This window comes from uncultured Zhongshania sp. (genome assembly GCF_963975605.1).
In the GTDB taxonomy this organism is placed as follows: Bacteria; Pseudomonadota; Gammaproteobacteria; order Pseudomonadales; family Spongiibacteraceae; genus Spongiibacter; species Spongiibacter aquimaris.
In genome coordinates this window covers 1-56,795 of sequence record NZ_CAXBHN010000019.1, presented here as the reverse complement: position 1 = coordinate 56,795, position 56,795 = coordinate 1, and the positions used below count along the sequence as shown (strand labels likewise).

At 49.0% G+C, this 56,795-nt stretch carries 44 protein-coding genes; 25 read left to right on the top strand and 19 right to left on the bottom strand.

Annotation, left to right across the window (positions count from 1 at the left end; all coding sequences use genetic code 11):
• The first annotated feature begins 180 nt into the window (after positions 1-180).
• The 3 genes from AAC007_RS14085 to AAC007_RS14075 all read left to right on the top strand — a co-directional run bounded on the left by AAC007_RS14085 (position 181) and on the right by AAC007_RS14075 (position 4,216).
• On the top strand, positions 181-1,812 hold the full coding sequence (locus tag AAC007_RS14085) for a long-chain-fatty-acid--CoA ligase (RefSeq protein ID WP_295873084.1): 1,632 nt from the start codon (positions 181-183) through the stop codon (positions 1,810-1,812).
• A 69-nt stretch (positions 1,813-1,881) separates the two neighbouring features.
• Positions 1,882-2,685 (top strand): thioesterase family protein, encoded by an 804-nt coding sequence (locus AAC007_RS14080; protein ID WP_295872050.1) that lies wholly within the window; start codon positions 1,882-1,884, stop codon positions 2,683-2,685.
• Between the two features lie 100 nt (positions 2,686-2,785).
• The gene (locus AAC007_RS14075; protein ID WP_339677625.1) at positions 2,786-4,216 is read left to right on the top strand and encodes an HDOD domain-containing protein; all 1,431 of its coding nucleotides are present in this window, start codon (positions 2,786-2,788) and stop codon (positions 4,214-4,216) included.
• A 189-nt stretch (positions 4,217-4,405) separates the two neighbouring features.
• Here AAC007_RS14075 and AAC007_RS14070 read toward each other — a convergent pair whose 3' ends face one another.
• On the bottom strand, positions 4,406-4,882 hold the full coding sequence (locus AAC007_RS14070) for a hypothetical protein (protein WP_296435579.1): 477 nt from the start codon (positions 4,880-4,882) through the stop codon (positions 4,406-4,408).
• Between the two features lie 588 nt (positions 4,883-5,470).
• Between AAC007_RS14070 and AAC007_RS14065 the strand changes: the two genes are divergently transcribed.
• The 3 genes from AAC007_RS14065 to AAC007_RS14055 are packed head-to-tail and all read left to right on the top strand — an operon-like array spanning position 5,471 to position 9,697.
• Positions 5,471-6,256 (top strand): iron-containing redox enzyme family protein, encoded by a 786-nt coding sequence (locus AAC007_RS14065; protein WP_339677623.1) that lies wholly within the window; start codon positions 5,471-5,473, stop codon positions 6,254-6,256.
• On the top strand, positions 6,246-6,992 hold the full coding sequence (locus AAC007_RS14060; RefSeq protein ID WP_339677621.1) for a class I SAM-dependent methyltransferase: 747 nt from the start codon (positions 6,246-6,248) through the stop codon (positions 6,990-6,992). Before AAC007_RS14065 ends, AAC007_RS14060 begins: the two co-directional genes overlap by 11 nt.
• A complete protein-coding gene (locus AAC007_RS14055; protein WP_339677619.1) occupies positions 6,989-9,697 on the top strand; it encodes an AMP-binding protein in 2,709 nt (902 codons plus the stop codon). The genes AAC007_RS14060 and AAC007_RS14055 overlap by 4 nt, the downstream gene beginning before the upstream one ends.
• A 41-nt stretch (positions 9,698-9,738) precedes the next feature.
• Here the strand turns inward: AAC007_RS14055 and AAC007_RS14050 are convergent, their stop codons facing one another.
• From AAC007_RS14050 to AAC007_RS14025, 6 genes are all read right to left on the bottom strand, one after another.
• Entirely contained in the window at positions 9,739-10,449 is a 711-nt protein-coding gene (locus AAC007_RS14050; protein ID WP_339677617.1) for a copper resistance protein B, read from the bottom strand.
• The gene (locus AAC007_RS14045; protein ID WP_339677616.1) at positions 10,446-12,278 is read right to left on the bottom strand and encodes a copper resistance system multicopper oxidase; all 1,833 of its coding nucleotides are present in this window, start codon (positions 12,276-12,278) and stop codon (positions 10,446-10,448) included. The genes AAC007_RS14050 and AAC007_RS14045 overlap by 4 nt, the downstream gene beginning before the upstream one ends.
• Before the next feature lie 514 nt (positions 12,279-12,792).
• Complete coding sequence (cueR, locus tag AAC007_RS14040) at positions 12,793-13,215, bottom strand: Cu(I)-responsive transcriptional regulator (protein ID WP_295872032.1); 423 nt, start codon at positions 13,213-13,215, stop codon at positions 12,793-12,795.
• Between the two features lie 57 nt (positions 13,216-13,272).
• Positions 13,273-15,711 carry a heavy metal translocating P-type ATPase gene (locus tag AAC007_RS14035; RefSeq protein ID WP_339677615.1) on the bottom strand — a complete coding sequence of 813 codons (2,439 nt, stop codon included), beginning with the start codon at positions 15,709-15,711 and terminating at the stop codon, positions 13,273-13,275.
• A 367-nt stretch (positions 15,712-16,078) separates the two neighbouring features.
• Entirely contained in the window at positions 16,079-16,447 is a 369-nt protein-coding gene (locus tag AAC007_RS14030) for a DUF3703 domain-containing protein (protein WP_339677613.1), read from the bottom strand.
• Between the two features lie 81 nt (positions 16,448-16,528).
• The gene (locus AAC007_RS14025) at positions 16,529-17,524 is read right to left on the bottom strand and encodes a DNA-binding protein (protein ID WP_339677611.1); all 996 of its coding nucleotides are present in this window, start codon (positions 17,522-17,524) and stop codon (positions 16,529-16,531) included.
• A 307-nt stretch (positions 17,525-17,831) separates the two neighbouring features.
• Here AAC007_RS14025 and AAC007_RS14020 point away from each other — a divergent pair, with 307 nt between their 5' ends.
• The 12 genes from AAC007_RS14020 to AAC007_RS13965 all read left to right on the top strand — a co-directional run bounded on the left by AAC007_RS14020 (position 17,832) and on the right by AAC007_RS13965 (position 31,801).
• Positions 17,832-18,224, top strand: coding sequence for a hypothetical protein (locus tag AAC007_RS14020; RefSeq protein WP_339677610.1), 393 nt, complete (start codon positions 17,832-17,834; stop codon positions 18,222-18,224).
• Positions 18,225-18,339: 115 nt separating this feature from the next.
• A complete protein-coding gene (locus AAC007_RS14015) occupies positions 18,340-18,852 on the top strand; it encodes a DUF411 domain-containing protein (RefSeq protein ID WP_339677609.1) in 513 nt (170 codons plus the stop codon).
• Between the two features lie 71 nt (positions 18,853-18,923).
• Positions 18,924-20,837 (top strand): copper resistance system multicopper oxidase, encoded by a 1,914-nt coding sequence (locus AAC007_RS14010; RefSeq protein ID WP_050977129.1) that lies wholly within the window; start codon positions 18,924-18,926, stop codon positions 20,835-20,837.
• Positions 20,838-20,848: 11 nt separating this feature from the next.
• Positions 20,849-21,562 carry a copper resistance protein B gene (locus tag AAC007_RS14005; RefSeq protein ID WP_007645375.1) on the top strand — a complete coding sequence of 238 codons (714 nt, stop codon included), beginning with the start codon at positions 20,849-20,851 and terminating at the stop codon, positions 21,560-21,562.
• Between the two features lie 39 nt (positions 21,563-21,601).
• On the top strand, positions 21,602-21,916 hold the full coding sequence (locus AAC007_RS14000; protein WP_040393421.1) for a hypothetical protein: 315 nt from the start codon (positions 21,602-21,604) through the stop codon (positions 21,914-21,916).
• 58 nt (positions 21,917-21,974) lie between these two features.
• Positions 21,975-22,538, top strand: coding sequence for a cytochrome c (locus AAC007_RS13995; RefSeq protein WP_007645378.1), 564 nt, complete (start codon positions 21,975-21,977; stop codon positions 22,536-22,538).
• Between the two features lie 165 nt (positions 22,539-22,703).
• Entirely contained in the window at positions 22,704-24,983 is a 2,280-nt protein-coding gene (locus AAC007_RS13990; RefSeq protein WP_232283117.1) for a heavy metal translocating P-type ATPase, read from the top strand.
• A 132-nt stretch (positions 24,984-25,115) separates the two neighbouring features.
• Positions 25,116-25,427, top strand: coding sequence for a hypothetical protein (locus AAC007_RS13985; RefSeq protein WP_339677603.1), 312 nt, complete (start codon positions 25,116-25,118; stop codon positions 25,425-25,427).
• Between the two features lie 87 nt (positions 25,428-25,514).
• The gene (locus AAC007_RS13980) at positions 25,515-26,765 is read left to right on the top strand and encodes an efflux RND transporter periplasmic adaptor subunit (protein ID WP_339677602.1); all 1,251 of its coding nucleotides are present in this window, start codon (positions 25,515-25,517) and stop codon (positions 26,763-26,765) included.
• Complete coding sequence (locus AAC007_RS13975) at positions 26,758-29,913, top strand: efflux RND transporter permease subunit (protein ID WP_339677600.1); 3,156 nt, start codon at positions 26,758-26,760, stop codon at positions 29,911-29,913. The genes AAC007_RS13980 and AAC007_RS13975 overlap by 8 nt, the downstream gene beginning before the upstream one ends.
• A complete protein-coding gene (locus tag AAC007_RS13970; RefSeq protein ID WP_339677598.1) occupies positions 29,906-30,511 on the top strand; it encodes a cation diffusion facilitator family transporter in 606 nt (201 codons plus the stop codon). The genes AAC007_RS13975 and AAC007_RS13970 overlap by 8 nt, the downstream gene beginning before the upstream one ends.
• Before the next feature lie 192 nt (positions 30,512-30,703).
• Positions 30,704-31,801, top strand: coding sequence for a cytochrome P450 (locus AAC007_RS13965; RefSeq protein WP_339677596.1), 1,098 nt, complete (start codon positions 30,704-30,706; stop codon positions 31,799-31,801).
• A gap of 460 nt (positions 31,802-32,261) precedes the next feature.
• Here the strand turns inward: AAC007_RS13965 and AAC007_RS13960 are convergent, their stop codons facing one another.
• The 3 genes from AAC007_RS13960 to AAC007_RS13950 all read right to left on the bottom strand — a co-directional run bounded on the left by AAC007_RS13960 (position 32,262) and on the right by AAC007_RS13950 (position 37,781).
• Entirely contained in the window at positions 32,262-35,378 is a 3,117-nt protein-coding gene (locus AAC007_RS13960; protein WP_339677595.1) for a CusA/CzcA family heavy metal efflux RND transporter, read from the bottom strand.
• Positions 35,379-35,387: 9 nt separating this feature from the next.
• Positions 35,388-36,287, bottom strand: coding sequence for an efflux RND transporter periplasmic adaptor subunit (locus tag AAC007_RS13955; RefSeq protein WP_339677594.1), 900 nt, complete (start codon positions 36,285-36,287; stop codon positions 35,388-35,390).
• 222 nt (positions 36,288-36,509) lie between these two features.
• Positions 36,510-37,781, bottom strand: a complete 1,272-nt coding sequence (locus AAC007_RS13950; protein ID WP_339677593.1) for a TolC family protein — start codon at positions 37,779-37,781, stop codon at positions 36,510-36,512.
• A 195-nt stretch (positions 37,782-37,976) separates the two neighbouring features.
• Here AAC007_RS13950 and AAC007_RS13945 point away from each other — a divergent pair, with 195 nt between their 5' ends.
• Positions 37,977-38,105: a hypothetical protein gene (locus AAC007_RS13945; protein ID WP_339677591.1), complete on the top strand. Its 129-nt coding sequence runs from the start codon at positions 37,977-37,979 to the stop codon at positions 38,103-38,105.
• A gap of 124 nt (positions 38,106-38,229) precedes the next feature.
• On the opposite strand, the gene AAC007_RS13940 is transcribed toward AAC007_RS13945, so the two are convergent.
• Complete coding sequence (locus tag AAC007_RS13940) at positions 38,230-39,135, bottom strand: cation transporter (RefSeq protein ID WP_339677589.1); 906 nt, start codon at positions 39,133-39,135, stop codon at positions 38,230-38,232.
• A 70-nt stretch (positions 39,136-39,205) separates the two neighbouring features.
• Between AAC007_RS13940 and cadR the strand changes: the two genes are divergently transcribed.
• From cadR to modA, 4 genes are all read left to right on the top strand, one after another.
• Entirely contained in the window at positions 39,206-39,637 is a 432-nt protein-coding gene (gene cadR / locus AAC007_RS13935) for a Cd(II)/Pb(II)-responsive transcriptional regulator (RefSeq protein WP_339677587.1), read from the top strand.
• Complete coding sequence (locus AAC007_RS13930; RefSeq protein ID WP_339677586.1) at positions 39,634-40,602, top strand: site-specific integrase; 969 nt, start codon at positions 39,634-39,636, stop codon at positions 40,600-40,602. The genes cadR and AAC007_RS13930 overlap by 4 nt, the downstream gene beginning before the upstream one ends.
• A gap of 6 nt (positions 40,603-40,608) precedes the next feature.
• A complete protein-coding gene (locus AAC007_RS13925) occupies positions 40,609-43,593 on the top strand; it encodes a Tn3 family transposase (RefSeq protein ID WP_339677584.1) in 2,985 nt (994 codons plus the stop codon).
• 217 nt (positions 43,594-43,810) lie between these two features.
• Complete coding sequence (gene modA, locus AAC007_RS13920) at positions 43,811-44,569, top strand: molybdate ABC transporter substrate-binding protein (protein ID WP_339677582.1); 759 nt, start codon at positions 43,811-43,813, stop codon at positions 44,567-44,569.
• A 56-nt stretch (positions 44,570-44,625) separates the two neighbouring features.
• On the opposite strand, the gene AAC007_RS13915 is transcribed toward modA, so the two are convergent.
• The 5 genes from AAC007_RS13915 to AAC007_RS13895 all read right to left on the bottom strand — a co-directional run bounded on the left by AAC007_RS13915 (position 44,626) and on the right by AAC007_RS13895 (position 53,550).
• Entirely contained in the window at positions 44,626-45,531 is a 906-nt protein-coding gene (locus AAC007_RS13915) for a cation diffusion facilitator family transporter (protein WP_295872025.1), read from the bottom strand.
• A 95-nt stretch (positions 45,532-45,626) separates the two neighbouring features.
• A complete protein-coding gene (locus tag AAC007_RS13910) occupies positions 45,627-46,298 on the bottom strand; it encodes a 4'-phosphopantetheinyl transferase superfamily protein (protein WP_339677580.1) in 672 nt (223 codons plus the stop codon).
• Between the two features lie 56 nt (positions 46,299-46,354).
• Entirely contained in the window at positions 46,355-47,755 is a 1,401-nt protein-coding gene (locus tag AAC007_RS13905) for a glycosyltransferase (protein WP_339677579.1), read from the bottom strand.
• Between the two features lie 93 nt (positions 47,756-47,848).
• On the bottom strand, positions 47,849-51,943 hold the full coding sequence (locus AAC007_RS13900) for an amino acid adenylation domain-containing protein (protein ID WP_339677577.1): 4,095 nt from the start codon (positions 51,941-51,943) through the stop codon (positions 47,849-47,851).
• Between the two features lie 620 nt (positions 51,944-52,563).
• On the bottom strand, positions 52,564-53,550 hold the full coding sequence (locus AAC007_RS13895) for a sulfotransferase (protein ID WP_295872014.1): 987 nt from the start codon (positions 53,548-53,550) through the stop codon (positions 52,564-52,566).
• Positions 53,551-53,802: 252 nt separating this feature from the next.
• On the opposite strand from AAC007_RS13895, the gene AAC007_RS13890 reads away from it, so the two are divergent.
• A complete protein-coding gene (locus AAC007_RS13890; RefSeq protein ID WP_339677572.1) occupies positions 53,803-54,000 on the top strand; it encodes a hypothetical protein in 198 nt (65 codons plus the stop codon).
• Between the two features lie 298 nt (positions 54,001-54,298).
• Here AAC007_RS13890 and AAC007_RS13885 read toward each other — a convergent pair whose 3' ends face one another.
• Both AAC007_RS13885 and AAC007_RS13880 read right to left on the bottom strand, forming a co-directional pair.
• Complete coding sequence (locus tag AAC007_RS13885) at positions 54,299-55,723, bottom strand: DEAD/DEAH box helicase family protein (protein WP_339677570.1); 1,425 nt, start codon at positions 55,721-55,723, stop codon at positions 54,299-54,301.
• A gap of 4 nt (positions 55,724-55,727) precedes the next feature.
• A complete protein-coding gene (locus AAC007_RS13880) occupies positions 55,728-56,267 on the bottom strand; it encodes a hypothetical protein (protein WP_339677568.1) in 540 nt (179 codons plus the stop codon).
• Here AAC007_RS13880 and AAC007_RS13875 point away from each other — a divergent pair.
• Positions 56,266-56,592 carry a helix-turn-helix transcriptional regulator gene (locus AAC007_RS13875; RefSeq protein WP_159238041.1) on the top strand — a complete coding sequence of 109 codons (327 nt, stop codon included), beginning with the start codon at positions 56,266-56,268 and terminating at the stop codon, positions 56,590-56,592. The genes AAC007_RS13880 and AAC007_RS13875 overlap by 2 nt on opposite strands.
• 20 nt (positions 56,593-56,612) lie before the next feature.
• On the opposite strand, the gene AAC007_RS13870 is transcribed toward AAC007_RS13875, so the two are convergent.
• Positions 56,613-56,795 (bottom strand): hypothetical protein (locus tag AAC007_RS13870; RefSeq protein WP_339677563.1); only part of this gene is annotated, 183 nt, incomplete at its 5' end.

Sequence of the window (56,795 nt, the reverse complement as noted above, 5' to 3'; positions counted from 1 at the left end):
AGGGAATAAATTAAACAACCTGAAAGTCGTCATTTCCTAAATGCACCACGGGTTTTATATGTCTTTTGTTGCTAATATTAGCTGCATTCACATAAGATTGAGGTCATATGTATTCTCTGCTTACATGCCTTGCTTCGCAAGACTTGCACGGCAATTCTACTTTATAAAAAAGGACACATAATAATGACACCGATGATGAACACCCAGTTGACTATTACCTCATTAATGAAGCACGCGGAGCAAATCAACGGTGCTGTGGAGGTGGTATCGGTCACTGCCGACAACCCTTGCCATCGATACACCTACCGTGAGGCCTTTGGCAGAGTTAGGCAGCTTGCTAATGTCCTCGCTGAGCTCGGCTTAGAGCCTGGTGATACGATCGCGACCTTCGCCTGGAATGATTATCGTCACTTAGAGATTTACTACGCGGTTTCATGTAGCGGCATGATTTGTCACACCATAAACCCTCGTTTATTCCCCGAGCAAATTGAATATATTGTTAATCACGGCAGAGATAAGTGGGTATTTCTCGATCTGACGATGGTGCCATTGCTCGAATCACTGCAGCATCTGCTGCCTGAAGTTAAGGGCTTTGTGGTGATGACAGATGAAGCTCATATGCCTGACTCTAAACTCAATAATGCCCATTGTTACGAAACCTTAGTTGCCGCTCAGCCTGCCGAATTTGATTGGCCGGAGTTAGACGAGAATACCCCTTCAGCGCTTTGCTATACCTCGGGCACAACCGGCAATCCTAAAGGGGTTTTGTATACTCATCGATCTACCTTGCTGCATTGCTACGCAAGTATCGCCCCAGATGTGTTTGGCTTGTCCATCAAAGATGTGGCACTGCCCATCGTACCAATGTTCCATGTGAACGGCTGGGGCTTAGTGTATTCAGCGCCCATGGTAGGTGCGAAATTAGTGATGCCCGGGCCGAAAATGGGCTGTGGTGAAACCCTCTGTAAATTAATAAACGAAGAAAAAGTCACGGTCTCAGCGGGTGTGCCAACTGTGTGGCTCGCACTATTAAACTACCTTAAAAAATCGGGCAATTCGGTTGAAAGTCTCAACCGCTTTACCGTTGGCGGCGCTGCATGTCCCTTTATGATTTTTGACGAATTCCGTCAAAAATACGGCGTTGACGTCCAGCAGGGCTGGGGAATGACCGAAATGAATCCGCTGGGAACCTTCAATGGTAATGCGAGTTCAACAGTTAATGCTTTGCCTGCAGATCAATACGACAAAATGCGCTTAAAACAGGGTCGACCCGTTTTTGGGGTTGAAATGAAAATTGTCGATGCCGATGGCAAATCATTACCCTGGGACGGCAAAAGTGCCGGTGCGGTTAAGGTTCGCGGGCCGTGGATAATAAACGAATATTATCGCTATGACGGTCAAACACTAGATAACGATGGCTGGTTTGAAACGGGAGATGTCGCCAGTATTGACGAATACGGCTATATGCAAATTACCGATCGCGTGAAAGATGTCATTAAATCTGGTGGCGAATGGATCAGCTCAATTGAACTGGAGAATTGCGCCGTAAATCACCCGAAAGTGGCCGAAGCTGCCGTTGTTGGTATGCCGCACCCAACCTGGAGCGAGCGCCCGCTGTTATTGGTTATCTTGCACGAGGGTGAAAGCCTCAGCCGAGAAGAAATGCTGTCGTGGTTTGACGGCAAGGTCGCGAAATGGTGGATTCCTGAAGAGTGCCTATTTGTCACTTCGCTTCCCCATACCGCCACAGGGAAACTCAGTAAAAAAGATATTAGAGCGGAATATGCAGATTTCCGCTGGCCTGAGCAATAAATCCAGGTCCGCGATTTCTGATTTTTAGGAAATGCGCGAGTCACTGACTCGCGCTGCAGAGGATAAAGAATGAAGGATTTTAAGACGCTGCTGAGCGGCGTCCGCGCCACAGAAAACAACAATGAATACACTGTGGATATAGAAGAAACATGGTTACAGGGCAGAACGGCGTTTGGTGGTTTGAGTGCTGCGTTGATCGTAAAAGCGATGCTAAATCAGCTCCCTTCCGATAGACGCTTGCGCTCTTTAGCGGTTATGTTTGTGGGTCCCGTGTCAGCGGGAGAGCACCGTATAGTCCTGCGTGAATTGCGCGCTGGCGGCTCCGTCACCCATATTCAGGGTGAAATCATTTGCAACGGTGAGGTAGGTGCCACAGTGAGCGCTGCATTTGGAAAGGACCGTGCATCATCGGCAAGCTTAGCCAGCCCCATTATGCCGCAGGTCGCCCAGCCAGAGACCTTTGACGCATTTCCCTTTATCGAAGGAATAACACCCACCTTCACACAGCATTTTGATATGCACTTATGCTCCGGTAGTCTGCCATTCAGTCAAGCTGACTCTGCGGATTTTACGATGTGGCTGCGTTTCAAAGAGAAGGGGGATTTAGACTTACCCGCTCTGATCGCCATCGCTGATGTACCGCCTATGCCAGGTTTAAACATGATTAAACTCCCTGGTGCCGGCAGCTCGCTGAGTTGGTATTTGGAGTTTCCGAACCAATCGGTAAATAACCAAATGTCAGACTGGTGGTTTTATGATTACCGTAGTCAAGCAGCTGGAAATGGCTATTTCAATAACTACGCAACAATCTGGGACTCAAATGGTCAGGCGGTAATGTTTAGTCGACAAGTTGCCACCGTGTTTGAAAAATAGCGATTCATCCGCATATGTCGAAGTTCGACCGCGGCTAATCCGTATTGCTAGAAAGGGGGCGGCGGGTTTAGATAGTTTTAAATTAAACTAAGGAAACTCAATGGCTATCGACCTCAGCCCCTTTGCCGACAATACTGCTCGCTTGCCATCGATTCCCCGCGTTATGACGAAAATTGTCGAATTAGCGCGGTCCGGTGATGTCGACATTCAAAGCTTGTCCGTACTGATTGCCAGCGACCCAGCCTTGGCGGCAAAAACACTGCAGTTCGCTAATTCCCCCATGTACGCCAATGAGCAAAAAATAGAGACGCTGCGCCGTGCGATTGTTCTGCTGGGTTTGGATACAACCGTCAATTTAGCCCTAAGCTTCTCTTTGACCTCTTCGTTAAAAGAACAATCTCACTCCGGCTTGCACTATCCGTTGTTGTGGCGTCGCTCATTATTAGCGGCGGCGGCAGCGCGAGAATTGGGGAGATCGCTGAAAGAGCGCGCCCTGGAGGAGCTATTCCTGGCAGGGCTCCTCCAAGACATTGGCATGATCGCAATAGATCGCTTATACCCAGACTTTTATACCGATTTGCGCAGTGATCAGGTCTTTCATCAGCGCGTCCGAGAATACGAGATTGAGCGTATCGGAGGTGACCATGCCGAGGCGGGCGCATGGCTGTGTAAGCACTGGGGTTTAGCTGCCAGAACAACTCTCGCGGTGGCAACCAGTCACAGGCCGGCCACCTTTGCTCAAAGCGACGTCGACGGTCAATTTGTACGTTGCGTTTGTTTATCGGGTATTGCCGCCGACTATATTATTCTTGGCGAACCGGTGGACGCTCGTAAACAGCTTTATTTACAGGCACAGCGCGTACTCAGTATGGCGCCAACACAAGTGGATGACCTAATCGCGTTTCTGCATGAACAAATCCCCGAAATGGAATCCTTATTCGATATCAAACTCACGGAGAGCGCCAGTCAATCGGAATTACTAGAGCAGGCGAATGAAACTCTAGCAGAATTAAATTTGCAAAATCTTAAGAAATCGCGAGCGCAAAACCGAAACGCAGTTTCATTAGATAATGAGAACCGCTTGGACTCAGTAAGCGGGGCGTTTTCTCGGAAATTTATGAATGGCTATCTACCGGACGACTTCAATTTAGCTTGCCGAGCAGGAAGGGTGCTAAGCATTCTATTGCTCGAAATTAAAAATATAAAAAACCTGCGAAAAATTTTAGGTGACGAAATAGATGCCTTTCTAAGTGCTCAATTTAAAGTGTTGAAAAGCAAACTGCGCGCTGGTGACATGGTTTTTCGCTACAACGACAATAGCTTTCTATTTCTACTTCATGACACCCTAGAAGATGAAGCCGCGCAAATCGCTTTGCGACTTGCAGATGCGAGCAGGACACTAGCGGTACAAAGTCGCAAAGGGCCATTATTTGCAGAGCCGGCAACGGGGATCGCTACACATGGCAATAAAAGCGAATTTAAAAATGTCGATGAATGGATAGATGAGGCCAATGCGGCATTGCATGGTTAGCGCGTTATCACCAGAGTTTGGCTTGTGCAAAAGTGCGAAAACCCTAGAAGCTATTGCGCGCAGAATTGTCTTTAAGGCTGTAGTAGATATTAGTTTTTGTTTTGGGATAATGTTCATGCCTGTATTTTTTAAAAATGGAACAGACTTATTTTAAATAGTGTAAAAATAGATCCATCCCATTTTTCAATGCTACATCGGCGATGCCACACCCATTCCCTGATACGCCTGCCGGGTAACCGGTGTCATTGAGTCAATGAACTTCTGTATGCCCGAGACCAGTGGTTTGTTCATTTCGCCATCAACCTGCGCACCGTAGAAGGTGTAGTCGTAGACGGGCACCCAGTAAACCTCTGAAAACGGTTTAGTCACTCGCGCCAAGGCTTCAAATGCTACTACACCTGAGTACAGCATCATCGTGCCGGCGTTACTGTGGTGAGAACAGGCCAGCGTAATCAGTAGCCTGATGCCTGGCTGATTCGGTGGAATAATAGCGTAGGGTAAATTTCCGAGTTGGTCTGACAGAGTTTGCAGCAAGGCATGGTCCGGTACCTCGGCGCAGTTTGATTTCGCCGCAATGACCATCCCCCTAGTTTCTCCAACACGTGTATCGGCCATGATTGAATGGGCAGACAGTAAAAATGCGAGTCCAAGTAGTATTTTCTTCATCTTTTAGCTTCCGTATTCCGCTGTAGTGAGATGTGCTGATGTTACTCTAGTGCCTTGGATAGTGGTATGGGGAAGGGAATCAATTCGGGTCAGAATCATTGATTCCCAACAGGCAGCCTAAACATGCTTAACTTAGCGCCATTCAACTCTGACTCCATTGATTCTTAAAACCAAACCCGCAATCCAATAAGCCACTCACGGGTTTCTGGTTTCGAACCTAAGCTACGGCTATATTCCGCGGTATTACCAAACTCATTGCGGTGCCTTCCGGCTGGACGTCCGTCAGTGCGCCCCGAAGGGGTTTATCAAACTCAACTTTTGTGTAACGCCTGAACATGGTTTATTGGGTATGACTCGGCGCATCCGCGCCTCGGCCTAACGGTCAGCATAGCTGCCCAAATTTGTTCCACACAAATTTGTCGCAACCGCTCAACCCAACCTACAGAGTCACACCTCTTTTTCAAGTTGAAGAAGTACTAGGTTGAGCAATTTTTGATCAGTAGATACAAAGAGCTTTATCCATTTGCATTTTGTTAGGTTTTTGTCACACAATTGGGGGAACTTGTCATAAAACTCGAAACAGCCACCATGAATAAAAACTACAAAGCGGCAGCTTTCGTCAGACGATTAGGTGATCAAGCATTAGAGTCCACGGCTGTGTCACACCCGTATTTACAGGCACTAGAGACGGGCGATTTCCCGAATGTTGATATTGCGCTAAAGGATTTCGCATTCCAGTACGGTCTATATAGCTCGCAATTTACTCTCTATTTAAAAGCCTTGATCTCATGCTTATCGGATACATCGCACAGGCAAATACTGCTTTCTAATTTAGCGGAAGAGAAGGGGCATATTGCTGAGGACGAGCTGCCACCCGAGATTATAGCTAGTGCAGAAGGGCAATCCCATGCGCAGTTATTTACACGTTTTCAATGCGCTTTAGGGGTGAATTCCGAATATCGTGACAGGCAAACCGACGAGCACGCCGGTAATTTGTGGAGCCAGCAGTTTTTAAGGCTTTGCAGTTCTAATGAGCATGTGGGCGTTGGCGCGATCGGCATTGGCACTGAGTTGATAGTATCTAAAATTTATCAAAAAATACTTTCAGGCCTTATAAATTGCAGCACGCTAACCATGCAAGAAAGGGTCTTTTTTGATTTGCATAGCACCTGCGATGACGATCACGCGGCACAGATGTTGTTAATAGCCACCGATCTTGCAACAGATGAAGAAGCCTGCGCGAAAATAGAGTTCGGGGTGAAATCCGCGCTATCATTGCGAACCGTATTCTGGGACGCCCTATTACAGCGTGCGCAGTATGTTGGCGCAACAAATCAATCGGCTATTCAAGAGGCGTCCGACCTTGGATACTAAACAAGTTTATAACGACAATGCACAAAAATGGCTGCGTTTAGAACCCAGCTCCCTCTCTGACTTTACTGCTCGGCCCTTTGTATTCGATGCATGTGGAGAGCTTAATAATCGCTCGATTCTGGATATTGGTTGTGGAGAGGGTTACTGCGCAAGGGAGTTGAAACGGCGAGGAGCGGGTGATTATCTAGGCGTGGATTTATCGACGCAGATGATTGAGGCCGCGCAGATTCAAGAAGCGAAAGATCAACTGGGTATAGAGTACAGAGCGCTTAATGTGCTGGAGTTCGTCCCTGAACGAAAGTTCGATCTATGTGTAGCGGTATTTCTGTTTAACTACCTTCGGGTAGATGAAATGCAGCGCGTATTTTCAATGGTGTACCAGTCCTTGGAAGAGCAGGGGCAATTTATTTTTAGCGTACCCCATCCGTTCTTTCCCTTTGTGCGCAACAAGCAATCATCGCCGTTTTACTTTAATTCCACCGACAAAAATTATTTTGCTGACGTGGATCAAAAGTTTGAAGGGGAAATTTGGAAACGAAGCGGGGAGCCCTTGCACGTACAATGTGTGCACAAAACCTTAAGTGATTATTTCGACTGTTTGCGGGAGGCGGGCTTTACCACCATGCCTGAAATAAAAGAATTAACCGTGACACCAGAACTTATCGCCGTGGACGAAGCATTTTTTTCGCCACTTATAAATGAACCCTTACACGTGTTGTTTAAGGTCACAAAGTGACCTTAGCCGCTCAATCTAATGAACACCACTCATTAATTGGCCGTCTCTTCTACCACGCAATAATGCATCCCGACCACGACGCCATTGTTAGTCCGGACGTTACGCTGTCATACGCCAGACTCGCTTCACTTGTGCAGCTTCAGGCCCAAAAATTCAATGAGGCAGGAATATCATCTAATTCGCTGCTCGGAATTAAATGCGCCGACGACACACAGCATCTCACTTTCTGCCTTGCCGCTGCCTATATAGGTGCAACGTCTTGCACTATACCCTCATACGAATCTGAAGAGACTCAGCAGGCAATCAATAAGAGCTGCAGTGTTAGTCATGTTATTGATGAAAGCTACACTGTCGATAAGAAAAGCGCTGTCATTTCGCAAGCAAATATCGATGGGTTAAACAACGCCGCGACAGCCAAGCTTTTGTTTTCAACGTCGGGGACTACTGGTACACCAAAACTGGTCGTTCATCATGACAGCGATATTGTTGCGCAGGCTCATCGTCACATTGATTCCGGCGACGCGCGATTCGTCTGTTTGGCCTCAATGGAACACAATTTTGCCAAGCGCCATCGCCTCTACTGCCTGGCGATGGGTGCGACCAACGTTTTTATCGATGTTTTGGATAACTCGCTGCTCAGTCAGTGCCAATCTCTTAAGATTAACGTTATGCACGTGTCGGCGTTTCAAGCCCAAGAGCTACTGGCAATACCCGGCATTCAGGCCTTGTCTAATATTCAATTAAAACTCGGTGGTTCACACGTCTCAACAGCACTTCGAACAGCGCTGCGAAATAATATTACTCGAAATTTACGGGCGGGCTACGGAACAACTGAAACCGGTGCGATCGCCTTTACTGAGCCAGATGATACAGGCTCGGATAATAGTGTTGGGCGAGCGTTACCCGGAATAGAAACACAAGTGCGCAGCGCAAGCGGAAAGCTACTTGCTAGCGGCGAGGCGGGGGAGTTGCTTATACGTTGTGACGGCATGTTCCGAGGCTATTCTGGCAAGCCTGAATTGACCGCAAGCCGGTTAATTGATGGCTGGTTTCACACGGGTGATATCGCCTATCTTGATAAAGAGGCACGCATTCATTTATGCGGCCGCGCCGACGATATGTTCGTCTTCAATAGCATAAATATTTACCCGCAAGATATTGAGTCTGAAATTAGCCAATTTCCACATATCGTAGACACAGCTGTTTTCTCAAAGCCTTCCGCTGTGCACGGTAATATTCCCGTTGCCCTTGTGGTATTTTCAAAAGAAGTGAGACCAAGACTTAAAGACTTAGAGAAATTTTTAAAGCAACGACTTGGTTTAAGGGCGCCGCGACAACTCATTATTGTCGACGAGATTCCCAGAAATGCGGCGGGAAAAATCGCTCGCCAAGACGCTGCGACGCTTTCCGCAAAAGCTGGTTCAATACGTAAAACTATTATTCAAGCCTTAAGCGCCAAAGCAAAAAAACCGCTAAGAGCTTCTCAAATAGCCGAGTTTGAGCTTGGGAACACGGATATTCAGCTGCGAAAAATCGACTTAGATTCAATCGGGCGCATGGAATTATTAGTGGCCTTGGAGCTGGCTTATGATGTTGTTATTCATCCCAACGAGTATGCTAAATTTCGCTACCTTGGCAATCTTGTCGCGCGGGTATTAACACTTCAATCACAACGGCCACATATCGCTAAGGTAGTCCATTCTTCTGACAACGATGTCATCACCGAAGAATTACCCTATTTTGTAAGATTTTTTCGCCGCATCGTTAGTGTCTGTCTGACAGTCACCCATTTAAATCGAGCGCTAACGACGCTTGAAAACCGCCTGACGCCGCTTGATATTGACCTTTTAAATAGCCGAAATCGTCAAGGTCAACTTGTCCCGGTAACCCAGAATCAGAGGTATCAGGTAGCGATCGACAGCTGGCTAGACACGCTGCAGAAGCAATTGTCTAAGTCCGGCGGACTAAAGCCGGAGGCCTTCGGATTACAGCGACTCGCGCCCACCGCCGTGTTATTTATTGGCACCGGATTGCCAAGTGAAAAAGGCCTTTTGATATGTTTTCCAGGGAGGGGGGATCGCAGCATGATGATACTAAACCCTGTATTGTTGCAGCATACCGATTCCGCAAGCTACGATGTATTGATTCTCTCGGAGCCAAGAAACCAAGGTTACCATCAAGGTATTCCGTTTCTCGGCGACAAAGTCACTGATGTCATTAGCTGGCTCGATAATCATAAGCAGTTAAGCCAGTACGGCACATACCGAACAATGGGCTGCAGCGCGGGAAGTTATCCCGCCTTATTGGCGGCTTATCAATTAGACGCAGAGCTGTCCTTATGTATCGGTGGTCGTTTCCATAAAAATAAACGTTTTATCAAAATCTTGGAGCGAATTTATACCATCTGGCGCGCGCAATTAAATGGCCATCGTCCGCAAGTGCTACTAAGTTATTCTAAACATGTCGACAAAGATCGACAGTATGCTGGAGTGATTTCTCGATTATTTGGCGGCAATCGCGTCGCAATCGAATTGAGCAACGGGAAGGTCGGACACCGTATTCTCCCAGAATTACTAAATACCGGTGGGCTAAACGTGTTTTTGGCACGCAGTATATTTGCGAACACAGATAATGAACTTTACGCGAACAATCGCGCGAATATCATTTTGAGCATTCCTGAAAACACCGTTCGCAAACATGAATAACAACGTCGTTCCTAAGACAATACCTAGGGACGAGGTTAATATTAAAACCAGAAACGTAGACCGATAAGCCAGCTCAGCGTCTCGGTATCTCTCCCAGCATCACGACTGAATTCTGCTGTTTGACCGTATTCATTGTGGTAGTTGACGCCGATATACGGTGCAAATTTCCTCGTGAATTCATAACGTAATCTTAGGCCAGTTTCAATATCAGACAAACCTCCACCGGTGCCAGTCTGGCGGTCGTTACGACCATGGATGCTCACTTCAATCTCTGGAGACAGAATGAGTTTTTGGGTAAATAAAAGTTCGTACTCGGTGTCGATTTTTAATGCGGTTTGGCCGTGTTCACCCACGTAAAATGTCAGTTCGGTTTCAAAGAAGTAGGGCGTTAACCCTTGTAGTCCTACCACAAACCAATGACGATTTTCTGTGCCGTTAAAATCACCGCGCCAACCTGTTTGAATATCCCAGTATGTCGCAACGGCTCGGCTATACAAGACTTCAATGCTGCTGTCCTGTCGCTGTCCGTGTGCGTATTCGCCATTAGTTTTAAGCCAAAGCTTGTCATAATCCTTGCCGATCCAGGCGTCAGCATTCCAAACCGCAGCTGATTCATCGCCGGTCTTACTTTGTTCTAATTGTGTGAACGACACCATGCTAACAATAGGATCGGCGTCTGAATGGCTCCATGTCTTGGATGCCATACTCGAAAGTACACAAGCAAATCCGAATGTTAAGAAACCGTGTTTCATGACTGGCCCCCTTGTTCACTAATATGTACTTCTCGCATCATTCCGGGCATGTGGTAGAGCAGGTGGCAATGGTAGGCCCAACGGCCGACTGCATCAGCGCTAACTAAATAACTTATTTTCGAACCGGGCTGAACCAGAATCGTGTGTTTTTTGGGAATGTGCATCGGGTCACCGGTTTCTAACTCGCTCCATACGCCGTGCATATGTATGGGATGCGTCATCATTGAATCGTTCACCAATACGATTCGCAGCCTTTCTCCGTATTTAAATTGCAGGGGCTCCGCGTCGGCAAAGGGTATGCCGTCCATCGACCACATATAGCGTTCCATATTGCCGGTGAGATGAAGTTGAATTTCTCGCTCTGGGTCTCGCCGGTCTTCCGTTTTGTATAAATTGCGTAAATCTGAATACCGCAATACTCGGCGTCCGTAACGCTCTTGATGATCTCGCAAGCCGATACCGGGGTCGTTTAAGCCATTCATTGGTGACGCTGAGCGCATATCTACTTGCGGGCCAAATTCGGTCTTAACGTGTGCGATATCGCGCTGGCTTCCCATACCCGCAGGGGCGGGTTTTTCGGTAGGCATTTTATGCAGAGCATGTTGCATGTTGCTACGTTGCCCCATATTCATAGCGGACATATCGTGACCGCTATGATCCATACCCTTCATCGCGCCCATGTCGTGCCCAGCCATAGACATTCCCATATCTCGATGAGCGAGCAGCGGAGAATAGTCCATGGCTGGTACTTCGGCTTGCCACTCTGGATTCGGAGTTAAGGTGCCACGACAGTAACCGCTGCGATCAATGCTTTGTGCAAATACGCAATAGGCACTGTCATCACTCGGCTCAACGACAACGTCATAGGTTTCGGCAACGCCAATACGAAAGTCATCGACACTAATTGGGTCAACATACTGACCATCTGCGGCGACAACGGTCATTTTTAGCCCAGGAATACGCACATCAAAAATGGTCATCGCGGCGCTATTTATAAATCGCAGCCTGACTTTTTCGCCCCGTTTAAATAGCCCCTGCCAGCCTTGCTCAGGCGTATTCCCGTTCATAAGATAGGTATAGGTATACCCGGTGACATCTGCGATGTCGGAGCGACTCATGCGCATCTCATTCCACATGCGGCGGTCCGCCCAGCTTTGTGCCAAGCCTTTATTTTTTATGTCTTGCCACAGGTCACTGACGGTAGCCTGTTTAAAGTTGTAATAATCGCCGCGCTGTTTAAGGGTAGAGTAGATGTCTTCAGGTCGCTGGTCAGACCAGTCCGAAAGTTGTACAACATAATCTCGGTCATAGCTTACCGGATCTGGGTTTGCTGGTTCGATAACAATAGCGCCGTAGACGCCCGTTTGCTCCTGAAATCCGGAGTGACTGTGATACCAATATGTCCCGTTCTGCTGGACTTGAAAGGCATAGTCGAAATAACTTCCGGGCTTTATTCCGGCAAAGCTCATTCCCGGCACGCCATCCATACCCGAGGGCAGTATCATCCCGTGCCAGTGGAGGGAGCTATCGTGATGAAGGTGATTATGTACTCTAAGGGTAATATGTTCGCCCTCTGTCCAGCGCAATATTGGACCGGGCACACTGCCGTTTATCGCGGTGGCAATGCGGTTGACGCCAGTGAAGTTAACCGGCTGATAGCCAATATTAAGTTCGAAGTGACGTCCTCGTATCACCTCAGGTGATTTCATTTTCGGCGCATTCTCTGCGCCAATCGTAAATGGCGCAGCACCAATTCCAATTAAGGCACTTGCGCCAGCGGCACCCTTAACAAAGCGGCGGCGAGAAAGGCCGTAGTGTGTCGTTTTCATACTAATTCCTAGCAAGGCTGTTGACGAAAGCAGCTGATGACGAGCCTCTGATGTGCTCGCTAAACGCTCCAAAGCGAATGCAGTTTTTGCAATACCCAAATTACGGGCGCAATAATGCTGTGTTAGCCTAGAATTGGCGGTCTGAACAAGTAGGAGGAGGGTGATATTGTTTGTGAGGTGGGCAGCTGATCGCCGGCGTGTTGGAGAAACTTTTCGGAATAAGTTAATGGGCTGATAAAAAGTGCAGGGGCGGTGCAGTGCCCGATACAGCAATCGCATTTCACATCGCAATGTGAATTGTGATTCCGCTCATGTAAGGACATGTCACTGTCTTGATTATGTTTGCAATGACTGTTCATCGACAACCTTGGGTTGTGCTCTTGTTGGCCAATATGTTGGTGTGCAAAAGGTGTCTCTGACGATATTGCTGACAAAGGCTGAACGATAGCAAATGCCACTTTGCTGAAAAATATCAGCAAAATCCAAAACGCGACTTTTTTACTACTGTATCTGCTCATGGCAATTTTTCTTTATGCCCAGTACATTGGCCATCGCGTTCTAGTCCAGAAAGAATAGGGCAATCGGCGCGTTTGTCGCCGTGGCAAGTGGAGGCTAATTCAGCCAGTAAATCTCGCATTGCAGTCAATTCCCGTATTTTAACATCTAATTCTTCAATATGTTCTGTTGCCAGCGCTTTAACATCGGCGCTGGCTCGATCACGATCGGCCCAAAGAGATAGCAACTGTTCTATTTGCGCAAGAGAGAAACCCAAAGATCGAGCGCTTTTTATAAAACTCAGGCTATGTATGTCGCTCTGTGAATAAACCCGATACCCAGACGCTGTGCGCTCGGCCTCTTTAATTAGGCCAAGCGATTCATAATGACGAATCATTTTTACAGATATGCCGCTGGCCCTCGCTGCGTCGCCAATATTCATAGTAAATTTACCTCTGTGTACCTTATTCCATCACAACCGTACAGTATTTGACCTACCTCAAGCCTTCGGTTTCCAACGTTTTAACAATAGTGCATTGCTAATGACACTTACGCTACTAAACGCCATGGCTGCGCCTGCAATGACTGGGCTGAGTAATCCACTTGCCGCTAAGGGAATTCCTAACAAATTATAGATAAATGCCCAGAATAAATTTTGGCGAATTTTTTGATAACTTCGTTTTGAAATATCTATCGCGTCTGCAATGAGAGCTGGGTCGCCGCGCATTAGCGTTATCCCTGCCGTGTGCATGGCAACATCAGTTCCCGTCGCCATGGCGATGCCAACATCGGCGGCGGCTAAAGCAGGGGCGTCATTGATACCGTCGCCCACCATGGCAACAATATTGTTTGCGTTACGCAATTCCCGAATGGCATCGGCTTTGCCCTCTGGCAGAACGTTGGCAATATAGTCTTGCAAACCTAGTTTTGCGGCAACCGCGCGGGCGCTACCTTCATTATCACCAGTGATCATCACCGTTTTTATACCCTTATTGTTAAGGCGTTCAATCGCTAACTTCGCAGAGGGCTTTATTTCATCACCGAACGCAAGCAAACCGATCAAGCTAGGTGTGTCGCCACCTTCTGCAAGCCACGATATGGTACTGCCTTCATTCTCCAATTCCTTGGCTTTCGCCTCTAAGTCAGTCAAAGACACTTTGGATTCTTGCATTAGGCGAGTATTGCCGAGTAAAAATAACTTACCGTTCACAGTGGCCGATACTCCACGTCCGGCAAGGGCTTTCGATTCCTTTGCGGCTGCAATAGAAAGCGTTTTGTCGTCAGCCTCGTTAAGAATCGCCTGGGCCAATGGGTGATCACTGCCTTTTTGGATTGAGGCAGCGATGCTTAGCAGTTTGTCAGTATCGCCGTCGCAGGCAATGTACTCTCGTAAGCTGGGCTTGCCGACAGTCAGCGTGCCAGTTTTATCGAACACCACTGTGTTGACGTTATGGGCATACTCCAAGGCTTGTGCGTCTTTAATGAGAATGCCATGTTTGGCGGCAACCCCAGTACCGGTCATAATCGCTGCCGGTGTCGCGAGACCTAGTGCGCAGGGGCAGGCGATAACCAACACCGCCACTGAATTGATGATGGCACTTTGAATATCACCGTTATACAAAAACCAGCCCACTAAGGTGGCAATGGCGATGGCTATTACTACCGGCACAAAGACCATACTCACTTTATCTACGAGGCTTTGAATGGGTGCTTTCGCAGCTTGCGCGCTCTCTACTAAGCGAATAATGCGTGAAAGCGTTGTTTCTGCGCCTATCGACGTCGTTTCAATGAGGAGTAATGCATCGGTATTGATGACGCCACCAGCCACGGAATCACCTTGGGATTTATGCACTGGCATACTCTCGCCGGTAATCATCGACTCGTCTAGATAGCCACTGCCTTCCACTATCGAGCCATCGACGGGAACACTTTCACCAGGTTTTACAACGACAATATCACCGACACGTATTTGCTCTATCGGCGTGTCGGTATCAACCTCATTTTGACGAAGTCGCGCGGTGTTGGGGCGCAGGGACTGCAATGCTTTTATCGCTTCGGTGGTTTGTTGTTTAGCGCGCCGTTCCAGCCATTTACCAAGAAGTATTAAGGTGATGACTACAGCTGAGGCTTCAAAATAATAGTGCCCCATCGTGTGACTCGGTTGAATCACATACTGTTTGAACAATTCGAATACACTCAGGCCGTAGCTTGCACTCGTACCGATGGCAACTAGCAAATCCATATTCCCAGTGCGTGCCTTTAGTGCAAACCATGCCGCGCGATAGAAGCGGGCACCAAGCCAAAACTGGATTGGTGTGGCAATCAAAAATTGCAACCAAGGCGGAGGCATAAAATCGAAGCCCACGCTGCTTGCCAGCATTCCTAAAACCAGGGGCGCAGATAAGCAGGCTGCAATCAATAAATGGCGGGGTTCTTTGTTCTGCCCGGTTTCTGAGTTTTGACTCCGATTATTAATCCCGTTATTGCTTTCGTTACCTGGTATTTCAGTGGCTGTCGCCGTATAGCCGGATTCGGCGACGGCTGAAACAAGGTCTGACATCGTAACGCGGCCTTGTAGGACCTGCACATAAGCGGATTCTGTCGCTAAGTTAACACTCGCATTCACGACACCAGTCATTTTATATATTGATTTTTCCACTCGCCCGACGCAAGACGCGCAGCTCATACCACTTATACGAATTTGAAATTCCTCGGTAGCTACCGAGTAACCTGCATTTTTTACCGTCGTGCATAAAGTCTGCAGCGAAACATCTTTATTCGCTGAGACATACGCAGATTCCGTTGCAAGATTCACCTGCACTGAAACAACACCATCCGTCGCCTTAAGCGACTTTTCAACCCGTCCCACGCATGAAGCGCAGCTCATACCCAATATGGGGAGCTCTATTTCCGTCAATTCCGTATCTTGTACTGACATTTTGTACTCCATAAGCCAAGTTTGACCCAATGATATGGAGGGTAATGCCTCCCATCATGGGAGGGTCAAGCGTCATAAAACGTGTCATTATTGTTTTTGACACTTGCTCTAGATGAGGTCCGGCCGGTAAAGCGGACAAATTTAGCCACTTTAGCCGTAATCCACTGAATTTCTTAAAGTTATAGAAAATTACGGCCTGTTATCCGTGGTCATTAAATATGGGTTAGCTTTGGGTAAAACCGCTAATTTTCCGATACCAATTCATTCCCATCGCTACCGCCAATGAGCATGAGTTTTTGCCTGAGCGAAGCCTTCACATGTTTCGTAAGGTGTTAGGTTTTTTCAAACGGACCGCCGTATTTAGGCTTTAGGAGGCGGATTTAGCTTTCTCGATCAAAACTGCTAAGTCAGCAGGAATTGGCATTTCTTTAAAGGGGCTAACATTGGCCCCACCGGTGTTTCCCCGTGGAACTAATCCAAAGACTGTCTTCGTAGCGGCCCCTATCAGCCTAAAAATCTGCCCAAGAACTTCCCGTGACTTTTGATTTCTCAGGGCGTATAGCAACATCAGGAAGTGGACTCTGGTATGCCAATACGTAGACTCCTGTCCGAGAATATGCGCTCGCTCCAGATGTTTAAACTCGTTCTGGGAATCCCGATGGAACCTTGCTTCCCGAGCTTTTACAATCTCAGCGGTTTCGTATAGGGCAATTTTCCTAGTGAAACTTGATGTCATGTTTAGCCCTCGATGAAGTGTTATTGCCGGTACTTACTCCGCCGGTGGAAGTACCGTCCCACTGGATTGTCGATCATTCAGTTACAACCTCGATATCGCTTTCTCCTCCAACAAACGATCCATCATGTCCGTCTTGATTGAAATTTCTGCTTCCAGCTTGCCAATCGATACCGACGCTTCCGCCTTCCAAGCTTGCAGCTCTTCATTCAGTTTCTTAAGTTTATTGAACTGCTCCACTTGAGCCGTGAGCCCGGAGAGTTGAGTTTTAAGTGAGTCAGCTTCTCCCGTTTTGGAATCCAAGTGCATTGTCAGTTTGTGCTGCTCGGCTTCCAGTTTTGCAGCTGTTTTCTGCACGGCACCAAGCTCGGCCGACAGTCGCCCATTGTCTTTGTTTAACTGCGTAATCTCGGACTGCTTAACCGAAAGAGTTTGATTCAGAACGCGCATTTCGGCCTGAAATTGCTGTACTTGTTGCTCATGCTTTCGTTGATCCTGGTCTCGCTGCTCTTTTACCGACTGCCGATAGTGCTCCATTGCATCTCGGCTATGGCGATGTTTCTCTTCCAGCGATTCGACTTGGGTTTGTTTTTCAGCTAAAAGCTCCCGAAGTTTTTCTTCGGTTTGGATGGCTTTGGCGTCTTTTACCTTCAGCGCGCCTTCTGAAGCCTTGCTTTTCTCAAGATCCGCTAGTGCGTTCTGTAACTCATGTGCATTTTCTGCGAGCGCTTTATTGACATTGGTGAGAGAAGCTTCGAGTGCTTGAATTCGGTGTGTAAGTGACTGCACGTGATCCTGATGCTTGGTATGACTTTCATCAATTTTGGATTGTGCTTCCTGCTTCAGTACTGACGCCAGGCGCCCGACGAGCTCCTTTATCGGCTGACTAATCAAAGTCTCGTCATCCAGGCGAGCCGAAGCCTCCTCTTCAATTTCGCGTAGATATCGATGGATAGTCGACCTGGAGCCGGTATTGCCAAGCTCTACACGGATCGCATCGATGGAAGGGTTTTCGCCCCGGCTGATGAGGGTTTTGTGCGCTGTGGATACCAACGCCTTGTTGATGCCGCCTCTTGCCATAATTCGCCTCTCGATGTATTTCGTACTGTATTACATACCATGTATATACATACTATTACGAATTGCATCAACGTACAAACATTTCAATTGCTAGCATTCAATAATGGTAGGTTATCTAATGTTAAGCCGTATTTTCATCAAAATTGGGCAAAAACTGGTACAGGCCAGCGCAACTGAGCAGCTCTAAAGGAGTGAGCCCTGTCCGCAAAACCATTACTGATGAATCGCTAGCAGCTGTTATTAAGGTGGACGCTAATCAACGTCTTGGATTATGCTACTATGACGTTTTTTCGATATGTTCATTCCTATGGTCATTAAACATCGCCGTTCTGTGTGGTTAATCGCGCTGCTCACCTTGGTCTTCCTGGGCCAATCGTTAGCAGTCGTGGCTATGCCATGCCAGTTCATGGATGTTGCGCCTGTAACCCATGACATGGCGTCCATGGATCATTCAATGATGGGTATGCATCACGATATGAGCCACATGGATACTCAAGACAAAACGATGGATATGAAAACCACCCACGACTGCTGCAAAACCATGGGGCATTGCTCCTCCAGTAGCTGTTCAGCGCCCGCATTGGGTTATAGCCTGGCTTTTGCCGTATTATCGGATTCTTCAGTGAATACCAATTGGTATTACCAGCACATCCCCAGCTCGCCCGTTTCCTCCCTCTATCGTCCCCCCATTTCCTGCTGATACAGGACAGTTACGCCTGTAATTTGGCGTATCAGTCAACAAATTGTATTCGCGGGAGCGAAAGTAGCTCCCTCTGTTGATGGTTTAAACAACCTCGCGTTGTTTTGGAGCTTTTATGGTTTCCCAACATTTTATGGGCGCTATCGGTAGCTTGGCGATTTCGTTTTTATTGATAAGCCACACCGCATACGCCTCATCCATCCCATCGCCAGCTGCGGCTGCCGATAAACCCGTTCAGTTAGCGGTATACAAAAGCCCGACTTGCGGCTGTTGTGAAGAATGGATTTCCCACCTGCAATCCCATGGGTTGAAATCCACTATCCATCATCCCGATGATCTGAATGTGATCAAAAACCGCTACCAGATCAGTCCCCAATACCAGTCCTGCCATACCGCTGTCTCCCCTGAGGGGTATGTATTTGAGGGACATATTCCAGCGCAGCTCATTACCCGTTTCCTCGCCGAAAAGCCTCAAGGGGCCATAGGCTTGGCCGTTCCTGGTATGCCGGTAGGTAGCCCAGGCATGGAGATGGGCGAACGATTCACACCCTACGATGTGCTCTTGCTTAAAAGCGATGGCAGCAGTGAGGTGTACCTTCGCATCACCAGTTTGACGCAAACTTTCTAAGGAGAATGGGCATGAAAATTCCCGATACCCGCACAGCGGGGATACGCACAACAATGGAATTGATTACAGCAATGGATCGCTATCCGGTGGTACCTGATGTGTTGCCACCCGACCAGTCCCGGCGTCGCTTTGTACTCGGCGCTTCCTCTTTGGCTGCCCTGAGCGTATTGCCATTATCCGGTCAGGTATTTGCGGACACACCCCGGCCAACCAATGGCCCGCAAACTCTGACGGGAAACCAGTTCGATCTCTCGATTGGTTTTCAGAAGGTCAACTTCACCGGCAAACAACGGATCGCCACCACCGTTAACCAGGGCTTGCCTGCGCCCATCCTGCGCTGGAAAGAAGGTGAGCGAGTTAAATTAAAAGTGACCAATACGCTCGACCACGACACCTCCATCCACTGGCACGGCATCATTCTGCCTTCGGAAATGGATGGGGTGCCGGGCATGAGTTTCGACGGTATTAAACCGGGCGAGACCTTCGTTTACGAGTTCGATGTCCAGCAAAGCGGTACCTATTGGTATCACAGCCACTCCGGTTTTCAGGAGCAGACTGGATTAATGGGCGCCATCGTCATCGATCCCAAAGATCCTGATCCGGTTGCCTATGACCGGGATATGGTTGTGCTGCTGTCGGACTGGACGGACACCGCGCCGGAAAAGGTTTATGGCACTTTGAAAAAGATGAGCCACTACTACAACTTCCGCGAGCGGACGGTCGGCGATCTGGTGCGTGACCTCAAAACCAAGGGGTTATCAGCCACCTGGAACGAGCGCGCCATGTGGAACCAGATGCGCATGAGCGAAACCGATATCTCGGATGTGACCGGTTATACCTACACCTATCTGATGAACGGTGTTACGCCAGATCAAGGCTGGTTGGGACTTTGCAAACCCGGCGAGAAAGTGCGCCTGCGTTTTATTAACGGCGCGGCGATGGGCATTTTCGATGTGCGGATTCCGGGATTGAAAATGACAGTGGTTGCCGCTGATGGCCAGAATATCCAGCCGATAGTGGTCGATGAATTTCGCATCGGGGTGGCGGAAACCTACGACGTGATAGTGGAACCCGCTGGCGATAGCGCCTACACCATCTTTGCCCAAAGTAATGACCGTACCGGGTATGCCCGTGGCACCCTGACGACGGATATTGCGTTGCGTGCCGAAATACCGGCGATGGATCCAGCTCCCACGTTGGGTCACCGCGAAATGGGGATGGATATGTCCGGTATGGATCATAGTGGTCATGATATGTCGGGTGGGATGCCGGGTATGGACCATAGTGAACAGGCAAAGCCAGCAATGGAAGCTATGGATCATTCCGGCCATGACATGAGCGCGATGGATCATAGCGGGCACGATATGTCGGCAATGAAAACCATGGATCACAGCCAGCACACCGGCAAATCGCGGTTGGCCAAAGCGGGTTTTGGTAGCAACTTCGATCCACTCGCCAAGATCAATCATGTCGATACGGAATTCGGCCCCCATGTGGATAGCCATTCCGATGCCCCGCAAAGCGGTTTGACCGATCCGGGTATTGGCCTGCGTGACCACATGAAGCTATACGGTCGCCGCGTATTGACCTACGCGGATATTCGCGGCCTGCATCCCACCTACGACAAACGTGAGCCCTCACGGGAAATTGAGCTACATCTGACCGGTAATATGCGCCGCTACATGTGGTCGATCAATGGCCTCAATTTTGCCGACGCCAAGCCGCTGGAACTGAGCTTTGGCGAGCGTGTGCGCATCATCCTGGTCAATGACACCATGATGACGCACCCCATCCATTTACACGGTATGTGGAGCGAATTGGAAACCGGTGATCCCAATTACATCCCTCGCAAGCACACCATCATTGTCCAGCCCGGCTCGCGCATCAGTTACCTCGTGACTGCCGATGCCAAGGGCCGCTGGGCCTATCACTGCCATTTGCTTTACCACATGCCCGGCATGATGCGTGAAGTCAGGGTTGTTTAGGAGAAACGCCAATGAAAAACCTATCTAAAAAACTGACTCTGACACTGGCGACCGCGTTATCCAGTCTGCCCGCGATTGCCCATGAGGGTGATGACCCCTTGCTGACGCGGGTGATGATTGACCAATTCGAGTGGCGCGATGGCGATGACGAGGCCGACCCGTATGTGCTCGAAGCCCAGGGCTGGATTGGTAAAGACCTGCATAAACTCTGGATCAAAACCGATGTGGAGCGTGTGGATGGTGAAACGGAGGAAGCCGAGATCCAAGCGCTGTACAGCCGTGCCATCGCCCCGTTCTGGGATATCCAGGTAGGCGTGCGGCAAGACCTGAAACCCACACCGGAGCGTGAATGGGGTGTGATCGGTATCCAGGGATTAGCGCCGTATTACTTTGAAATCGATGCGGCGTTGTTTATCGGCGATTCAGGCGATACCGCCGCGCGTCTATCGGCGGAATACGAATGGATGCTTACCCAAAAAGTGGTTTTATCACCTGAAGCATCGGTGAACTTTTATGGCCAAAACGATATGCATCGCCTGACGGGTTCAGGGTTATCCGATGCCCAAGCTGGCCTGCGGCTGCGTTATGAAATTCGCCGCGAGTTTGCACCCTATATCGGCGTGAATTGGACGAAAAGCTTCGGCAATACCGCCGATTTTGTGCGTGAACATGGCGAGTCTACCAGCGATACCCAATGGGTCGCCGGTGTTCGCGCCTGGTTTTAATTCCAGTGTTAACCAATATTAATTACTGAGGAATATACGATGAAAACGTTTTTACTTAACTCTGCTTTGATCTTATCCAGTGTACTGATGGTAGCTCCGAGTTTTGCCCATGATCCCGCAGAGCATGCCAAAACAGCGGAAACACCCGATTGTGACGCGATGAAAAAAATGGATCACTCCAAGATGGATATGAATGATCCGGTGATGCAAGCTCTGATGAAAAAATGCAGTGCTGCACCGGCCGAGAAAAAAGAAGGTGAGCAACATCAGGGGATGGATCATGGTGATATGAAAGGAATGGACGACCAAAAGGTCAGCTCCAGTGAAAGCCATGAAGGTCATGGTTCCCACTAAGGCTGTTTTGCAGGGGGGCGGCATTAATCGCCTCTCTGTATATTGAGGAGAATAGGCTATGAAACTGGTCAAATGGTTATTACTGATGAGCACAGCCGCACTTCTGGCGGGAGCTGCATTTATCTATACCGGCATTTATCCCATGGGTGCCGATGTGCCGCACAACCGGATCACTTATTCGTTGTTGGAAACGGTGCGCGAGCGATCAATATCCCGTGCCTCGGCAGATATTCAGGTACCGGATCTTTCCAGCCCGGAACTTTTGCTGAGCGGTGGCCCGGATTACAACGACATGTGCGCCCAATGCCATCTCAAACCGGGTACCAACAGCAGTGATATGAGCATCGGGCTTTATCCCAGTCCACCCAATTTGTCTCTGGCACCGGATGATCACGAGCATGCCCACGATGCTGGAGACACTGGCAGCACACAGCGCCAATTCTGGATCATCAAGCACGGCATCAAGGCCAGTGGTATGCCCGCCTGGGGGCCAACCCATGATGACCAACGGATTTGGGCGATGGTGGCGTTTATCCAGAAATTACCGACCCTGACTCCAGAGCAATACCAGATCCTGACGGCGCGCGCGGCGGCTGAACGAGCCACCACTGAGCTACACTGAAAAATAGGGTCTGGGCTTGATATATCTCAAACAGGCAATATCAGTAACCGGTAAGGTTACTGAGTAGATCAACCGCTAAGAGGTTTACTGATGGAACACATACACACGCATTCGCACACTGAACAATCGACGAACCTTGGAACGCTGAAAGATCCGGTTTGCGGTATGGTGGTCACTCCAGTATCAGTCCATCACGTCGATCATCAGGCCAAAACCTATTATTTCTGTAGCGCGAGCTGCAAGGCAAAGTTCAAAGCCGAACCCGGCAAATATCTGGTGCTGCCAGATCAAGTCGATCATGTTGATCCTGCACCGGCGATATCCGGTCCGGGCGCGGTTTACACCTGCCCAATGCACCCGGAGATTCGCCAGGATCATCCCGGGATCTGCCCAAAATGTGGAATGGCACTGGAACCACTGTTGCCCAAACTCGATGAAGACGAAAATCCGGAGTTGCGTGATTTCACTCGCCGCTTTTGGTGGACATTGCCGCTGACAATAGTTGTAACTGTTCTGGCCATGTTTGGTCATCAGCTTCACTTATTTGATGCGTCCATCCAAACCTGGATTGAACTGTTCCTGACGTTACCCATCGTCTTATGGGCTGGAACACCTTTTTTTCTGCGTGGCTGGCAGTCAATCATGAATCGCAGCCCCAACATGTGGACCTTAATTAGCTTAGGTACAGGCGCTGCGTTTGTTTACAGTCTAGTGGCAACATTGTCTCCTAACGTATTCCCTGATTCCTTCGTATCCATGGGAAGAGTCTCCGTTTATTTCGAGGCAGCAGCCGTTATTATTTCATTGACGCTGCTGGGGCAGCTGTTGGAATTAAAAGCGCGCTCACAGACCTCAGCGGCGATCAAATCCTTGCTGGGATTAGCACCAAAAACAGCCCGACGTATTCGCGATGATAACAGTGAAGAGGATGTGCCACTGGCGCATGTTCATGTGGGGGACAAGTTGCGTGTTCGCCCCGGCGAAAAAGTACCGGTGGATGGTGTTGTGGTGGAAGGTAGTAGCGCTGTGGATGAGTCCATGCTGACCGGCGAGCCGCTGCCGGTGATGAAACGCGCGGGTGATAAAGTCATTGGAGCGACAATGAATACCAATGGTGCACTCACCATTGAATCTGAGCGCGTGGGGTCGGCGACCATGTTGGCGCAGATTGTTCAGATGGTGGCGCAAGCGCAGCGATCCAAAGCACCGATGCAACGCATGGCGGATTCCGTCGCCGGTTATTTTGTCGTTGCTGTAGTCGCGATTGCCGTGCTGACCTTTTTTGCCTGGGGACTGTTCGGCCCTGAACCGCGTTGGGTATTCGGTTTAATTAATGCGGTAGCGGTACTGATTATTGCTTGCCCTTGCGCGTTAGGACTGGCGACACCTATGTCAATCATGGTGGCCACCGGGCGTGGTGCCACACAGGGTGTGCTGTTTCGGGACGCCGCCGCCATCGAGAACTTTCGCAAGATAGATACCCTCATTATCGATAAGACGGGAACCTTGACTGAAGGACGACCTGCATTTGATCGTGCGGTACCGGCTCAAGGATTTAATGAAGACGATGTGTTGCGCCTTGCCGCAAGCCTTGATCAGGGAAGCGAACATCCGCTGGCCGATGCCATTGTCCGCGCGGCGCGCGAGCGCAATCTCGCATTGGAAAAAGTCGAACAATTTGAATCGGGTTCTGGCATCGGAGTGTATGGAACCGTTTCGGGGCGCAAGCTGGCGCTGGGAAACACGGTGCTAATGGAGCAACAGGGTGTCGTTGTTGCACCGCTGGTGCCCGAAGCCGAAACCTTACGCAGTGAGGGTGCCAGTGTTATGTACCTGGCAGTGGATGGGCAGCTCGCGGGTCTGTTGGCGGTGTCTGACCCCGTCAAGGCCAGTACACCGGAAGCCTTGGCGACACTAAAAGCCGCTGGTTTACGCATTATTATGGCGACGGGCGATGGCCTCACTACAGCCAAAGCCGTGGCGGCGCGCCTGGGTATCGATGAAGTCCACGGTGAAGTGAAACCAGAGGATAAATTGCGTTTGGTTGAACGCTTGCAAGCCGAGGGCAAGGTTGTTGCCATGGCGGGCGATGGAATCAATGATGCACCCGCTCTGGCCAAAGCCGATGTGGGTATTGCCATGGGCACCGGTACTGACGTAGCGATGAACAGCGCACAAGTTACATTGGTGAAAGGCGATTTACGCGGTATTGCGGTCGCGCGGTTTTTATCGGAAGCCACCGTGGCCAATATGAAACAAAACCTGATGTTTGCATTCTTGTACAACGGTTTGGGAATTCCAATTGCTGCCGGAATACTTTTTCCCTGGACGGGCTGGTTGTTGTCGCCAATGATCGCAGCACTGGCAATGAGCCTCAGCTCTGCATCGGTGATTGGAAATGCCCTGCGGTTGAAACGGGGAAAAATCTCTGTCAACGATCAATAGACTCGGGGGGAGTGAGTTTTGAGGGCTTACCCCCCTAATCCTGGATGACGTATTTTTCTGTCGCCTGCATTGAGCTATGCTGACACTATGCGCCGTTATTCATTGTTTTTTATCTTACTTCTGAGCTTCGTGATGCCTCTGCAAGTCGCGGCAGAAATTCTGCTGTCCGCGTCGCCGTGCCCTGAAGAAATGACCATGGTAATGGATGAATCCGGTGGTAGCGAAACTATGCCTTGCTGCCCTGATGCAGATGAAGGTGATGCTATAAATTCCTGTGAAACCGCTAAATCCTGTCATCTCTGTAAAACACCCGTGCAGGTATATCTCTATACACCCGCGTCGTTTTTCTCTCTTTCAAGCTTGTCGGCACACACTAAAACTCGTCCATTGAACCTTGCTGTCTTCAATCCCGCCAGTATCTGGCGACCTCCGAACGCCTCCTGAGTTAATACGATTACACCTCGCTTGAACCGGTAACGATACCGGGCGTTTAGGCGGGACGTTTTTTATCGTCTCTCAGGAATCATCTGAATGAATAATCTCTCTGTACGCCTGCTTGCAGCCGTTGGGTTAAGCACGTTGGTACTTGGCATTGCGATAGGTGTTGGTTGGCAGCACCTGCATAAATTCAACTCAACAGCGTCGCCTCAAAATAATGCTATTGAAGAGGCCAAACAGGAACCCAAGGTGCTTTATTGGTATGACCCCATGGTGCCGGACCAGCATTTTGACAAACCGGGTCCATCGCCTTTTATGGATATGGATCTGGTACCCAAATATGCGGCGCCATCAACTCAAGAACCGGGGCTTACCGTCGATGCAGCTCTGGTGCAAAACCTTGGTATGCGCAAAGCCAAGGTGCAGCGCCTACCGATCCACAATGAGCTGGAAGTAGTCGGGCAATTGCAATTTAACCAGCGTAACCAGGCGGTAGTGCAATTGCGCGCGGCGGGTTTTGTGGAAAAAGCCTGGCCGTTAGCGGTGGGCGATAACGTCAGCGCCGGTCAGCCGATTGCCGAATTCCAGATACCCGAATGGCTGGATGCCCAAAACGAGCTGCTCTCCCAACCCATTGGACAGAACCCGCATTTGTTGGCGACCTTGCGCGCACGCCTGCAATTACTCGGGATGCCCGATAGCCTGATTGCAAAGGTGGAAAAAACCCGCCAGCCGGAGACACGGGTAACCATCACGTCACCTATCGCTGGCGTGGTGGATATGCTGGAGGTGAAAACCGGTATGGCGCTGGCCAGTGGCGCTATGCTGGCAAAGATTAACAATCTGGATAGCCTGTGGCTGGATGCCGCCATTCCCGAAGCGCAAACAACAGGTTTGCATCCAGGTGATAAGGCTATTTTCCATTCGGCTAATTCCGGCGATCCGGCACTGACCGGCACACTGGAGTACCTGTTGCCTTCGCTCAATGACAGCTCCCGCACATTGACGGCTCGTATCCTGCTCGACAACCCCAAAGGACACCTGAAACCCGGTACCAGTGGGCGTGTACTCCTACAATCCGGGACCGATGAAAGCGGATTGTTTGTGCCCACGGAGGCGGTAATCCGCACGGGAAAACGGATACTGGTGATGCTGGCCGAAGCGGGTGGCAAATTCCGCCCGGTGGAGGTTATCACTGGCCACGAGATGGGCAACCAGACCCTCATCCGCAAAGGTTTGGAGGAAGATCAGGAGGTAGTAGTCAGCGGCCAGTTCCTGTTGGGTTCCGAAGCCTCCTTTTTGGGGATCACGCCGGAAATAGCGGGAGGACACGACCATGATTAGCCATTTGATTCATTGGTCTGTCGCCCACCGGGTATTAGTGCTGTTGGCCTCGCTGCTACTCACCGGCTGGGGCATTTGGGCGGTCAAAACAACACCGATTGATGCCTTGCCCGACCTCTCGGATGTGCAAGTCATTATCCGTACCAGTTTCCCGGGACAAGCGCCCGAGCTGGTAGAAAATCAGGTGACTTACCCCTTGGCCAGCAAAATGCTCTCGGTACCCGGTGCCAAAACCGTGCGCGGTTATTCGATGTACGGCGATAGTTTTGTGTACGTCTTGTTTGAGGATGGTACCGATCTTTACTGGGCGCGCTCCCGCGTTCTGGAGTTCTTGAGCCAAATGCAGGCGCAGTTACCGGCAAGTGTCACACCGGCACTAGGGCCGGATGCCACCGGTGTTGGCTGGATATTTCAATACGCATTGGTCGATAAATCGGGGCAGCACGATATTGCGCAATTGCGGGCATTGCAGGATTGGTTCTTGCGTTTTGAACTGGCACCCTTGCCGGATGTGGCTGAAGTCGCCGCTGTCGGCGGTATGGTCAAGCAATACCAAGTGGTGCTCGACCCGCTTCGGCTTGCAGCCCATAATCTGTCCCATGAGGCGGTGATTACCGCTGTGCAGCAGGCCAATCAGGAAACCGGGGGCGGCGTTCTTGAACTGGGTGAAGCCGAACTGATGGTCCGCGCCAGCGGGTATTTGCGCACGTTGGATGACTTCAAATCCATACCGCTAAAGTTGATGGATAACATTCCCGTTACTCTGGCCGATGTCGCCCACATCCAACTCGGGCCGGAAATGCGCCGGGGTATTGCGGAACTGGATGGTGAAGGCGAAGTCACCGGCGGGATTGTGGTGATGCGCTCGGGCGGAAATGCTCGCGCCACTATTGCCGCCGTGAAGGAAAAACTCGCGCAACTTCAACACAGTTTGCCTGCCGGGGTTGAAATCATCGATACCTATGACCGCAGCTTGTTGATTGACCGCGCCGTGTCCAACCTGACTCACAAGCTGCTGGAAGAGTTTCTCGTGGTAGCACTGGTCTGCGCCTTATTCCTCTGGCATTGGCGCTCTGCGTTGGTAGCGATTGTCGCCCTGCCACTTGGGGTATTAATCGCCTTTGTGGTGATGCGCTATCAAGGTATCAACGCCAACATCATGTCGCTCGGCGGTATCGCCATCGCCATAGGGGCGATGGTGGATGCAGCCATCGTTATGATTGAAAACGCCCACAAACATGTGGAGCGATGGCAGCAACAACATCCCGAGCAGGAACTAATCGGTGAGAAACGCTGGCAGGTATTGACCCAGGCGGCTGCCGAGGTGGGGCCTGCGCTATTTTTCTCGCTGCTCATTGTCACCCTCTCGTTTATTCCGGTATTTACGCTGGAAGCACAGGAGGGTCGGCTCTTTGGCCCACTCGCCTTCACCAAAACTTACGCGATGGCAGCAGCAGCTGGTTTGTCGGTGACACTGATTCCGGTGCTCATGGGTTACTGGATTCGCGGCCGGATTCCGGAAGAACATCAAAACCCCGTCAATCGCTGGCTAATCCGGGGTTATCGTCCACTCTTGACCGGAGTATTGCGCCATCCGAAAACGACACTGGGTTTTGCGCTGGTGGTATTACTGAGCACCGCTTGGCCACTGAGCCAGCTGGGCAGTGAATTCCTGCCACCGCTGGATGAAGGCGATTTGCTCTATATGCCCAGTGCCTTGCCGGGGTTAAGTGCCCAACAGGCCAGCCGTTTGCTGCAACAAACGGATCGGCTGATTAAAACCATACCGGAAGTGGAACGGGTATTTGGTAAGGCCGGTCGCAGCAATAGCGCTACCGATCCCGCCCCGCTGGAGATGTTTGAAACCACTATCCAGTTCAAGCCGCGCGACCAATGGCGAGCCGGAGTGACCCCGGAAAAACTCATGGCTGAACTGGATGCACGGGTCAAAATACCGGGGCTGTCCAATATCTGGATTCCGCCCATCCGCAACCGTATCGATATGCTGGCCACCGGGATCAAAAGTCCCATCGGCGTTAAAGTTGCCGGTCAATCGCTGGCGGATATCGACCAGATAGCCCAAACGATCGCGCAGGTTGCGAAGGACGTCCCTGGGGTCTCTTCGGCCGTTGCCGAACGTTTGGGTGGTGGGCGTTACCTTGATATCCAGTTCGACCGGGCGGCACTTGCGCGTTATGGTCTGAGCATCACGCAAGCGCAATCGGTGGTGAGCAGTTTGATCGGTGGTAACAACATTGGTGAAATCATCGATGGCCGTGCGCGATTTCCTATCAACTTGCGTTATCCACGCGATTGGCGTGACAGCATTGGCAAGCTGCATAATCTGCCGATCATCACTCCGGTAGGTAGCCAAATTACACTGGGTACAATTGCCGCCATCAAAGTCACCGATGGGCCCAGCATGCTCAAAAGCGAAAACGCCCGTCCCACCAGCGTGGTATACGTTGATGTGCGCGACCGCGACCTGGGTTCAACCGTGAAGGATTTACAGCTGACTATTAACCAGCAAGTGACTTTGCTGCCGGGCACCAGTATCAGTTACGCAGGCCAGTTTGAATTTATGGAACGCGCCAATGCTCGTTTGCAATGGATAGTCCCGGCAACACTTCTGATCGTTCTGGTGCTGTTATTCCTGACCTTTTCCCGTTTGGATGAAGCCCTATTAATCATGGGCACCTTGCCCTTTGCGTTAACCGGTGGCATTTGGTTGTTATACCTGATGGACTACGAGCTATCCGTTGCAACGGCCGTCGGGTTTATTGCACTGGCTGGAGTGTCTGCCGAATTCGGCGTGATTATGTTGCTTTACTTGAAGCAGGCCTGGCAGCGGCGTATTGAGGCACGTACAACAACCCAGCAGGATTTGCTCGATGCCATTCAGGAAGGTGCAGTATTGCGGATTCGCCCCAAGATGATGACGGTGACGGTGATTATTGCGGGCCTAATGCCAATCTTTTTAGGCAGTGGTACCGGTTCGGAAATTATGGGCCGAATTGCAGCGCCTATGGTTGGTGGAATGCTCACTGCACCCATGATATCGTTATTTTTATTGCCCGTGGTCTATCGAATGTTGAGAGGCTCTTCTCTTAATAACATCAATGCTAAAGAGGTATCGCAGCATGAGTGATGTCAATCTCGATCTCGGCTCGACTGGAAAGCGCAGAACGTTGTGGATCGTGCTCTGGCTCAATGTGGCTATCGCAGTGGGATTCCTGACGACGGGTTATTTCGGAAATTCTAATGCCCTTATAGCCAATGGGCTCGACAATTCGTCCGACGCCATCGTATATGGTTTAAGCCTGCTCGCCTTGACTCGCTCACGCACTTGGAAACGCGGTGCGGCGCGTTTCTCCGGCATCATGCTGCTGATCTTCGCTGCAGGGGTCGTGCTGGATGCGATCCGTCGCTATTTTGGAGGATCGGAACCCATCGGTGCGTTGATGATGACGATGGCTGCCGTAGCAGCGGTCGTGAATTTCCTATCCCTCCATTTACTTAACAAGTTGCAAAGCAAAGATGTAAATCTCCGCGCTGCAACGACCTTCAGCATTAACGATTTCGTCTCCAATGGCGGGGTCATTCTGGCAGGAATCATCGTTATCTGGACAGATTCCAATTGGCCTGACTTGCTCGTCGGAATTGCTGTCGCTGGGATTGCACTTTACGGTGCTATCGATATTTTGAGGGATGCCCACACGGATGTTCAGGAGGAACGTGAAACCTAGCATGGCAAGGAAAATCTTTGACGATCCTAATAGAAACACCGTATCCGCTGCTCACAACGCAAGGAAGGAAACGATTTCTTTTTTTGACCAATAACATGAGTGCCAACTGAAACATCACGCTGCTCATATCCCGCGATCTTCTTTGAGACAGCCTGACAAACTCGTTCTACGGCGCCACATTGGAGGCAAGACATGCACCCGTTTCCCACCACTGGATCGTTCGACAGCACCCTGGCCCTCCGCCGGGATCCTTATCGCTTTATCTCCAATCAGTGCAATCGACACGCATCGGATGCTTTCGAAACACGGCTACTGCTACAAAAGATGACCTGTATTCGAGGGGAAGAGGCCGCCAAGGTCTTTTACGACACCGCGTTTTTTTCGCGCGTTGGCGTGGCTCCGTCGCGAATTTCCAAGACGCTGTTCGGACGCGGGGGCGTGCAAGGGATGGATGGTGATGTCCATCGACATCGAAAGATGATGTTCATGTCACTACTGACAGTAGAAAAAATTGGCGGTCTGACTCAGTTGGCGAGCGACATCTGGAATCGTCGTCTACTTCAGTGGACTTCGTTGGATCGAATCGTAGTGTACCGGCAAGCACAAGAGATTCTAACCGAGGCCGTTTGCCAATGGGCCGGCATTCCGCTCGAACCTTCAGATGTCGCCCGACGAACCAGCGAACTCGTGGCACTGTTCGACTACGCAGCCAATATCGGACCAAAGCATTGGTGGGCAAGGCTCGCACGCAAACGCAATGAAGCTTGGTTGTGCGGAATTGTCGAACAAATCCGCCATCGAATTCATCGACCGCCGGTGGACAGCGCGGCATTTCTTGTTGCCAATCATCGTGATCTGGATGGAAATTTGCTCGATTCCAAAATCGCCGCGGTCGAATTGAATAACATTTTGCGCCCAACTGTCGCGGTTTCTGCCTACGTCGTTCATTGTCTCCACGCCCTGCACATGCATCCCGAGCTACGAGAGCAGCTGTCACAGGGCTCGGCGGATGACTTCCAGTGTTTCGTGCAGGAAGTCCGACGATGCTATCCGTTCTTTCCGTTTGTCGCAGCAAGAGTGAAAAAGTCATTCGAGTGGAAGGGTTATCCGTTTCCTTCCGGTCGTAAAGTCTTGTTGGACCTGTACGGCACCAATCATGATGCGCGAATTTGGAATCGCCCCGACGACTTTGATCCCGAACGATTTCGCAGTTGGGATGGAAACCCATTCACTCTCATTCCTCAAGGCGGGGGGGACCACTACCAAAACCGGCGAATGGATCGCTATTGAGCAGATGAAAGTGGCGGTCGATGTCTTCGTCAATCGGTGCGAGTACGTCGTGCCAGAACAAGTATTAAAAATTGAGATGGATCGGCTGCCGGCAATTCCGCAAAGTCACTTTATCCTGCAGAATATTCGTATTGGGAAGCACGCGTGACCTCACATCCCAACATCCAATAAATTGCACACAGTATTTGACATTTCAACTAGGCTACTTGCTTTTCGATTAAGCAGGTGACTTATATCTCAACTAAAGATGAAGCCGACCGTTTTCGCCTTGCCACTAATGATGAATTGCTTCTCTTGCTGATCGCGGTGCTATTTTGTAAGCATGCCACCAATAAACTCGACGATCGTGAATCCTACACTACTGTCATTGTCGTGTGAATGTGATGCATTGTGCCTCCTGCTTTGAACCAGTGAAATCAACAGGCGAGGTGAACCCCGGCGATAGCCGGGGGTTCATCCATTATTTTTTGATAGGTTTATCCCGGCGATGGACCCACTGATAGAGTACGGGTAACACCAACAACGTCAGAATGGTTGAAGAAATAATGCCCCCGATAACCACGGTCGCGAGTGGTCGCTGAACTTCCGCACCGGTACCCGTGTTCAATGCCATTGGCACAAAACCAAGACTGGCTACAAAAGCCGTCATCAACACCGGGCGAAGGCGGATCATCGCGCCTTCTATGATTGACTCAGTCAACTGCCCAGTTTCATGCCATAGCTGGCGTATGAAGGCGAGCATCACAAGGCCGTTGAGTACCGCCACGCCGGAGAGCGCAATAAAGCCAATCCCGGCCGAGATCGATAGCGGCAAATCGCGCAGATATAAAAACAATACGCCGCCGGTCAGAGCGAGCGGCACACCACTGAAAATGATCAAGGCATCTCTGAGTGAGGCAAAGGCCATGACAAGAATACCCAGAATCACCAACAGGGTAAGGGGTACCACGATGGACAGACGCTGACTGGCAGACTCCAATTGTTCAAAGGTGCCGCCATAGTCCAGCCAATAACCCGGTGGGATATCTGTTTGTTCGCGAATTTGCTGTTTTACCTCACTAACAAAACTTCCCAGGTCTCGCCCACGCACGTTTGCCGTCACTACTACACGTCGCTTCCCATTTTCACGACTAATTTGTGCTGGAGAAGGTGCAATACTGAGAGAAGCCACTTCTTCCAGGGGGACATAGTCGCCGCTGGGAAGGGGAACAGGCAAAGATTTAAGCCCTTCGATGTCCCGCCTTAGCAATTCGGGAAGGCGCACGATCAGCTCGAAGCGACGATCCCCTTCGTATAAAACGCCTGCTGACTCGCCGCCTATTGCAGCAGCAATCCAATCCTGTAGTTGGACCACATTCAAACCATAGCGACCGAGTGTTTCTCGTTTAGGGCTTACTGATAACGATGGCAATCCCTCCACTTGCTCCATTCGGACATCGGCCGCGCCTTCAACGGTGCTTACAACCCGTAGGATGTCTTTTGCGGTAAGGGTCAGTTGGTCCAGGTCATCACCAAAAATCTTTATTCCGAGATCTGCTCGGACACCCGAAATGAGTTCGTTAAAACGCATTTGTATGGGTTGAGTGAATTCATAGTTGTTGCCGGGTAATTGCCACAGTGCTTCTTCTATTTCTTCAAGGAGTTCAGTCTTTGTTTTTGATGGTTCTGCCCATACACTTCGAGGCTTTAGAATCACAAAAATATCAGCAATACTTGGCGGCATAGGATCAGTGGCTACTTCTGGTGTCCCTATACGCGCAAAGACTTTATCGACCTCCGGAAACGCTTTAATGCGCTTTTCCAGAACCTCCTGCATTTCGACGGATTGCTCCAAGCCTGTACCGGGTATGCGTAACGCTTGAAGAGCAATGTCACCTTCGTTTAACTGCGGCACAAATTCTGACCCTAGAGTGGTTGCCAGCCAAAGGCTGAACGCCACAAGTAGAGCTGCACCTGATACGACCACCCAGCGAAATTTGAGTGTGGCAAGTAGTAAAGGACGATAAACAGATTTGGCTGCGCTGATGACGATGCTTTCTTTTTCAGAGATTTTTCCATTCATAATCACCGCAATGGCTGCTGGAATCAGCGTTAACGACAATATCATGGCAGAAATTAGCGCCATAACGACAGTTGCGGCCATTGGGTGGAACATTTTTCCCTCAACGCCAGTCAAGCTAAAAATCGGGATGTAGACGATTGTAATGATGGCCACACCAAACAAGCTTGGGCGTATCACTTCGGATGTTGCGTCAAATACCGTATTCAGTCGTTCACGAAGTTCCTGCCGTCCACTCTGATGCTGTGCTTCACCCAAGCGACGAATACAATTTTCAACAATGATTACGGCACCATCGACAATCAACCCAAAATCGAGAGCTCCCAAGCTCATTAAGTTGGCGGACACGCCCATTTTTACCATGCCGGTTATCGTCATCAGCATCGCCAAAGGAATCACTGCTGCGGTGATAAGTGCAGCACGTATATTCCCCAGTAATACAAATAACACAACAATAACGAGTAAGGCGCCTTCCAATAAATTTTTGCTTACAGTCGTAACGGCTTTATCAACCAGGCTTGTGCGATCGTATACAGCTTCCGCAATAACGCCTTCTGGCAGCGAGGCTTGAATATCGACCAGTTTAAGCGCGACATCACGAGCAACTGTACGAGAATTTTCGCCAATCAACATCATGGTTGTCCCGAGTACGGTCTCCACACCATTTCGTGTCGCTGCACCGGTACGGAGTTCCTTGCCTATCGCAACTTCTGCTACATCCTCTATTTTCACAGGCACACCATCGTTTTGTTTGATGATGACCTGACGAATCTCCTCAATCGTGGCTAATTGACCTTGAGAACGCACTAATAGCTGTTGACCATTGGCTTCGATGTAGCCAGCACCTCGGTTATCGTTATTTGACCGCAACGCATCGGCGACATCGTCGAGACTGACCTGATGGTATAAAAGCTTTTCCGGGTTCGGCATCACATGGTATTGCTTGTTGTACCCGCCGATACTGTTAACCTCGATCACGCCTTTCACTTGCGCTAATTGCGGTTTAATGATCCAGTCCTGAATTTCACGTAGGGCCGTTGCTGTATACGGTTCACCGTTACTCATGCGCGCAGATGAATCAGCCTGTACTGTATACATAAATATCTCGCCAAGACCGGTCGATATGGGACCCATCTCTGGCTCCAGCCCGGCAGGCAACACACTTTTAATCGCACCAAGCCGCGCATTAATCAGGTTTCTGGCGAAATAAATATCGGTGCCTTCTTCAAACACAACGGTGACTTGAGATAAGCCATAGCGAGATAAAGAACGGGTGTGCGAAAGCTTGGGCAAGCCGGCGAGAGCCGTCTCAACCGGATAGGTGATCCGTTGTTCCGATTCCAGAGGCGAATAGCCCGGTGCCGAGGTATTAATCTGCACCTGTACATTGGTGATATCCGGTACCGCATCGATGGGAAGTTTTTGATAACTCCATACGCCAATACTGACAATCACTAAAATAAAACTCAAAAATAGAAAACGCCTCTCTATGGCGAGACGCAAAATTGATTCAATCATGATGCACCCCTAGTCGTCGTCTTCAGCTTCGGATTTCAAAATATCCGCTTTGATTAAGTAGCTATTTTCTGAAACATATTCAGCGCCCAGCTCTAGTCCAGAAACGACCTCAATAAAATGGTCATCGGATTTCCCTAGAACCAAAGGTGCAAACTCATAGGCTTCACCTTCTTTAACAAACACGCCTAACCGTTCTCCCAATCCTTGCACGGCGTCTTTCGTCACCACTAAAGAAACGTCAAATTCATTGGTATGTATTTTCCCTTTGGCAAGCAGACCTGGAGAAAGCCTTAATTCATCGTTATCAATCTTGACGCGCGCAAGCACATAAGGTTTACCTTCAGCCGGTATCAGGTGGGCTACATCGGAAAGAATCGTCTTATCGTTGATGGTGATAGAAACAGGCTGTCCGGCGCTCACTTTTGCCTGTTTTCCCGGGTAAATACGGAACTCTACCCACACCGTATCCAGGTTGGTAATCGTCAATAATCGCCTTTCCTGTGTTGGTTCACCGGGGTTCGCGTGGCGTTGCACAATAACCCCGGATATCGGAGCGAGTATTGGATAGCTTTTTAAGCTTTCGTTCGACTCTATGGTCGCGATGCGATCACCTTTTTTAACGCTATCGCCGATTGTAACGTTGATTGATTTGACGACGCCGGGGAAGCGCGCATAAATTTCGTGACTGTTCTCAGGCGCTTGTGCCACCCTCCCGTAGACTGTGACGGTTTGACTGATTGTCCCGGCTGTTGCTTTTTCGGTAACGATGCCAACCTTTGTAGATAACTCGTCTTTAATTCGACTGATTTCTTCATACTCTTCTTCGTCATGGTCATCATCCGCCAGAGTGGTTTGAATAGGCGCTAAAACGCCTAGCAATAAAAGTAGTGAGAGTAAATATTTATTCATTGTTTTTCCTTTTTGATCCGTATACTGGTGAGTCACCTAAATTATGTGTTTTTTATGGCTGTCTCTTTCTTCATGTTGATGATCATGTGAGTGATCATCAACCGCGTAAACGTAAGCGCTGAAAAGAATGATTAACGCTGTGAGTAGTGTGATAAACGGATTTTTCATAGTCATAAATTCCTGAGGCCTGATCGTTATCAAACCCGATTAAAAAAGATTGGATTAGCGGTTAAGGGCTTCGCTGGACAGCTTTTCTATCAGTGCCTGACTGATGAGTGCCGTCGATGCCGCATCGATATACGCCTGTTTGGTTGCAAGCAATTCTTCCTGGGCGGCAATCAAATCGAGATAGCGATAGCGCCCATTTTCATAAGCTTCGCGGGTCAGTCTGAGCGCCTTTTCCAGTGCCGGAATCACCGCATTTTGGGTTTTAGTGGCCGCCGCGATGCTTTGCTTTCTCAGCGAATAGGCTTCAAAAAGTTGGGCATGTACACGTAAAAGCAGATCCTCACGGGCATAATCCACGGCATTGCGATTTGCCAGGGCGGCTCTTACTTCGCCACTGCTACGGTTATTGGAAAACAACGGAATGGAGAGTCCGGCGGTGAAGGCGGTATCGCCTGTTTCCTCGAAGCGTGTGATACCCGCCCGCCAAGTCAGATCACTGCGCGCACCGGCGCGCGCGAGCGTCACCTCTGCATCCCTGATCCGTGTCTCGCTCGCAAGCACCTGAAGAGCCGGTGACGTTTTCACCCGAGCATAAAGTTGGTCAAAACCCTGATTTCCCCCGAATTCAGACAGGCTCCCCTCCAGCGTGGTAAGCGTCGGAGTCGTATCACCCCAGAATCGCGCAAGCTGTACCTTTTGACGCTCGAATTGCTCCACCAACGCAGCAAGGCGAATTTCCGCGCGCGCAACTGAAGCTTGAGCACGCATGACCTCTGCTTCCGGTGTAGCACCCTGTTTGGAGCGCGTTTTGACGGTTTTTAGCAATGACCGGGAAAGCCCCAGCGACTCCTCTGCGAGCCCCATGTTGGCTTGGGTTGCCAGACTTTCGATATAGAGCGCCGTCAGCTCACCCAGTACGTCCAGAGAAACGGCTTGCTGTTCCCATTCAGCCTGGTTGATTCGCGCATCAGCATAGGAGACGCGGGCTTGACGCTTGCCGCCCATTTCGATAACCGAGGATAACGCCACGGTAGTTTCCGCCGTATCAAATCCCTGGGTATCGCCTGATCCAGCGACGTTTTCAACCTCAAGTTCGAGTGCCATCGCAGGGCGTAAAACACTGGTTTGCCGTTGAGCCTCCAACGCGTCCTTGGTAAAGCGGTATTGGTAAAGTTGCGGGTTGTGCGCCAGCGTGCGGGCCAGTGCCTCGTTCAAGGTCAGCGTGGCAGCGGTGTTTTCAGCATTTGCCGTGACGGTCAAACTACAGAAAAAAAGCGCAAGCCACAGACAGGCTTTATGACACCTGTAAAAAGTGGGTAATCGCATGGGATAAATCCTAATGTAAGTCGTATTTCCGTGAGTGCGGGTATAAACAGTACTTAGGGCTTAGGCTTTGGGCGGGCGCAGAAAGGTTTCGAAGGTATCGGGAAAAGCGTTTTCAGAATAATCAGGTACGGGGGAAGAACCTCTGGACAATAATGTGGACTCGGTAGGCACCAGGATGGCGGGACAAAAACGACCATGGCAATGACAGCAGTGGTGACAATCCCGCTCCTGCAAGGACGAAGCGTCTTCGACATGGTGTTTATCGGACTCGGGACCATCGAGATGCTGGTGGGTCTGATCGAAAGCCACATGCTCATTGCCTGACTGATGCAGCTGGTGCGCGTCTCCCATAGCCATACCGGATTGCAAAACAATCAGTATTAGCACTGCATATGTCAGGACACGTTGACGCATTTTTATCGTTTATCCGTTTTCTCGGTTTGGGTCATTATCGTAACAAAAGTATACGACGAGCGCCGCTCAATACCACCAGCCCAATCATAAGCCCGATAACCAGATCCGGTATCTGGGACCCGGTCAACGCCACCAGGATGCCTGCCGTGATGACGCCAGCATTGGCCAACACATCATTCGCCGAAAATATCCAACTGGCTTTCATATGCGCCCCCTGGTTACGCGATTTGAAGATCAGCAAGAGACAAGTGATATTCGCCACCAGAGCCACGACGCCCATACCCATCATAAGAGTTGAAACGGGCTCGCTCCCATAGATCGTTCGCCTCAGCACCTCGAGCAGAACTCCCACGGCAAGCACCAATTGTAACCAGCCGGAAAGGTGAGCCGCTTTGAGCTTAAGACGAGCCGCCTTGCCCACCGCATACAGTGACACACCATAGACCGCTGCATCGGCAAACATATCCAGCGAATCAGCAATAAGCCCCGTGGACTGCGCCACAATACCCATGCCCAATTCACACACAAACATAGCAGCGTTGATGGCCAGTAACCATCGTAATACTCGCGCCTCGCGTGTCTCCCCGGACTTCGCCAATTCTTTGGCTGTTTGAACCGCCTCGCGGTCCACCGATTCGAGCGAGACCAACGTTGCTCCAAGCCCAACAGACGCCATGGTTTTTTCCACGGTCTCCGCCATATCGGGGTGATACACACGCACGCTCCGAGAGGGGATGTCGAACGCGAAGGTGACAGTTCCATCAAAACTACCAAACGCGGTGCGAATCAGGTTTTCTTCTGACGGGCAATCCATTTTAGGAACAGTAAATACACTTACATGACTCACCTCAGCCGGCGTATCGCTGTTTGTTTGAGCCTCAAATAGGGATGGCGCGTCAGTGGGGTTGCAGCCACAGCAAGTCTTCGAATCTGTTGACATAGTGAGCTCTTGTTACATGAATACCACAAGGTTAAACTCTATTGTAGCTATAGAGTCAAGGTGGAAGTCTATGAAAATTGGTGAGCTCGCAAAACGTAGCGGCTGTTCGATCCAAACGATTCGGTATTACGAGAAGGAGGGCTTGATTGCCGTGCCTGCACGTACTGACGGCAACTTCCGCTTGTATGACACAGCCGCGCTTGAAAAGCTGTCCTTCATCAAGAATTGCCGCGCGCTGGACCTGACGTTAAGCGAGATTAAACATCTTATAGCCCTACAACATTCACCTGGTACACCGTGTGAAGCGGTGAATGACATGATTGATGCACATCTGCACATTGTTGAGACTCGTATTGCTGATCTCCAGAACCTTCAGAGCGATCTAAAGCGGCTGCGGCACAAATGTGGTCACGCCAGATCGATTGACCAGTGCGGAATATTAAATGAACTCTCACCAAAATCTCAGCGAACGTTTGCAGATAAGGAAAGGGGGTCGCGGTGACAGACGTTGATCAATATATTCAAGCGGCAACTCGGGACAATACCCGTTTAAGTTACCGCGCTGCTGTCGAGCATTTCGAGAGTCAATGGGGCGGTTTTTTGCCAGCAACAGCCGATAGCGTGGCTCGGTATCTGGTGAATTACGCAAACACCTTGTCAGTCAATACCCTTCGCCAGCGCTTGGCGGGTTTGGCAGCCTGGCATCTTGATCAGGGGTTTCCAGATCCCACCAAAGCGCCTCATGTGAAAAAGGTGTTAAAGGGCATCGCAGAATTGCACCCGGTGATTCAAAAGCAAGCCAAACCTATTCAGCTCAGTCAGCTAATGCTCCTGGTGAACTCTTTTGATTGCTTCATTAAAAATGGTTCGCCAAAAGACGCGCTGCAGTCGACTCGGGATAAGGCGTTGTTGCTGATCGGTTTCTGGCGAGCTTTTCGCAGTGATGAGCTTGCACGTCTTTGTGTCGAGCACATTCAGGCACAGTCAGGACAAGGGATGGAAATATTTGTACCCCGCAGCAAAGGCGATCATTCCCGCCTGGGTCGGCGATACAAAGCACCGGCGCTACAACAACTGTGTCCAGTCGAAGCTTATCTGGACTGGGTTAGCGCGGCGCAATTAAAAAGTGGACCGGTCTTTCGTTCGATTAACCGGTGGGGCCAGATATCCGGGGACGCGTTACATCCGGCCAGCATCATTGGCATCATTCAACAGTGCTGTACCCGAGCCGACATCGACGAGGCGAACTTGTTTAGCAGCCACTCGCTGCGACGTGGTTTTGCCACTTGGGCAAATGCACAGGGCTGGGACACAAAGTCGTTAATGGAATACGTGGGTTGGAAGGATGTGCAATCTGCCATGCGGTACATTGAGTCACAAAATCCATTTCACCGACAAACAATAGCGCGAGATTTGGCAACAAGTGAATCAGAGACGCGGCCTTTGGATGCTAGAAGCATGGAGTAACATTGCATGGTTGCTATTCATCAAACGGCATACCCGAGGATTAAAAAAGATTTAAAGCCACATGACCTTGGGGACATTTACACACCCGATGCCACAGATAAACGCTTTGCGCAAAAACATACCCAACGCGCAAGTGGAGCTTATTTAGGCTTATTGGTTCAGCTGAAAATCGTGCAACGGCTGGGACGATTTGTCACGCTGAATGAAATTCCCGACGTTGTTATCCAGCACATCACAAAAGCCGCTCGGTCTCGCGTGTCACTCAGCGAACTACGTTCCTATTACGCGTCCGGAACGAAAGATCGACATATCAAGCTGATTAGGCAGCACTTAAATCTTAAGTCCTACGACTCAGATGCCACACCCGACCTCATTCGTCAGTGGGCATTGGATGCAGCGAAAACAAAAGAAGCCTTGCCGGACATTATTAACGTCGCGCTCGAATATCTCGTAAAAGAAAACCATGAACTTCCTGGCTTTCACACACTTTTTAAAATATGTCGGTCCGCCAGGGCTGACATTAACAATGGATACTACGAGCAACTATGCGATTACCTCACCAAAGAGGGACAGGCACTCGTGCAGCAAATTATCATTGGACAATCCGGTGTAAACGGGTTTGGTTGGAGCACGCTTAAAAACGAACCCAAGCGACCAACGCCTCGGAACATCAATGCCTACTTAGCCTACCTGGAGTGGCTTAGTACACTACAACAATCATTACCTGCCGATTTAGCGTTGCCACCCACCAAACATCGCCAATTCATCAATGAAGCGAAAGCGTTGGACCAAGCTGAATTGATGAAGCTTAAACCAAACAAACGAATTGCGATGGTAATCATACTGATACGCCATCAATACGCACAAACGCTGGACAACGCAGCGCAAATCGTCATCAAGCTCCTACAAAAAATGGATGCTACGGCGCAAAAGCATTTGGAAGAGTACTTGGTGCAGCATCGAAAAAATACGGATCGATTGATCTCGGTGCTGTCCGGAACGATCAAGGTCTATCTGGATAAACCTGAGTTCGTTAACGCATTTGATCCGGTTTTAGGAAAAGACAGCGAGCAATTACTGCAACTGTGCGAACAATACATGGCCTATGCCGACAATAACTATTTGCCGTTCATGGTCAGGCTGTATAAAAAACAGCGATCATCACTCTTTCGGGCGGTTGAAGTTTTAAATCTGGTTTCTGCCTCGGAAGACAAGAATGTTTTGCACGCACTCAAGTTCATTATCGCGCATAAAAATCGCCGCGTGGACACGCTATGCATCCAAGAACGTGAGGGCGATGATAGCTCCGACAATGTCATTAATATCCGCTGGGTTCGCGAAAAGTGGTGGAAACTGGTCACCGGCAAAACCAGTCGTACCGCAAAAATTACACATGTAGACCGAGCCTGTTTCGAGCTTTGTGTGTTCGAGCGTGTCGCTGAAGAACTTAGCACCGGCGATCTATACATTCCTTACAGCGAAACATTTGATGACTATAGAGAACAGTTAATCAGTTGGGAGGAATACGAAACCGACTATGAAAGCTATTCGGAGCTGGTTGGCATTCAACCGGGCGACGAAGCGTTCGCCGCTGCATTAAAAAACGAAATGACAGCAATTTGTCTGAAAGCAGATAAGCTTTTTCCAAATGATGAAACCGTTCGTATAGAAAAGGGTTTACTCGTTATCGGCAAACCCAAACCGGCTGAAAAACTGGCAGAAATTGAAGCCATTGGCGCTTTGCTAAGAGAACGGCTCGAAAAAATTAACTTACTGGACGTCATTTTGAATGTTGAACAATGGCTTGAGCTTCATAAACATTTTGGTCCGCTATCGGGGTTTGAGTCACGTGTCGAAGATCCATTATTGCGATTTGTACTCACGTTGTTTTGCTACGGAACCAATATCGGTCCTACAGAAACAGCGCGCTCCGTTAAAGGGATTTCTCGAAAGCAAGTGGCGCGGATCAATCTTAAGCGAGGCACCGAGGAGAGGCTGGACAAGGCAATTGCAAAGGTCAGCAGTGCCTACAAGAAATACCGTTTAATCGATTGTTGGGGCTCGGGAAACAGCGTATCAGCTGACGGGAAATTATGGGATCTTTATGAAGATAACTTACTTTCTGAATACCACATTCGTTATGGCCACTTTGGCGGCATCGCTTACTACCATGTTTCGGATACATACATCGCCTTGTTCAGCCGTTTCATTCCTTGTGGCGTTTACGAAGCTATTTATATCCTGGACGGGCTGCTTAACGACGAGTCAGATTTTAACCCGGATACAATCCATGGTGATACACAGGCCCAATCAACGACTGTGTTTGGCTTAGCTTATTTGCTGGGAATCAAGCTAATGCCGCGAATTAGAAACATAAAAGATTTGACGTTCTATAAGCCCGATAAATCGATGGTGCTGGAGCATATTCAATCACTTTTTAAAGACCCGATCCGCTGGGATCTCATTGAAATGCATTATCCGGATATGCTACGTACAGCAATGTCGGTTAAAGCCGGGAAGATTACCGCATCGACTATCCTTCGGCGTTTCGGAACCAAGAATAGAAAAAATAAATTGTATTTTGCATTTCGCGAATTGGGGCGAGTCGTACGCACCATGTTTTTGCTGGAGTACATTACCGACCTTGATCTGAGGAAGACCATCCAGGCGGCAACGTGCAAAAGTGAAGAATTTAATGAATTTGCGAGCTGGTTGTTCTTTGCAAACGGCGGGAAGATCGCCTCAAATTTACGGCATGAGCAAGGCAAGATTGTGAAATACAATCATTTACTGGCCAATATGACCATTTTGCATAACGTCAATGCGATGACCGAAGCATTCAACCAGTTGAAAGCGGAGGGTCATGAGATCACTCGAGAACAGATGGCCTCGTTTTCGCCGTACCACACAGAGCATCTCGGCAGATTAGGCAGTTTTGAACTGAACACCGAGAGAGAGACTATGCCGATGACATTCGAGCTAAATTTTTAGAAATCTATTATAAATCAATTAGCTGCGATCAAAGTGGCTAAATTTGGCCGTTTTACCGGCCGGACCTCTAGATCGAGTGATGGCCAAACATTACGCCGTTGTAAGGTCTGCTGCACGATACTTTTTAATCTTGCCAATACTGAATGAAACTTGTTTCCACTATGCTGTATCGAATGCAAGACGTATTAGCTAACAAAAATTTCGAAAAGGAATAAAAATGGGGGCTGCGCGTCAGTTACTAGTTTGTTTAAATTTAATGTGTATCACTATCATTAGTCATGCGGACCAACTTTCTGTTGCTGTTGCATCGAACTTCACCGCCGCGATGCGACCGCTAGGCGACGAATTTGAAGAGACAACTGGTCATTCCCTCAATGTATCCTATGGCTCTTCCGGTAAATTTTATGCGCAAATACGCCACGGTGCGCCATTTCAGGTTTTTCTGTCTGCCGACCAAACAAAACCAGAGGCGTTAATAAAGGCGGGCTTAGTTACCCCTAAAAATAGATTTACCTACGCTGTTGGCGCCTTAGCACTTTGGTCATCTAAATCGGACTTTGTGGATGAAAATGGCGAGGTTTTGCGTTCAGGACACTTTAATAAATTAGCCTTGGCTAACCCTTTGCTAGCACCATACGGCATTGCTGCGCTCGATGTGTTACGTCATTTATCACTTGAAAACTCAACGCGTAATTCCTGGGTACAGGGCGAAAACATCGCCCAAACGTACCAATTTGTTAGTACGGGTAACGCTGATATTGGCTTTGTCGCGGTGTCTCAGATTATGGAAAACGGCGAGCTGAAAAGTGGTTCTGCTTGGATTGTGCCCCCAAAACTTTATCGTCCAATCAAGCAAGACGCGGTGCTGCTTAAAGCGGGAGAAAACAGTGTTGCTGCTACGGAATTTATCGCGTTTTTAAAGTCGGAAAAAGCTAAGTCCATTATTCGCACTTTTGGCTATGGACTTGCGGAATAGCGCGTTTGAGCGAATCTGCACGACGCCACAATATTCATTTTTACCGTTTACGACATTTAATGATGATGGTGGGATAGTTCAGATTGGTGGTCATCACGACAGGATTCATCGGGGAATTCAAACTCGATGGTTGTGTGGCTTAGGGGGAAGCCCTTCATCGCGCTGGCGATGAGTGCTTTTAAGCGCAGTAATTCGGTTTGCTGGTAATGTTGTTTTAATAGCAAGTGCGCCGTTAACACATGTTGCTCGCCATCGAGTGACCAAAGGTGCAGGTGGTGTATATCGCTGACGTGCTCCAGCTCGGCTAAATTTTCTAAAATCTGCTCACGCAATTGATGATCCGGCGTTGCCTGCAAAAATAAGCGCAGGGTTTCGGTGAGGTTTTTGGCTACGTTAAATAAAATAAAGAGCGTAAAGCCTATTGATAAAACCGGGTCTAAAATCGGTAACTCAATAAACATCAACACAATAGACACGACGAATATCGCCACCCAACCTAAAACATCTTCAAGCAAATGCCAGTTTAGCATTCGTTCATTTAGGGTTTTACCGTCATTTAGTTTGTATGCTGCGAAGCCATTCACCGCAATACCCAATACTGACAAACCGAGCATACCCGCTGCGTCCGGCATTTGGGGATTTACCAGCCGCGGTATTGCTTCACTTAGCACCCACAAAGAACCCAATACTAAAATTACACCGTTAATTAAAGCGCCCAATAAGGAAAAGCGACTAAAGCCATAACTGAAGCGGTTATTGGCTTCTTTGGCGCCAAGTTTGTTCAGCCACCACGCCATGCCAATGGCTAGACAATCGCCGAGATCATGTACCGCATCAGCCATAATCGCGGTGCTATTCGTTAACCAGCCACCGATAAATTCAATGATGGTAAAGCAGAAGTTAAGGGCAAAAGCCCAGCCTATGCGTTCAGAAGCGGTATGATGGTGGTGATGGTCGTGCATTGACTTCGCCTTCCCAGAACGGGTTTTTACAATTATCTACTGCTCTTGAGGTTAAGCGCTTTGCTCAAAGTAGGGAAGTTTTTTACGACCTAGATTTACTCAGGGTATACCCAGGTAACGACCGCGTTCGCGAGCTGTTGCCAGTGAACGGTGACTGTATATCCTCTAAAAAGGTGCATTGAAAGATCATGGCGTAAGGTAAATGCCAAACTATTGCCGTCAAGATTAATGCTAGAAAGACGAACATCCAGAAAATCAAAATAGCGTCCAACAGCAGGGTAAAGTGCTTTAAATAGCGACTCTTTTGCAGAGAAAACCAAGGTCAGGGCAAATTCTGACTGTTTAAAACAAGTCGACATTAAACTGATTTCAGATGACGACATAATATTTGCACCCATCGTATCTACGTCATCATTGCCAATAAGCGATTCTACATCTATCCCTAGTCTGACTGGCGAATGTAGATTTGCTGGTCGCGGCATCATCAAACAATATGCATGACCGTTGTGATGACTTATTGAGCCAAGGACTGAATTGGGCCAGAGGGGTTCGCGAAGATTGCCGATAGGAACTGTTTGCGGTTCTAGTCCTAAGCCGATAAAGGCCTGTTCTGCGGCGATACGGCCCGCAATAAACTCCGCCTTGCGCAGCGCCGATGCTGAATGAAATGCGCTGGGGAAGGGCACTTGATGGTGGATATAGAGATCGTCGCTATAGCGGTTTACATCGAAGCGATAATGGGTACAAATGCCCTGAAATTTAGGCATCGCGATATTGTCTGCCCTATTTACGAAGTTTACCGCTGGTTTTATCGTACTCAATGTTAAACAATTGATGTTGTAGTGCCTGAGTCAGAGGTGATTTTACTTGTGCCCCCATTATTCATTCCGCTAGCTTTACCAATATCCCTTGTACCACTGTGATCAGCTCGCGCCGGCTCAGAGCCAGATTGGCTAGCAGACGGTCCTAATAATTCCCACTGCCGAAGCAATTTAATTGCGGTTCTAACACCATTTTCCTTGGCGATTTCCTGCGCCAGCTCACGCGCGCTATTTTGCATAGAAAGGGCGCTTGCCTCTGCAATAGCGTCGACTAAGCCTGCGGCGCTAAGTGATTTGCGCTTGAGCATTTTGGGCGCGACGCCATTTTGCGCAAGGCGCCATGCCCAGAAAGGCTGGTCGCCAAAAAAGGGGATCACCACTGACGGGATACCGGCTCGAATTGCCGCGGCAGTCGTGCCTGCGCCACCATGATGTACCGCTAAGGCAACTTGAGGAAACAGCCAGTCGTGCGGCGCCGCGTCGATAACAAAGATATTTTCATTGTCTTGAGCTTGTGCCTCGAGTCCGCCCCAGCCTGTGGCAATAATGGCTCGGCGGCCGCTTCTCGCAATGGCCTCGTAGATTATTGCACTTAGATTGTCAGTGTCGTCACTTAGCATACTGCCAAAGCCCAAGTAGATTGGCTTCTCGCCGGCAGCTAAAAAATCCAGTAATTCCTCAGACGCTCGCCATTGCGACTCACCGCTCAAAAACCAGTTTCCGCATACCTGTACGCCGGCAGGCCAACTTGTCGAAGGTGGTAGTAAAGCCGGGCTGAAGCCGTAGAGAATGCGTCGATCTTGCTTTTTCTGGCGGTAATAAGGGCCATACCAGGGCAAGGTGCTAAGTTTTAAGGATTTGCGAACAGGCCCATAGGCTGCGCTCAGCATTCGCCAGGTAACTGCGCGCAAAACGTGGTAAAGCATCTCGTTGATAGCGCCGTTGCGGGGTTTGTCCGGCGGAGTGAGCATCATCGGTGGAATGTCAGGGCAGGGCGTTACTGGCTGCAAATGGGTCTCAACAGCTGGGATATTTAGGGCCTCGCCTAGAGAGTTCGCCAGTACCGCCATCATGCCATTGCCGAGTAATAGCTCAGCCCCCTCTGCGGCGGCTAAGCCTTCTTCGGCCCAGTGCTGTGCCATCTCTTTCAGATGAGCGCGGGCGGTATTCATTAATTTTAGCGGATTCAAGCCACGTTGAATTGCACGCGGATCCTTGGCCATTACTTCAAGAAAGTCGGCGCTTAATGGCGAATAACGAAGGCCGTGATTCTTTACCAAGGTTTCACAGGTTTTACCGCTGGCAATACAGACTTTGTGGCCCTCGGCCTGCAAGCCGAGTCCCAATGCAATAAACGGCCGTACGTCACCCTGGGTGCCAATGCTAAAAATCGTGATATTCATTACTACTTTGGCTTCCGCATAAATCGTTTTACTTAAAATACATCTCTATAAGAAACGTATTCCCAAGCGTGTATTTTTAAAGACACTGCGTAATCAGGCTTTGATAGATTGCGCTATTAGTGGACCAATGATCTCTAGAGGCTGTGCATCAAACATCTGCTGGTGATGACAGTCCACAAAGTGCACGCTTAATTTAGCTACGTGCTCGCGCCAAACCTCGGCATTATTGTGCAACACGCTATTCATATCCGTATCTGCTGTTTGTGATGCCGCAATAAATAGCATGTCGGCATTGATCTTTCCGGGCACAAACTCTCTTGAAATAGCGAGGTTGTTCTCGATGATCTGTTTGACTCCGTCAATAATATCGCCGTTGCTTTGCTGCATTTCTTTCACAAAAGGCAAATTGTAAATATCGTATTCGCGACAAAGTAAGTCAGTCAGTGCAGCCATAGTTTCAGAGCCAGACGGCAGTGATGTGGTTGGCAGTCCCATGAAGTTGAGAGCACTACAAACAAGCTGAGCCTCACTGCTAGGAGCCTGGTTCTGAATATACGGATACGCATCGAGCACAGTCAGATGGCTTACCTGCTCGCCGTCCGCTTCTAAGCGCCTGGTAATTTCGTGTGCTAACAAGCCGCCTAGGGACCAGCCTAATAATTTATACGGACCTGCTGGCTGCACGTGGCGGATATGCTCAATGTAATCAGCGGCCATTTCGCCAATGCTTTGCGGTAAACCAATAGCACCGCTGCTCTGAAACTCCTCACTTAAGCCTCTGGCCTGGATACCGTAAAGCAGCTGCTCGCTAGCTAAATATTTGCCTAGGCCGCTATAGGCCCAACTCAAACCTATCACTGGGTGAATACAAAAAAGTGGCCTTGTTGTGCCAGTGGTTTTAAGCGGAAGCACGATACCTAGTGGATCGACGTTTTGCTGGTTCTCCAGCTGCTCACTTAGCTCGGCGATGGTACTGGCTTCAAATATTGCGGCAAGCGCGATATCGCGTTTGGTCAGTTCTCGTAATTTTGACACCATCTTTGCCGCGGTAAGGGAGTCACCGCCCAGATCGAAAAAGCTATCGTGGACACCGATGCGTTCTATATTGAAGACCTCACCCCAGAGCTTGGCGAGTTGTGCTTCTAACTCGTTACGCGGAGCGATATATTCATGACTTACTTGCCACTGTGGTGCCGGAAGTGCGTTGCGGTCTAATTTGCCATTAACATTGGTAGGCAGAGAATCAACGCACATAAATATCGATGGAATCATATAATCTGGCAGCGTTTGTTCTAACCGCTTGCGCAGTATCGTCTTGTCAATTTCTGCGAAAAGATTGTCGTCGACTTGCACCGGCACAATGTGCACGACAAGTTTTTTCTCACCGTGGGGATTTTCACGAAGGGTAACGACGGCTTGTTGGACACCGTCGCAGCGCTGGATATGGGCTTCTACTTCTTCGGCTTCAATGCGGAAGCCGCGAATTTTGATTTGAAAATCATTTCGGCCAAGGTATTCGAGTACACCGTCTGATCGCCACCGCGCAAGGTCTCCGGTTTTATAAAGGCGGCCATCGCCAAAGGGGTTGGCGAGAAAGCGCTCGGTGGTAAGTTCTGGCCGATGTAAATAGCCCTTTGCTACACCAGCACCGCCGATGAACAGTTCACCAATAGCACCCAATGGCACAGGCTGCATGGCTTGATCTAAAACATAGACCTGGGTATTTAAAATAGGCCGACCAATCGGTGGCGAGTCTAAATCGTCGCCATCTAGACGCATAATGGTTGACCAAATAGTGGTCTCTGTTGGTCCGTAAAGATTCACAATGGGGTGACCCAGCTTACGCATTTTATGTGCGAGTTGCGCCGGGAGCGCCTCACCGCCAACCAGTGCGCGGATATTTCCCAATTGATCTGCGTGATCAACAATTAAAGCCTGCCAGTGCGACGGTGTCGCTTGCATCACCGTAATACATTCTTTACAGATTAAGTTCGCTAATTTCGCAGGGTCTTTGGCGTGCTCCCGACTAGCAATAACCACTTCGGCGCCGTTTATTAAGGGCAAATAAAGCTCTAGTGCGGCAATATCAAAGGCTACGGTGGTGAGAGCAAGTAATTTATCAGCTGGCAGAATTTGCAGCTCATCTTGCATTGCCAGTAAAAAATTAAGTAAGCCGCGATGGCTGATCTCAACGCCTTTAGGGCGGCCGGTAGAACCCGATGTATAGATTACGTAGGCACTGGATTCACCATCTATTTCAGGTGCTTTTGGCAGCTTCTGGGCAGGAACTGATAGAGAGATATTTAAATTCTTCGCAATATCTAAATTTAACACCGCGGTAGTATTACCACGCAGTGTTTCACTAATTGTTGAATTTGAAATGAGAAGACTCGGCTTAGCTTCCTCTATAATCATTGCCAAGCGCTCGGCCGGCGCAGTGGGATCGAGTGGTAGATAAGTCGCACCGGATTTCATGATAGCGAGCAAGCTAGTGGGCATTGAAATATCGCGGGGAAGGGCTATCGCCACAATATCACCAGTGCCTATACCGAGTTCTAATAAGGTTTGACTTAATTCACATACATTGGCTTCTAGACTCTGATAGGTGATTTTATCATCGCCGCAGGTAATAGCCGTGGCGTCTGGCGTTTTTGCTACCTGCTGTTCAAATAACGCGAGTAAATTCGTGTTCGGTAGCGCTCTGTCTGTTGCATTCCAGGTAGTCAGTAATTGATATGCTTCTTCGTCTGACAATAGGTTAACTTTACCAATGGGCGTAGCGGAATCGCTCAGAATCGCGTTAATCAAGCGGACAAAACGATCGCGATGCACATCGAGTTCAAGCTGGGAATATAGTGCCGGGTTGGCGTCTAAGTCGATACGCAGGCCGTCGTACTCGCCGCGATCGTATACAAAAATAGTGAGATCTTCGACCGTCCCATTGCTTACGTTGTGAGCGAGGCATTTGTGACCGCCAAACCTTAAGTCGTAATCAAAAGGTTCTATGTTCACGCCAACCCAAGAAATTTGCTGCCCTTGGCCCAATAAGCCTAATTCACGACGTAGATCTTCATAGCGAAATTGTTGATGCCGCAAAGAGCTGCGCACAGTTTTAGAAACTTGGCTGGCCAGGTCCGATAGGGTTAAATCAGACTCCATGGCTAATCGAATAGACACTGCATTGGCCATCATGGATGGAATACTGCGCATCTCTCTGTTGGCGCGCGCAGTGACCGGCATGCCGAATACTAAATCGTCAGCACCGGTCATACGGTATATGTACGTCGCAAAAAGGCTAATCAAAACCTGAGGCAAACTTGCCTTCGCTTGCAATCCTAGTGAACGTAGGGCTTTACTTGAATCTGGCGTCAGACGAGCAGTACTGCGCCGTAAACCACCAGCGCGAACAGCGTTGTGACTCGTTAAGGACACTGGGTCTGGAAGCGATTTTAGTTGTTCCAACCAGTAATTGCGGTCCCGATCATGGCGCGAAGATTCGCGATAGGATCGTTCCTGCTCAAGCTGTGCGGCCAAGGGTAAAAACGGACTAGCACCAATATCTCGCTCTTCCATCAACGCATTGTAGATGTCGGCGCAACGCCGTGAAATTATCCCTGCGCCGAAGCCGTCTAGTACTACATGGTGGCTGCGTTGATACCAGAAAAAGCACTGTTCATCGATCTTAAGTAGGGCGCAAAACCAAAGCGGATCGCAGGCGAGATCAACGGGCTTACAAAATTCCTCCATCATCCACGCTTCTGCCGAAGCCCGCGGATCATCAAAAGTGCTCATGTCGATAAACGGGAATTCGCCTTTATAACTATCTAATATTATTTGTTTTGGACCAGCTTCGGTGTCGTGAATTTCTACACGGGTCGTTTCGGCTTCTTGGGTGATTTGCTTTAGGGCTGCGATGAAAACAACGGGATTAATGTCGCCGAGAATTTCGCAGTATTCAGCAATATTATATATCGCGTCCTTGGGTCCAATTTTTTCGCCAAACCACAGGCCGCGTTGAGACTGCGCCAGTGGCAAAAATCGAGGCTCCGGTGATACCAGAGGGCGGCTCGTCGACCGGCTGGGTTTAAGATCGTTAAAGGCCAGAGCATCGATGGCTACGTAGTTAGCATCTTTACCGGATCGACTCTGTGACGTCATGGTTGATTTTGCGGCTATGCTTTCGGTCATTTTGCTAGTCTCAATGTGGGCGTATTACATATAAATAAGTTGATGCAGGCTATGCATTTATTCTCTGCTAAATTTCCGGCAGCAGAAAAAGCGAATGGCTTTCATCTGAGATCAGCGGTGAACTACTGGCGTTTCACGAGATAGTGCTTCGTCTCAAAACCCTTAAACCAAGGTGTTTTAAAAGCAAAATTACAACTAACAGCCGCTAGCACGCTTTTCACTCTTTATTCCATTCCTGCTTCTGGCTGCCGCTACATAATACGTATTAATACTTGCACTATAGTGTGACATAGTGCTCATGAATAGATATTAATGACAAGGAAATCAGTGGTTAAACGCTGTAATTACACACATTTAAATTCGTGTGAAGTGCTCAAATAATTCATATGTGTAATAGTGAGGTGAGACATAGCGATTTTGTGGGCTGGTGTTTTTATTGTATGCCACTGTTATTTAGGCAGACTTTTCTACTATTTAGTGGGGACGTCAAGATGCTAGTTCGGTTAATCGAACGCGGAAAATTCATAGGTGGGGCTGTCTTGGCGTGCGATGGCAGGATGCCTTAGCGAGCGAAGGGCGTTAGAAATAATAGCTTAGCAATCGATATGACTATTCCTGGGCTAAGATGCTGCTGTATCAACTAATTGGTTTAATTTTTCTTCATAGTTCATTAAGACTGGATTTAGGTTTTTCCTTTGTGTGACCTTTATATTTCGCTGCTTATTGCCAAGAGGTAAATTTACAAGCGGCGCTATTGTTTTCATTACGGCTGATGGGTTGTTTATGAGCGCTGAATACTCAACCTCAATTGCGCGGTTGGCGGGCATCTCACTTAGCTCCTTGCGATAAGATGTGACTTGCTGCGCGACATTCTTGGCAAGCAATCCACGGGCAAGTCTGGCGGTGATTTTAGGGCCAACTAATTTACGAACTCCTCTCAGTACCATCCATAGTATATAGCCGCTACGGTAACTACTTCTGCCATTGCCATCGTTCAATAGTATCTCAAGGTAATCTTGCGGACCTTCAAGATAGGAGAGAAACGCATTTAACATGCTATTAAGTACGGCAATAGGTTCACGGGAAATGTAAATAAACCGAGCATCTGGGTAGTAGCTTAAAATTCTTTTCGCATTACCTGTGTCCCACGGATTCTTCATCAAAACTGCCATGGTTTCATCTTGGACAGCTAGTAACTTTTGACACAAGAGTGCAAAGAAATCAGCATTGTGATCATTAATTTTGAATGAACCCGACTTCTTTCGTAACAAAAAACCATATTCTTCAACGGCATCAGCATTAATATGCGTGCCGTCAATATTCCTATCGCTAATACCTTTATCTGTAAAATAGCGGTTGAGTAAATCTTTATCTTGTTGTTCGCTGCCATGCTCTTTGTTGACAAGTAGGCGGTCAAAATACAAGAGGTGATAAAGGCTTAGATGAGCTACGGGAAATGACTTCGCAATACAGTCATATAGAAAAGTCGTTCCCGAACGGTGTAGGCCCATAATAAAAACAGGTCTTACCGGCAGTGTGCGAATGGTGGCTAATTTACTTGCGTCTTCATTCGTCGACGGAAAATTAGGCTCTGTAATACACGTCATGTACTAACTCAATATAAGCCTGTAGGCCATGAGGAAAAGGGGGGGCAAATCTCAGGCAAGTGTACGAAATTCCACGAGCAAAAACCGGACCGCGTTAACATTCCCGAGACTTGCTTTGGGTTTGCTAGTGGCTATTCAGCTCTAAGTGAACTCAGTGAAAATCCGGCAGCTACTGTGAGCGCGAGCAGCGGCTCTGAGGCGCCCGCGCCACAGTTTGCCGGTAAAACTTTAAACTAGAAGGGATTCTGAATTATGGCTCCATACCAATACTTAGCCGAAGCACAGCCTTGCGGTTGCGACGTAGTCATTTACGAAGATCAGTGCACCTTAGATACTCTCAAGGATTTTGGTACTGGATTAACGTGTTTGCATGAAAATGAGTACAGCGCGGTAGAGGTCATTAATCCTAACAATCCGCCAGCAGGGCTTAAGGGATCAATCAACCTATAGATACCTATTCCTTATTTCCGATACTGTGACGTATTGGAATATAGTGTACGAGCTGTTATAGTGGGTATTCGGCTACTTGACAATATCGGCCGAAATATTGCGTATTTATTAAGTAAGATATTGTTTTTATTGAAGTATTTATAACAAACATGTCGAGTCGAGTGAATGGCAGAAGGCAAGGGCAGTTTTGAGGGTGGCTGACGCTACTGTCTTATTCGAGAATACCGATGCAAATTTAGTTAGCGGTACGCTACGCCCTTGTAGCGGGAATGTTCTTGCTCGCTTTCACCGCCTAAGCCTAGCCCTCGATCGGAAAATTCCGCATCGATAGATTTATTATTTCCTGCCTAAATCGTCCAAAGAAGCCGATCGATGCATCGTATGACTCAGCCAGAGTCAGTGGTTGTAAATCTGAAAACTCTATCAGTTCGCCGTCAGAAGCTAGGTCAATAGGGGAAACAACTTCCTCGATTGGCTTCTGATCTTTCTCTTTGTCGCTTAGCGACGGGGGTTGAGCAGGTTCATCGCTTGCCGTAATGCCTCCAGTCATAAGTTCAATGGCAATGGTGTTAGCGTCGGGTATGTTTTCAACAACTCGTTCTGCGTATTCGACTAAATTTGGTTCGGCCGGAATGAATAAAAATCCTTCATCCTTCTCAACACCCGTTGACCGCAATATACGTCCTAAAACTTGCCTGAAATACAATTCTGTCTTCACCCTCGTAAGGTGGCAGCATACTTTTAGACGAGGGATGTCGGTACCTTCGCTAATCATGCCTACAGAAACGATCCACTTATCATTAGCTTCTCGAAAATCTCGAATGGTATCTTGTGCGCCATCGTGTAAATACGTCACTACACGGGCCGAATCTCCGGTATCACGCTTTATAATCTCGGCGACTTTAATCGCATGCTCGACTGTTGCCGCGACGACCAAGGCTCCTGAGTTAGGTTGCCTTTTTCTAACCTCGTTAATTTTTTTTGCAGTGATCTTGATCATATAGGTAATCAAGTCAGAACTATCTAAAAGCTGCTGGTAGGTGCATTTAGATTGCTTAAGGAGTTCTGCAAATGAACTATAGCGCTCCCTCTCGTCACCTGATAATAATGTGATCTCGTCATTGTCTACGGCGATGATCTTAGGTATTCGACATACACCATCTTGAATTGCTCGCTCTAATCCGTAGCTATAATCACACTGTATAACTCCATCTACACAATAGCTTGAGAGCGCGATGGGGACTTTATCTGAGCGCCAAGGCGTACCTGATAGAGCGAGCGTATAATCTGCCTCCCCTTGAATATGTTGGATGATTTTTTGACCCCAGACATTTGCGTTGTCCAAATTGTCGCCAGCGCAGTGATGTATTTCATCAAAAATAACCAATGTTTTGTATTGAGACAGGAGAGACCAAAAAGAGAGGTCTTGGCTGGGCATTGACTGATACGTAAGGGATCGACCCTTTGACCCAAGTAATCCATCCAATTTACATTTTAATTGTGACTCAATTGACGCTTGGAATGATGTAGCGACATTGACTGAGGGTGAAAAACAAAAAACTAAATCAATTTTCCCTGAATCCATCAATTCTTTGGCGATTCTTGATGCCATGAATGTTTTCCCGGCACCTGGTGTCGCTAAGCAGAGAAAGTGAGGGTGCTCCGTTTCATACTTCGTTAGAGCAGCTTCGACTGCTTCGTATTGCCATCGTCTAAGTTGCATGATGCTACCCTGCATACTGGGAAAGCATATTTTCAAGCGCTTTCATTTTGCCAAGCAGCGTGGCGCTGCGTTCACGAGCCTGGTTATACAAGTCTTGTGCGCTCTCACGTAGATCAGGGTGTTCATTGCAAAGCGCGCTGTATTCTTCAGATTCGCCAATAGCGCAAAGCATTTCCGTTCTATAACGGCTGAGCTTTTCTTTTAGCGAAGAAACATGTCGATGGGCAGCCACGGCGGGTTGTCGATTGGTTTTAACGTCGTCTGTTATTTTTACATTAGCAAGATGATCCACTGAAACATCTAGAAATTCAGATGTTAACTGGTAACGTGGCCAGCCATTAACGTCCGGCAACTTGATCAATTGGTCATTTTCAATCAAGCATTTCATTTTGCGATAGACATATTGCCGCGCAGCCTTTTTTGAGCTGTGTTGGGTCTCTTGATGCTTGAGATACTTTTGTGTCAACTGAGCAACGGTGAATGGTGTGTCTGACATGTTTTTCAAAACATGAAGAAGTGCATCTTTGATTTGTATGTTTTTCATGAAGCAGTATATCGTCTTTCTTGTCTCGAATTTCGCGACATTCTACATTGTCTCTATCATCGAGACAATGAAGCCATCTCCCTATACAGTTCACTACGAAAACCTGCGCATCTGGTTGAAGCAGCAGCGGGAGGAGAGCGGGCTATCGTTACGTGCGGCTTCAGAATTACTGGGCCGGCACCACTCTGTATTGGGGAAAATGGAGCAGGACCGTAGAAAAATAGAGCTGTCAGAGTTTATTGAGTATTGCCAGCTCATTGGTGCAGACCCCCATGAAGGGCTAGATATAATGATCAACTCTATGAAGGCATCAAAACTGGTTTAGTGGAATCTGCCCTGAAGACCTTACATTTGGTTATCGGGCAAGTTTAGGCTTTTGTTGTATTGACTTAAAAATGGATCATCAGCTTCGATATATTTTAACGCAGTCTTAATATCCTTCCAGCCTACATATTCCATTAACGCCTTGATGTCCTGTTCGGCGACAATTAGGATGACCGGTTGACGACAACTATCTTGGCCGGTTGG

What these genes read in the sequence shown, in the direction of transcription:
- AAC007_RS14080 (WP_295872050.1), top strand. Translation starts at nt 1,882, where the DNA reads ATGAAGGATTTTAAGACGCTGCTGAGCGGCGTCCGCGCCACAGAAAAC.
- AAC007_RS14075 (WP_339677625.1), top strand. Translation starts at nt 2,786, where the DNA reads ATGGCTATCGACCTCAGCCCCTTTGCCGACAATACTGCTCGCTTGCCA.
- AAC007_RS14070 (WP_296435579.1), bottom strand. Translation starts at nt 4,882, where the DNA reads ATGAAGAAAATACTACTTGGACTCGCATTTTTACTGTCTGCCCATTCA.
- AAC007_RS14065 (WP_339677623.1), top strand. Translation starts at nt 5,471, where the DNA reads ATGAATAAAAACTACAAAGCGGCAGCTTTCGTCAGACGATTAGGTGAT.
- AAC007_RS14050 (WP_339677617.1), bottom strand. Translation starts at nt 10,449, where the DNA reads ATGAAACACGGTTTCTTAACATTCGGATTTGCTTGTGTACTTTCGAGT.
- AAC007_RS14045 (WP_339677616.1), bottom strand. Translation starts at nt 12,278, where the DNA reads ATGAAAACGACACACTACGGCCTTTCTCGCCGCCGCTTTGTTAAGGGT.
- cueR (WP_295872032.1), bottom strand. Translation starts at nt 13,215, where the DNA reads ATGAATATTGGCGACGCAGCGAGGGCCAGCGGCATATCTGTAAAAATG.
- AAC007_RS14035 (WP_339677615.1), bottom strand. Translation starts at nt 15,711, where the DNA reads ATGTCAGTACAAGATACGGAATTGACGGAAATAGAGCTCCCCATATTG.
- AAC007_RS14030 (WP_339677613.1), bottom strand. Translation starts at nt 16,447, where the DNA reads ATGACATCAAGTTTCACTAGGAAAATTGCCCTATACGAAACCGCTGAG.
- AAC007_RS14025 (WP_339677611.1), bottom strand. Translation starts at nt 17,524, where the DNA reads ATGGCAAGAGGCGGCATCAACAAGGCGTTGGTATCCACAGCGCACAAA.
- AAC007_RS14020 (WP_339677610.1), top strand. Translation starts at nt 17,832, where the DNA reads ATGGTCATTAAACATCGCCGTTCTGTGTGGTTAATCGCGCTGCTCACC.
- AAC007_RS14015 (WP_339677609.1), top strand. Translation starts at nt 18,340, where the DNA reads ATGGTTTCCCAACATTTTATGGGCGCTATCGGTAGCTTGGCGATTTCG.
- AAC007_RS14010 (WP_050977129.1), top strand. Translation starts at nt 18,924, where the DNA reads ATGGATCGCTATCCGGTGGTACCTGATGTGTTGCCACCCGACCAGTCC.
- AAC007_RS14005 (WP_007645375.1), top strand. Translation starts at nt 20,849, where the DNA reads ATGAAAAACCTATCTAAAAAACTGACTCTGACACTGGCGACCGCGTTA.
- AAC007_RS14000 (WP_040393421.1), top strand. Translation starts at nt 21,602, where the DNA reads ATGAAAACGTTTTTACTTAACTCTGCTTTGATCTTATCCAGTGTACTG.
- AAC007_RS13995 (WP_007645378.1), top strand. Translation starts at nt 21,975, where the DNA reads ATGAAACTGGTCAAATGGTTATTACTGATGAGCACAGCCGCACTTCTG.
- AAC007_RS13990 (WP_232283117.1), top strand. Translation starts at nt 22,704, where the DNA reads ATGGTGGTCACTCCAGTATCAGTCCATCACGTCGATCATCAGGCCAAA.
- AAC007_RS13985 (WP_339677603.1), top strand. Translation starts at nt 25,116, where the DNA reads ATGCCTCTGCAAGTCGCGGCAGAAATTCTGCTGTCCGCGTCGCCGTGC.
- AAC007_RS13980 (WP_339677602.1), top strand. Translation starts at nt 25,515, where the DNA reads ATGAATAATCTCTCTGTACGCCTGCTTGCAGCCGTTGGGTTAAGCACG.
- AAC007_RS13975 (WP_339677600.1), top strand. Translation starts at nt 26,758, where the DNA reads ATGATTAGCCATTTGATTCATTGGTCTGTCGCCCACCGGGTATTAGTG.
- AAC007_RS13970 (WP_339677598.1), top strand. Translation starts at nt 29,906, where the DNA reads ATGAGTGATGTCAATCTCGATCTCGGCTCGACTGGAAAGCGCAGAACG.
- AAC007_RS13965 (WP_339677596.1), top strand. Translation starts at nt 30,704, where the DNA reads ATGCACCCGTTTCCCACCACTGGATCGTTCGACAGCACCCTGGCCCTC.
- AAC007_RS13960 (WP_339677595.1), bottom strand. Translation starts at nt 35,378, where the DNA reads ATGATTGAATCAATTTTGCGTCTCGCCATAGAGAGGCGTTTTCTATTT.
- AAC007_RS13955 (WP_339677594.1), bottom strand. Translation starts at nt 36,287, where the DNA reads ATGAATAAATATTTACTCTCACTACTTTTATTGCTAGGCGTTTTAGCG.
- AAC007_RS13950 (WP_339677593.1), bottom strand. Translation starts at nt 37,781, where the DNA reads ATGCGATTACCCACTTTTTACAGGTGTCATAAAGCCTGTCTGTGGCTT.
- AAC007_RS13945 (WP_339677591.1), top strand. Translation starts at nt 37,977, where the DNA reads ATGGCAATGACAGCAGTGGTGACAATCCCGCTCCTGCAAGGACGAAGC.
- AAC007_RS13940 (WP_339677589.1), bottom strand. Translation starts at nt 39,135, where the DNA reads ATGTCAACAGATTCGAAGACTTGCTGTGGCTGCAACCCCACTGACGCG.
- cadR (WP_339677587.1), top strand. Translation starts at nt 39,206, where the DNA reads ATGAAAATTGGTGAGCTCGCAAAACGTAGCGGCTGTTCGATCCAAACG.
- AAC007_RS13925 (WP_339677584.1), top strand. Translation starts at nt 40,609, where the DNA reads ATGGTTGCTATTCATCAAACGGCATACCCGAGGATTAAAAAAGATTTA.
- modA (WP_339677582.1), top strand. Translation starts at nt 43,811, where the DNA reads ATGGGGGCTGCGCGTCAGTTACTAGTTTGTTTAAATTTAATGTGTATC.
- AAC007_RS13915 (WP_295872025.1), bottom strand. Translation starts at nt 45,531, where the DNA reads ATGCACGACCATCACCACCATCATACCGCTTCTGAACGCATAGGCTGG.
- AAC007_RS13910 (WP_339677580.1), bottom strand. Translation starts at nt 46,298, where the DNA reads ATGCCTAAATTTCAGGGCATTTGTACCCATTATCGCTTCGATGTAAAC.
- AAC007_RS13905 (WP_339677579.1), bottom strand. Translation starts at nt 47,755, where the DNA reads ATGAATATCACGATTTTTAGCATTGGCACCCAGGGTGACGTACGGCCG.
- AAC007_RS13900 (WP_339677577.1), bottom strand. Translation starts at nt 51,943, where the DNA reads ATGACCGAAAGCATAGCCGCAAAATCAACCATGACGTCACAGAGTCGA.
- AAC007_RS13895 (WP_295872014.1), bottom strand. Translation starts at nt 53,550, where the DNA reads ATGACGTGTATTACAGAGCCTAATTTTCCGTCGACGAATGAAGACGCA.
- AAC007_RS13890 (WP_339677572.1), top strand. Translation starts at nt 53,803, where the DNA reads ATGGCTCCATACCAATACTTAGCCGAAGCACAGCCTTGCGGTTGCGAC.
- AAC007_RS13885 (WP_339677570.1), bottom strand. Translation starts at nt 55,723, where the DNA reads ATGCAACTTAGACGATGGCAATACGAAGCAGTCGAAGCTGCTCTAACG.
- AAC007_RS13875 (WP_159238041.1), top strand. Translation starts at nt 56,266, where the DNA reads ATGAAGCAGTATATCGTCTTTCTTGTCTCGAATTTCGCGACATTCTAC.
- AAC007_RS13880 (WP_339677568.1), bottom strand. Translation starts at nt 56,267, where the DNA reads ATGAAAAACATACAAATCAAAGATGCACTTCTTCATGTTTTGAAAAAC.